Origin of the sequence: Sporolactobacillus terrae DSM 11697 (genome assembly GCF_000648615.1) — a bacterium.
Classification (GTDB): Bacteria; Bacillota; Bacilli; order Bacillales; family Sporolactobacillaceae; genus Sporolactobacillus; species Sporolactobacillus terrae.
This window is the reverse complement of the sequence record NZ_JFZC01000078.1, coordinates 1-52,981: the sequence shown is the minus strand read 5'-3', so window position 1 is coordinate 52,981 and position 52,981 is coordinate 1. Positions and strand designations below refer to the sequence as shown.

Genomic DNA, 52,981 nt, shown 5'->3' with positions numbered 1-52,981 from the left:
TCCCTCGCATGGCACACATGTCCCTCGTTTATGTCCTAAGTGTCCCAAAAACATGGCATAACTGGGCTTTTGCGATGGCAATATACATTCAGGCGTTTCGGTCGATTACAACGAAGTAAAAGGTTGTGCTGGAGATTGGGGAGCAGTGGCCGTCAAGAAGTCAGCCAAGCCACAGCAATTATCAAAAGTAAAAAAGAAAAAACAGTCTGCTCCGGATCTGTATGTTGTGAAATCAGGGGATACATTGTCTGAGATTGGTGCTCATTATGGCATTGATTATCATGACATTAAACGATGGAATGGGCTTAAATCAGATTTGATTTTCCCAGGACAGAAATTGAAAATGAAAAAAGTGCTTGATAAGACATCAGCAAAGAAAGATTCGTATACAGTAAAGCCTGGAGATACTCTAAGCGAGATCGCTGCGCAACATGGTACAACAACAGCATCGCTTGTGAAGAAGAACGGGATCAAGAATCCAAACAAGATTTATCCAGGACAAAAAATTAAGTTTTGACATAATGTAAAAAGCCCGGCAGATGCCGGGGTACATAGAAATTAATGGTATACAACAATATTTAACAAATCAACTTAAAGTTTTTCTATATCAATTTCGGTTGCTTTTATAAACTTGTCTTGTATTTTTCTATTCTTAAAAAATTGTGATGGTGAAGAGTTACTGGGATCCTTAATATACATATTTGAAGAATACATGGCTTTTCCTCTAATGTTTTTTATTAAATAAACAGTTTCTCCCTTTTCATTTTTTTTGAAACCAGAAATATTAATATGATACCAAAACACCACTTTGTTAAGTTTGAACTTTTGCTCTAATATATCTAGCTCGTCGGTTTGATTAAAGCTAATACAGAGATCATCTGCTGATAATAAATCATTCTTAGTTGTTCCTTTTAAGTTGTTGAAATTTATTGAATTCATCTCAGCATTTTCTCTAAAGGGTTTTTTTTCTATGAGAGAACGATAAATGGCTTCAATTAAGTAGGCATCGTTCTGTGATACCATTTTATGTGGGTCGAACTCAAGATTAAGTTCTTTACTAACTAGGTAAGCTTTAGACCAAAATTCCATTAACTTTTCTAGAGAAATATCACCTTCAACTTTTTTATGCTCAGCAGTAATTTTATTCCCTGAAAAAAGAATAGTACCATTTAGAAATGCATGATATAAATTTCGAGTGTTAACAATATCGAGGACACTTTTTGCTTTTTCTAAGTTTATTTTAAATTTAATTGTTGCAGAGTTGTTTCTTTCTGAAATAACCCATATAACTTTAAAAGGATAATCATCAATTGATTCAATCTTGATTTTATTAAGACTATTGAATGGTACTCTTTGGAAAGAAAGTTTTACATTTACATTATTATTTTTATCTGATGAACTGAGCTTAACTTGATGTGGTTCAGGGAAAGGTTCTGGCGCTAAAATTAACGGTGTTTTAAAAGAAGGATCGAAAGGTTGTTTAATGAATGATGACACCTTTAACTTATGTCCATTGACTATTATTGTTTGATCACTATCAATTTCAATAGCTTTTTGGTTTCTATATAAATATTCTGGCACGTTTTCACTGCTTATGTTTTTCATATCATCAGTAATCTGAATTGATACACTAACTTGCATAGGCGATTTCGTATTTTTAGTAACTAAATGAACTATAGGTTTATTTGCGACTTGCTTATACATTAAGTTATCAGGCAATTCATCACTAATTGTTTTAATGATTTCATTTGGTATTTCGATTTCGCTGGTTCTTTGATGCATTTTTTGGAACGCATCATCAAAGTCGGTAAACATATTTACCAATCCTCCATTAATTCTTCGTAAACTAATATTTTTGAAATCAATATCTGATTTTTTATAGATTCATGATTTCTTTGACTAATATGCTTTATAAGCTTATCTCTATCCTCTATATTTTTTACAAAAATGTATTTAATATCGTTATCATGAAATTCCAGCCATAATTTTTTTGATTTGCGGATACCATCTGAATACGCATTAATAGCAGGGACTTTGTTTATCAAGTCTGTTGGTATTAATAGGGGTAAATGTGTTGTAGAATTATCTATTTTTGGAACATATCTCCACTCATTTTCATCATGGAAATTTTTATCTATTGTCTCATTGTCAACAACCATTGTTCCTCTCAAAGGTTTCATAAATAATAAATGATCGAGTAGATAATTCTTATAAACAGGTTCAATTAACTTATCCATATTGTCTTTATCGGTGGAAGATAATGCATAATTCATCGCGATGGAAAAGTCTTTCATTAATTGCGAACATGGATTAATATACTGTATGGGCTGAATGTTGTTAGATAATCCCCATTCTTTTCTTAATGCAATACCATAATTACCATAAAAGTGTACATGAGACTTTAGTTTCGTAAATTTAATATCACAGAAGCAGGTCATAGGGAAGGAAACTTCTTTTAACTCCTCAATGTTTAGATAATCAATAATTTCATTATTATAACGCGGTATAAATGCTTGATGTTTCAATGTGTCGACAAGATATTTCAACTTTTTACTGAAATGACAAAGGACATTTGCAGTTTGATCGGGGCCATTCACCTTTTTTGTTAGTGTTGGTGTCGGAACTTCAATTATTTTAGATGCATCAGAATCAGTCATATTCAATCTCCATTCAATCAAACAGAATTGATATATTATACAAGAACATAATACCAAAAATTAGACGGATATGATGATAATAAATAAAAGTATTTTAGTCATGTTTGATTGAATGAAACTGACTTAGATTAAAAAATAATAAGCAAATGGAGGCTTTCATGTAATAACACTCAAAATTAATGTTCAACGATATGTTACGAAAAACGAATGTAATTTGCGCCGATTTTGCGCGCGTTTTCCAAAATCCTTGATACAGCAGTGTTTTTTGAACGGTTGGCATTCACACCGTCTCCGTCGAACCTTGCCCCCATTTTGCCCCCATCAATTTGAATTTAGGTGAAATGGCATGATGAGTGATTGAGGAAAAACATTGATATCGCAGGCTTTTTAAAGAATATGAATTTGCAAAAAGTCATCATATTTAACGCCCTACGAAATGGAAAAGATGTTTAAACGCGTGCAGTAAAGGGGTTTTCAGCACCCATGTGAACCGTTTGCCCATAATTTGCCCATGTAAATTTTATTTGCCCAGATAAGCGTCCAAGTTAGAGACCATTTCGTTCTCAAGGTTCTGGGTAAAATGAACATAAACATTCGCGGTCATCGTGACATTGGCGTGGCCCAAACGATCACTCACAGACTTGATATCTGCCCCGCTCTCGAGTAACATGATCGCGTGTGTGTGACGCAGTCCGTGAGGTGTGATGTGGTGAAGGCTTGTCTTAGCAAGAATCATATTGATGACCTTGTTCACACCATATTCGCCCATCTCACGACCGTTCGGAATAGTAAGCATATATTCAGAGTCAAAGCATATCTTGTGTTTGAGACGTTCCTTCTTCTGCCAAGTCTGATATTGCTTCAATTGATCGATGAGCGTATCGTCAATGGCAATCGTCCGGATACTGGACGCGGTCTTAGGCGGGTGGCAGCTGCTCTTATCACGTGATTTCGTAATCTTAATTCGCTTATGAACCAGGTCGATGTCATCCCATGTGAGGGCAAGCATTTCACCTTTCCGCATTCCTGTTCGTAAAAGCAGGGGGACCATGATAAAATGGTGAAAAGGAGATGCAGCTGCCGCATCCATAAAGATGCTGACTTCATCTTTCGTCAGATAATTGGTTTTCACAACGTCATCTTTCTTTGTGATTGACACGTTTTGAAACTTATTGAACGGCAGCATTTCCAATTCAACCGCTTTATTCATGGCCGTGCAGAAGATCGAGTGGGTCGACTGCACGGTTCTTTTTTTGTGCTTTTTGGTAAGCCCGTTGGTGAACCGCTGATACTGGGTCTTCGTGATCATTTTCAATTCGTCCAGTTTTTGGTTCGCTTTTACCTGATGGTCAATAACTTGACTCAAGAGGTCATCCATAAGCGATCCATGATCCGTTTTAGCGCTCTATCTTCCGTTGGTTTCACCCCTTTGGTTGATGTGTCCTAGTTCTGTATTTTAGATTTTGGATGTAACAATGGAAAAACGGTGGACATGGCTTTTATCAAGGATGTGGGAAGTTTGTGAATCTCGACCAGAAGCGCGCGGCAGTTTTAAGGTATGAGTAAAAAATATCAGGAGCTTAAACATATCAATGGACAAGCAAAGTGCTTGTTGGATCGCATTGAGAACAGGATAAACGAGCTGAATGGAATAATTGCTCAAAGAAAGGGACAAGCGGTGTCGGAAGGTGAAATGAAATAATTAAAGGACCGTGCTTAACGGTATTATCAATCTGTAACAATATCTAATAGTGCAAGCAGCATTGATACAATCACTTGAGTGATGAAATTTATTAAAATCGACTGCATGCAATAATCAAGCACGTTAATGACAGCTAAATTAATTGCACTATAAGAAAAGAACAAAATGATATATTTTAGAATCTGTTTTTGTCCAAACAATGGATTTTTTAAAATGATACGAACAACCTTTTCAAAAATGTCTGCAAATAATGAGAAAAAAATAAAAAGTAGCGTGAAAATAAACAGAGCAAATAGATTGTCATAGTGAATACCTAACAAATTAAATAGCCCTATAAAGCCAAAAAAGAAAATACCAAACAAGAGTGTTATGACAATTAAAATGATTATGCTTAGCGAGATAATAATAAATATTTTTCCTGATAAAGATTCATTCTTGAATAGATGTTTGGGGGACATTTATGTTCTCCTTACTTTTTTAAACTACCTTATTTTACCATATCGGAGGGGTTATCGTGAGATCAAGAGAGTTAAAAATAGATATGCAAGACTTGAGCGTGACAAAGAAGATGGAACAAGGAAAAGAAGGAGTTTTGGGCCGGAACGGTCTTCCAGATGGAATAGTACTAATTAAATTTGTTAGAAAAGAATATTTGGGTGATGTATTTTCGGGAGTTTTATATGTTTTATATATGGTATTAAATGAGCACTTTATCGAATTAGAGAAGAAACAACTTGAAAAAGGGGGAGGTGATAAGTACGAAGGAAGTTGTATTGCTTCAATAAATCCTAAGCGGCAAATGTTGGCGATTGAAATGGATGGTAAATTTATAAGATTACCATTTACAAAAGCCTTTCATCCCAAAGATAAGCCAAATGTCGAAGGAACCGTAAAAATCATATCAACTTGGATTATTGCCGCACTAAGAAATGGTCAGTACTTTTCCATTCAACTCAATGAAGCCATTAAAGAAAAATTAGTTGAATACAATCAAAAACCATTTCAAAAGAAAAATGGGAGCACACAATCCGCTTTTGCGGAGGAAGTGAACTTTGCGCTGCTTCCCCATACGAGTTAGCCACTTGGAGAACAGCTACCGTACCCTATGATTATCACATATCTGTAGAAAAAATGTAATACTCCGTTCCCTACGAATACTTAAAACATCAAGTAGATATTCGCATGACTCAGCATATTATCGAAGTCTTCTATCACGGCATTATGCGCATTGTGTGGTTGCGGATGCTAAAGCTAAAGGAGCTTTCACGGCGGAAATCGCTGCCAGTGGTAAAAGGGACGCGGTTAAAGCTTTGATCGCACAGGCACCGGAGCTGATTACATTCGGCAAGTCTGCGATTGGCGACATGGAAGCACTGATCCGCAGCTTCCTGTCACGCGAAATGGGAACACATGTTCCTTTTCGCAAAAAAATAAAAGCCCGGAAAGGGCCAAAGCAACCATTTATTTGATCTACGCTTTCTCTTCTCTTGAATCGACAGTCTCTATTTAGGGCGCAAATTCATACTAAAAAGTCTTCAAAGTCATACATGAGTTTATCAAGTCAATTTGAAACTTTCTCAATAAGTTTTAATCGCGTTTCCATGGAGATACAAATAAAATCTAAAATGGGATCAGTAATTTTAAAGACATCCCACCGCTGGCCAGAGATCAAAGTAAAGCCAACTAGACGCTTGGAATCGCTAATCATGGATGAAAGACCTTCGGAAAAATGTTGAGCTTCCCATTGTGTTAATAGACCTACATCCAGTACTTGTTCGATCGAGTAAATTTTCATTTTTATCGCCTCCTGATATGTATGTAGGAAGCAGTGACGTGAGATGGTTAAAGCAATTGAAAAAAATAATAAATTTTATGCGAGTTCTGTGCATGGGGTGTTGAGAAAGCTGAAAAGCCTTGATGCTTTCGCATTTTTTCCATAACTGAATTGTTGAACCAATAAGTAAAGTTCCTTGATGCAGTCCAGGCTAATGAATGGTTCTTTCATTAAAAACAAAAACAGCTATTGAGTTAGCCAACAGCTGTTTTTGTTTAATGAAGTTTCAGTTAAGCCTTATTGGACTGAAAATGATAGATAACCAGTCCGATCAAGCTGCCGATTGTGGCTGGTACGAGCCAGCCTAATCCCAAACTATAGAGGGGCAGTACATGCGCATAAAATGTGGCAACACTATCTAGGAACATGTTTTGTGTCGATGGGACCATTGTGATCAGCGTATTGTACCCGTCAATCAAACTAATGATTAATGTTAAAATAACGGCTGAAAAATAAACGGTTGAGCTGCTATGGAACCCATTTGCAAAAAGGGTTAGCAAAATGAGTACAATGGCAACTGGATAAACAACCATTAAAACGGGAACAGCCAGCTTCACAATGTTGGTCAAGCCAACATTTGAAACAATATACGAAATGCAGCTAATGGCGACAACAAATTTTTTGTAGCTGATTTGCGGCATCAGTTCATGAAAAAATGTACTGGATGAAGTTACGAGTCCGATGCTCGTCTTCATACAAGCCAAAATGATGATCGCAGCAAGCAGTAAGCCGCCAAATGTGCCGAAGTAATGATGCGATACAGCGCCGAGAACAAGACCGCCGTTTTCGAGCAAGCCGACCTGAGCAACACTTGTCCCGCCAATGAACGTAATGCAGCCATAAATCACCATCATCAGAATCATGGCAACGAGACCGGATTTCAAGGTGACTTTGGCAATCTGTTTTGTACCCGTGATGCCACGAAGCTTAATTGCATTGATGACAACAATGCCGAATGCAAGTGAGGCCAGCGCGTCCATCGTGTTGTAGCCTTCTTTAAATCCAGTGGTAAAGGGTTGCGAAGCATAGATTCCTTGCGCGTTTCCAAGACCGCCCATGGGATGAATCAAGGCGACAAGAATTACAAGAAACAAAACAAGCAAGAAAATCGGTGTTAAATATTTACCAATATAGTCCATAGCCTTTGCAGGGTTTAGTGAAAAATAGCACACGCAAGCGAAAAATAGGAAACTGAACAGTCCCAACGGTAAAATTAATGATGAGGAACCGATATAGGGTTGAATGCCAACCGCGAAAGGTACGGTAGCCGTTCGGGGAAGCGCAAAGAGTGGCCCAATGATTAAATAAAGGCAGATCGAAAAAATGATTCCAAAAAGCGGATGCACACGGCTGGCGATATCTTTTACACCATCGGTACCGGATAAGCCAACGGCAAGAATACCGATAAAAGGCAATCCGATTGCTGTAGCAAGGAATCCAGCTAAAGCGAGCCAGTAATGTTCACCGGCAAGCTGGCCGAGTTGGATCGGAAAGATTAAATTGCTTGCACCAAAAAACATGCCGAACAGCATGGTGCCGACCATTAAATAGGTTTTGGTCACTTTTGAAATAGACACAATAAAACTCCTTTTTATTTACTTTGCGGGTTGGGAATCGTTCAATTTATTGAGTGAACCGTTAACAGTATAACCTTGTGAATTATAGCACGTACTTTAATGTGCTAAAACAAATTGCCGATATGTTTATCTAATTGAATGATTAAAAAAATACAGAAACTTGATATTCAATTGAGAATAGCTATGCATCTGTTTTTGCTGTTGATTATCAATAACGAATGATAATTATCATTAATTTCTTGGCGTATTTAGTGGAAATGGGATAAAAAACAAGTTCATGCATGAGCAGATTAGTTTGATTATAAATAAATATTTGTTACTATCTAAGCGAAGCAAAATAAAAAACGTAAGTCAATCAAATCTTAGTTTGCTTCGCCATATAAATCTCATACCATTTACAGGAGGATGAATCATTTGAATATTGTTGTTGTCGGAACATCGCATGGTGGGTATGAAGCGGTAAAAACAGTCTTGGAAAATTATCCAGATGCTAAGGTTAAATTGTTCGAGCAGTCGGATAAAGTATCCTTTTTGTCTTGCGGCATCCAGTTGTACTTGGAGGGAGCCGTTCAGGATATCAATTATATTCACTACGCAACAAAGGAAGGCTACAGCGACCAGGGTGTTGATGTCTATACCCGCCATCAAGTGACGGGATTAGATCCTGATCAGAAGACGATCCATGTGAAAAATCTTGATACAAATGAGACCTATGATGAATCTTATGATAAATTAATTTTGGCGCCGGGTGCGACACCGCGTAAACTCCCATTTAAAGGAAATGATCTTGATAATGTTTATTTCTTACGGGGGAGAGAATGGGCACTCAAAAGCAAAGCGAAGATTGAGGATCCAAGCGTTACCGATGTCGTAGTTATTGGCAGTGGCTATATTGGCATTGAAGTCGTTGAGGCCTATGCAAAAGCAGGAAAGAAAGTCACCGTTATTGATGTGACGGATCGAATTTTGCCGACTTATTTGGATCATGAATTCACGGACATTCTCACAGCGGATCTCCAAAAGCATGGCATTAATGTACGCACGGGCGAATTTGTTCAGGAAATTCAAGGCCGAGATGGAAAAGCATCTGCAGTTATTACTGATAAAGGCACTTACCCTGCCGATCTTGTTGTTGAAGCAGCAGGCGTTGTACCGAATACAGATTGGCTGAAAGGAACGTTGGAGCTCAACAGTAACGGCACAATCGCTGTTGATGCTTATCAAAAAACAAGTGCACCGGATGTGTTTGCTGCTGGTGATGCATGCATGATTCGCTATAATCCAACGGGTAAAGAAATGAATATTGCCTTGGCAACCAATGCGCGTCGCCAAGGGGTTGCAGCCGCATTAAATCTTGAAAAGCCTACGTTTAAAATCGAAGGCGTTTCCGGGACTTCAGCACTCTCGTTGTTTGATTATAAATTCGCGACGACTGGGATTAAAGATGCGACAGCAGCAAAGAGCGGTTTGGAAACCAGCTCGGTATTCGTTACCGATTACTATCGTCCGGCATTTGTTCCCGGAACGGAAAAAATCTATATGAAATTGACTTATGAGGTAGGCAGCAATCGTATTGTTGGTGCACAGCTGCTGTCCAAACATGATATTACGGCGGCAATCAATACACTTTCTCTAGCGATTGCAACGAAACAAACCACGCAGCAATTAGCTTTTGCCGATTTCTTTTTCCAACCTGAGTTTGATCAGCAATGGAACTACCTTTGCGCGCTTGCTCATGCTGCCTATAAGCAGGCAAAAGAAATTCAACCGGTGGCCCTGTAAACAAACGCTTTGATCACGCACTCAATCAGAACGATTGTTCCCCCCCTAAAAGAATGAAGCGAAAGGGGGCTTCTGCTGAGGGCAGAAGGACTTAACGAGGTATCGCTATAAAATAGAGTGAAGCGACAGGATTAGAGGTCACTGCAACAATAGGGGTGCTTAGACCTCCTACACCAATGCGCGTCATTCATAAATCTTTAACCAATGAACAAGAGGGTGTCTCAATCGTCTATGACGATAAGACACCCTCTTCCGTTCTTTTATTGAAAGGGTACGTCAAGATGGCAGTCGGACAAGTCGATGGAATAGCGCACCGCTTGATTGCCGCGAACTGTCATGGCAAAATCGGTGGCATAGATGATCAATCCTAACTGGTGACCGGCAGCCAACTTGTGAAAGGTTGGTTGCAGTGTGATCTCAAATGTGTAGAACTGGTTGGGCATCAGTTCATTAACCTTCCATGGATTCTCCCGGTTCTGCAGATTAAGATGCCCCTTTGTAATCATCTTGAACGGCGTTGGAAATTTAGCCAACGTGAATTCACGGAGTGTATCTTCACGCCAGTTGCAGCCTAATTCCATTCGTTGAATCGGAGTGGGCGATGGGTTGAGCCGTTTCTCTTCTCCGAAGTCGATCAGTTGAAAGCTGAGCATGCCGAAGGGTTGACTCGACGCTGTTTTGACATGGATGGCAACTTTTCCGTTTACAATTTGAGCCTTTTCAAAAGGTGCGGACTTAAAAATTAAACGGTTCGCATGTAACGCTTGTTTTTGATTCGAAATCAGCTCATTTTCCCATTGATCGATATGTTCCGTGTACCGTTTAAAGTCGTCTATCGGTAAATCATCTTTAAAGGATTGAATGGAGTTGCTGCCGCATCCCTCCGTCAATGTTCCAGGCGAGAGGTGGAATACCGTTTTGTCCGAATGAGGATTAGACCAGTCCGAGTATGCGGTCCATGTTTCAGGTATTAGATTGTCTTGTACAATCACATCCGGCAAGACCTCTTTTGCACCATTTTGCACGCCATACAATTCATGGCTAATCCAAAGATTGATCATATCCGTATAGTCGATCGAACGAAACGCATTGATATAGATGTGCTGACCTTGGTGTAAGATGATCTTTTTACTTACCGGGACACTTCTTAAGCCCTGCCATAGCGCCTCAACTTGCCCGGGTTTCACGTTCCAGTCATTTAGCCCGTGAATCATTAATACGTCACATTTAATCTTATTGATGCTTTTGCGGTAATTGCGTGCATCCCAGAAAGGCGTGTAGTTTCCTGATTCCCGATCCATGCCGCGTGCCATCTGATCCATTTGTTTCGTAAAAAAGTCTTTGACGCGGAGTATGTAATCTGCCGGCGCTTTCATACGACTTTGGGTTTCAATTGCCAAAACATCAGCATCTTCTCCTGGAAAACCACCCGGTGCAATAACGAGCCCGCCTTCACGATAGTAATCATACCATGAGGAAATCGCTGCTTCTGAAATTATTGTTTTTAAGCCTTCAACACCGGTGGTCGCGGCCGCAGTTGCAAGCGTTCCTAAGTAAGAGCGGCCGGTCATTGCTACCCATCCATTGCACCACCATGCCGAGATGGCAATGTTGTCAGTACGATTGGTAAACGCGCGTCGTTTTCCATTTAACCATTCGATGACATTCTTAGTCGCTTCCGTTTGCTGCGGATCACCGCATGTTTGAACGCCGTCTGAATCCAATGTACCGATCCCGGCAGCGTAAACGGCGGCAAATCCGCGTACAAGAAAATAATCATTTAACGTATAAGAACGTTCTCGACTAAACGTCTCGGCGGCATGTCTGGTCTCGCCGGCTACAGGGCGAGGGGCAGGCAAACTGTGCTTTTCTTTGCGATAAGCGATGTCCTGATAGGTAAGGCGGTTTGCTTTCTTCGCTTGCAATGGAACATTGACGTCATGCATCGCTCTGCTACCTGCTTCATGGTTTATTCCTTGATTATAAGGACTTGCTGTAAAAAGAGCCGGTACGCTTAACCCATGTTCCGTATCTGAAGGGCGCAGGATTTCGACCTTGAGTAAGTCAAGCTGACCATCACAATCGGAATCCACAGAGGACTCCACATAAACGACTTCTCGAACCAGTTTTGCAGGATCAAATACTGCTTGTGCTTTTCCATTAAAAAACAAAGGCTTTTCACGCGCCGGCAAATCATAAAACGGGATAAAGTAACCTTGGTTTGTTAAACGATCAAGGAAGGTTTGGCCGTTTTTTGTATGTGTTGTTAAGAGAAGATACCAGGCATCAAGCAGCTGATCTTTATGCCAATTGCCCTTTGTTTCAACGGTCGGAAGCTGCATTTGGTGCATTGCCTCTACTGGGTGATCGATCGCAAAATCCTCTGTAACGAGAAACTCAAGCAGCTGGAGCGCAACCAAATAGAAGATTTCCGTGGTTACTGGTTTCTTCGAAGCGAAATAGTCTTTAAGGTCTAAGCTCGGAGTTGCTAAATAGTTTTTCAGTTTGCTTGTAAATGAACCCTCTTCTTTCGTTGTTAAAAACGCTTTGCGTAGCAAAAGCTGGTAGACTTCTGTAGGAGAGGTCACACCTATCATTTGGTCATCATAGAAATGAATGGCTTTCAACTCATTAACAACCGTCTTATGATCGACGGTGAGCCTGGCAAATTGATTGTTCTTCATAAAGATTCTCCTTGTTACATTATTGAAGCCATTATACCATTGTCTGCCTGTTCCTTAGAGACGTATTCATTTGTTAACGGAATCCTATTATAGTTTTTATAATGACCTTGCTGTTTTTTTGCCATTAATTTCTGTCTGGAGTCTGATGACAAAACGCGTTCATGCATTTAAGGTTAAAATAGGCTTATAGTTTTGTCTGTAGAATGGGAGAGAAATGCATTGTTAAGAAAACGAAAAATGGTATTCCTATGTTTGTTATCCGTCTTGAGCTTGGCGATGCTTGCCGGATGCCAGGTGTTTGACTTTTTCACAACACAAGTCGAAGGCAATTTAAAAGGCTTAAATGTGACGATGCAGACGTATGATGCCGACGGCCAGCCGATTGATACGATTAAAGGTGTTTCAGGAGCGATTAAACGGGACAGTACCTTCGATCGAACCAACGAGAAAGGGGAAAAGACAAAAGAATCTTCGGTATTAAATATAACAATTGGAGGAAAACAAGTGCTTCATGTCGGCAGTACCTTAATCATGTATGAGAAGGGACTTCAAGACGTGATGAACAAACTGCCGCAAAAAGTACTTGTCACGAACCAAGACCGCAGCTTGCCTTTTGTAAATCGGATGGTGAATCAATTTCATAATTATTTTGATGGACGCTCAAAAATAGTCTTAATTCGTTCACAGCTCGGGAAACCGATTGCCACTTTTGCAGGAAATCGTGTTTCATATTTTGCTACCGACGTTCCCAATTCCACCGGACTTATTATAGATGGAAAATATTTGTTTATCTATCGATGCGATTTTACAATGTACGATACTTCACTCATTAAGCGCTAATCTTTTTCATGTTAAGCGTGAGGTGCAGTACGGGTGGAGAATGTGCTATACTGAGTCCACTAATTATCCGGGAGTAATTCAATGAATACAGCAACAATTGTGATTGTGGGTCCAACCGCAGTGGGCAAAACAAAATTAAGTATTGACCTGGCAAAACGATTAAACAGCGAGATCATTAATGGAGACGCATTTCAAGTCTATCGAGGGATGGATATTGGTACAGCGAAAGTATCAAAAGAAGAGGCTGAGGGAGTGACGCATCATCTGATTGATATTTGCAAGCCAGAGCAACCGTATACAGCTGCAGAATACCAACAGGATGCACGACGGATCATTGAAAACATACGATTGAAAGGGAAACCACCAATTCTTGTCGGCGGAACCGGTTTCTACATAAAAGCAGCACTGTTTGACTATCAGTTTTCTTCAACCGGCGCAAATCCGGCATATCGTCGGCAGCTGGAGCAGATTGCAGCTTGTGAAGGCAAGGGTGTACTTTTTGAACGATTAAAAAAAGTTGATCCGATCGCTGCAAAACGGATTCATCCGAACAATCTCATTCGAGTGATTCGCGCTTTGGAAGTTTATCATGAAACCGGAAAGCCCTTCAGCTTACACAAATCTGATGAAACGGTTCGCCCTCTCTACCCGTATCTCTGTATAGGCTTATCGATGAATCGCCAATTGCTCTATCGCCGAATCAACGAAAGGGTGGATCAAATGATTCACGAGGGCCTTGTTGATGAAGCGCATGATCTGTATACTCGAGGACTAAAAGATGCGCAGGCAATGCAAGCAATTGGCTACAAAGAGTTTATTCCTTATTTCGAAGGAGGGACATCTTGTGAAGCATCCGTGGAACAATTAAAAAAGAATTCACGCCATTATGCAAAAAGGCAATTAACCTGGTTTAGGCGTCAGATGTCTGTGGATTGGTTCGACATGTCGGATGCTTTAGTCAATTTTGATGCCAAGTCGGAAGAAATTTACCGATTTGTTCTGAGAAAATTGGACGGGCACTCAGATTCGTGAATTTTTCTAACACTTTTGGTTAGATTTCTTATATCATCTTTGCAAATGCTGGGAATATAAAATATAATCTTAATTGTAGATCTTTCTGACTAGACTCGTGAATTCCTTCTCAGAAAAAAGATCAAGCAAGTCGAGCAGCATGTGCAGGATATTCTATAAATTAAATCGAAGTAGTTTTATTTAGAGAGAAAAGAGGAGGAATAAAATGAAACAGTCAATTAACATCCAGGATACATTTTTGAACCAGTTACGTAAAGAAGGAACATTTGTGACGGTTTTTCTAGTCAGCGGCTTTCAATTGAAAGGAAAAGTGAAAGGATTTGATAATTTCACGGTACTGCTGGACAGCGAAGGAAAGCAGCAATTGATTTTTAAACATGCGATTTCAACATTTACTCCTTCGAAGCCAGTAAATTGGACCAGTCAAGACGAGGAGTCATGATAAATTCTGCGAAGACAGCGGCCCCGCTGTCTTTCTTTTGTTTCCTGAAAATTCCGCTCCCATAAAAATGATGATGCGCTCTGTTGCATAGGGTGAAGCACTTCTGAATCTGTCCGCTGTTTCATAAACTAGAGCAGTCCAATTTATTTCGTTCTATTGCCGAAATTAGGCAACTGTCACGAGACACCCTGCTGATGTGTATACCTATAAAAGCAGGCAGAAGAATGTGCCCTGAGTTCATCAACAGAGAGGTGATCGGATCATGCGAGAAGCCTATACATTTACCAAAAAGAGTCAGATCAATGTGGTCTTTAACCAAAAACCGCAGAAGACTCCGCCCGTCCATTTCCCAATCGAAGAACGAGTAGCTCATGAACCACTAGAAAAATTGGAACATCAACTTGATCGTTTAGTCGGAATGGATCAGGTGAAACTCATGGTGCGTGAACTCTATGCATGGCTGTATGTTTATCGCAAAAGACAGGAAGTGCAGTTAAAGGTCAAAAAACAATCTTTTCACATGCTTTTCAAAGGAAATCCGGGGACTGGAAAAACAACCGTAGCGCGATTACTAAGCCACCTGTTTCATGAGATGGAAATATTGCCAAAAGGTCAATTAATTGAGGCTGAGCGAGCCGATCTGGTAGGAGAATACATCGGACAAACCGCACAGAAAACAAGAGAACTGGTTAAACGAGCGCTTGGCGGTGTATTGTTCATTGATGAGGCCTATTCGCTCTCGCGTGGCGGAGAAAAAGATTTTGGCAAGGAAGCAATTGATACGTTAGTCAAACAAATGGAAGATCACAAAGATGAGTTTGTATTGATCCTTGCTGGCTATTCTGATGAAATGGATGAGTTTCTTAGAATGAACCCAGGTCTGCCTTCGCGTTTCCCGATCATTATGTCCTTTCCCGACTACTCCGGCGTCGAACTGCTTGATATCGCAAAACAAATGCTTGATGATCGCGAATACACAATGACGGTTGAAGCACAGAAAAAGTTTCTTCGCCTTCTGCAACGGAAGGTACAGGCGCAAGAGCCGCATTTTAGTAATGGACGTTTTGTTCGCAATGCAGTTGAAAAAATGATTCGCCAGCAAGCGGTTCGCCTAGTGAAAGAGAACAGCTTTGATCGTGATGCGCTCATGACGATAAGAGCTTGTGACCTTATGGCAGACGATTCTGATCATCCGATCATTAGTCAAATGGGTGAAGGCGAGTAAAAAGAGAGGTAAAATATGGAATATGTCATTCTTGCAGCATGCCAGCTTCCTCATCAATCGGATGAGCATTTCCAATCATCCCTTGATGAACTGGAAGCATTGGCGAAAACTGCCGGCGGTGAAGTGGTTGCCGTCGTCACACAGAAAAGAGCAAAAATTGATGCTGCAACCTATATTGGCAGTGGTAAAGTTCAGGAAATTGCTGCGCTAGAAAAACAACTTGAGGCCAATGCTGTTATCTTTAACAGCGAACTGTCTCCCGCGCAGCAAGGCAGACTTGGTGCTTTGCTTTCTGCAAAAGTGTTGGACAGGACTCAGCTCATTTTAGATATTTTCGCCGTTCGCGCGCGTTCTCGTGAAGGGAAACTTCAGGTTGAGCTTGCTCAGCTTAAGTATCTGCTGCCGCGGCTAAGCGGTATCGGGCAATCTCTCTCTCGGCTCGGGGGCGGCATCGGCACACGCGGACCCGGTGAAACAAAGCTGGAAAGCGATCGACGTTACATACGCAGCCGAATGAAGGACATCAGCCATCAATTAAATGCGGTGGTCAGCCATCGGCAGCGCTACAGGGAACGAAGGCTGTTAAATAATCAGTGCCAAATTGTTCTTGTCGGGTATACGAATGCCGGAAAATCAACACTGTTTAATCAATTGACTGAAATGCAGACCTATGCAGAAAATAAACTGTTTGCAACACTGGATCCCTTAACCCGGAAAATGAATTTACCAAATGGATTCACTTGTCTGCTGTCAGATACCGTTGGGTTTATTCAACAGCTTCCCACTCAATTAATTGCAGCCTTCCGTTCGACTTTGGAAGAAGTCACCGGGGCGCAGCTGATCGTACATGTACTTGATGCGTCCAATCCGGATGTGATCGAACATGAGAAAACGGTGTGCAAATTGCTTCAGGAACTGGAAGTGGATGACTTGCCGATGCTGACGATCTATAATAAAAAGGATTTATTGCAAACCCCATTTATCGTTCCCAAAGGTGCTTTGCTTGTTTCAGCGCACGATATTAATGATCGAAAACGGATTCTTGAAGCGATCGAATCACAGATTATGCAGCAGATGGTTCCATTTCATACTAAACTACTTGCTTCGGAAGGAAAACTGTTAAGCAGTATAAAGCGCAATGCTATTTTACAAAACCAGACTTTCGATCAAAAGACACAGATGTATGAAGTAGAAGGTTTCGTGTATCCGGAAACGTCGATCGCATCAAAACTGATCCAGCATCAAGGCTCAGCAGATAAGGAGTAGACAGCATGTTTGAAACACTCGCCTATGGCGGAGAATTGACTAAACTTGCCGCCGCTATAGATGAACAAGTTGCAGAGCAATTAAAGGCGGCGGACGCAACTGCACTAGAGAATCAATATCGCGTTTTATCGAGTTTTAAGAAAAATAAAATAAGTGATGCCCATTTCAGCGGAACGACAGGCTATGGATATGATGATTTTGGGCGAGACGGTATTGAATCGGTTTATGCCGACTGTTTCGGCGCTGAGTCTGCACTCGTCCGTTCACAAATGATCTCCGGAACCCATGCGATTACGACCGCTTTATTCGGTATCCTCAGACCCCGTGACGAGTTAATGTACATAACCGGCAAGCCTTATGATACTTTGGAAGGCGTGATCGGCCTTACAGAAGAAAGTCATGGTTCTCTAAAAGACTTTGGCATCGGCTTTCGGCATGTTCCCTTAAAAAATGGATGTATTGATACGGAAACGGTAAACCGCATGATTGCACCCAATACAAAAATGATTGGCATTCAACGTTCTTGTGGCTATGACCAGCGCCCGTCTCTTCATGTCGCACAAATTGGAGAAGCGATCGCTGCAATTAAAAAGCTCCACCCATCTATTGTTGTCTTTGTCGATAATTGCTATGGCGAATTTACCGAAACGAAAGAACCCTGTCATGTAGGTGCTGACTTAATGGCAGGGTCGCTGATTAAAAATCCCGGTGGAGGATTAGCGGAAGCAGGCGGCTATATTGTAGGGAAGAGCGAGCTGGTTTCACTTTGTGCGGAACGACTGACCGCACCCGGACTAGGCAAAGAAGTGGGGCCTTCGCTACAACATCTGAAAGATCAGTATCAAGGCTATTTCTTATCGCCGCATATGGTTGCTCAAGCGGTTAAAGGTGCTATTTTTACATCTGCAATGATGGAACGATTGGGTATGGAGACCGCTCCATCTTGGGAACAAAGACGTACGGATTTGATTCAAAGTGTAACTTTTCACGATCCGGATCAGATGATCGCGTTTTGTCAGGCGATACAAATGGCATCACCGATTAATGCCCATGTTATGCCTTATCCAAGTCCAATGCCGGGCTATACGAGTGAGGTCATCATGGCTGCGGGAACCTTTATTCAAGGGGCCAGCTTGGAATTGACCGCTGACGGGCCGATTCGGCCCCCTTACACGCTTTATGTGCAAGGCGGACTGACGTTTGAACATGTGAAAACCGCTTTAATTGTTGCCGTAAATCATTTGCTTGAAAGAAAATTGCTTGATCCAATGAGAATAAAGTTGTGACAATATTATGAAACGCATCCCATTTGCTGTAAGATAACCTAACACCAATTGACAACTAATAGGCGGATGGATATAATGTAACTAAGAAAGGGGCGAGGCGAAATGGCTGAAAATGTACGCCGCTCTATGCCTTTGTTCTCAATGGGTATCGTGCAAAAATTGACAGGGCTGACTGCTAGGCAGATCCGCTACTATGAGGAAAACGATCTCATTCATCCCGAACGTAGCGATGGAAATCGCCGCGTCTTTTCTTTCAATGATGTTGATCGACTTCTTGATATAAAGTCGCTGCTTGACGAAGGGGTTAATTTGGCCGGAATCAAACGTGTTCTCAGTGAAAAGCCAGTGGAGGCGAATACTCCGGCTCAAGGAAAGAAGTCAATGTCCGAGGCTGAGTTGATGAACTTTTTGAAATCTGAACTTGTTCAATCCGGCAAGTTCGGCAAAACTTCGTTAATACAAGGAGAGTTGTCCCGATTTTTTCGGTGATTGCTGCCTGTGTATATAATTTTTGAAAGAAAATAGACATTTATATTGGGGAGGATCAAGAGAATGGCAAAGTTTACAAAGGAAGACATTATTTCTAAAGTGAATGAAGCAAATGTAAAATTTATTCGTTTGCAATTCACCGACCTGCTTGGAATTATCAAGAACGTAGAAATTCCGGTAAGTCAACTTGAAAAAGCGTTGGATAACGAAATTATGTTTGACGGTTCTTCTATCGAAGGATTTGTTCGGATCGAAGAATCGGACATGCTTCTGTATCCGGATTATGACAGCTTCGTCGTATTCCCTTGGACTGCAGAAAAAGGGAAAGTTGCGCGTCTGATCTGCGATATTTATAAACCAGACCGCACGCCATTCCCAGGAGATCCTCGTTCGGTGCTGAAAGCTCAACTTGCCGAAATGGAAAAAATTGGTTTCACATCCTTCAACATCGGGCCTGAACCTGAATTCTTCTTATTCAAAATGAATGATGCAGGCGAACCAACTCTCGAATTAAACGATAAAGGCGGTTATTTCGACCTTGCTCCTACTGATCTTGGTGAAAACTGTCGCCGTGATATCGTCCTCGAACTCGAAGATATGGGCTTTGAGATTGAAGCCTCTCACCACGAAGTGGCTCCTGGACAGCACGAAATCGACTTTAAATATGCTGATGCAGTAAAAACTTGCGACAACATCCAAACGTTCAAATTGGTTGTTAAGACGATCGCCCGCAAACACGGATTGCATGCGACCTTTATGCCGAAACCTTTGTTCGGTGTAAACGGTTCGGGAATGCATTCGAACATGTCGCTCTTCAAAGGCAAAGAAAATGCATTTTATGACGCCAACTCTGAAGATGGTTTGAGTGATACAGCAAAAGCATTCATTGCAGGTATTCTGGAACATGCTCCGGCATTTACTGCAATCGCTAACCCAACGGTTAACTCGTATAAACGTTTGGTTCCCGGTTATGAAGCACCAAGCTACATCGCTTGGTCCTTGAGCAACCGCAGTGCCTTGGTTCGTATTCCTGCTTCACGCGGTCTTGGTACACGTATCGAAGTGCGCAGCGTCGACCCAACGACCAACCCTTACCTTGGTATGACTGTATTGCTTGCAGCCGGACTTGATGGCATCAAGAAAAAATTGGCACCTGCTGCTTCTGTTGACCGCAGCATTTATGTTATGAATGATCAAGAACGTGAAGAACTTGGTATTCAAGAATTGCCGGCTTCTCTGAAAGATGCAGTAACCGCATTGAATAAGGATGAAGTAATTACAAGTGCATTAGGAGAACATACCATCTCACACTTCAATGACGCAAAAGAAATTGAGTGGGATATGTTTAGAACGCAAGTACACCCATGGGAACGCGAACAATACATGGAACAATATTGATCAATCAAGAACTCTGAAACCCCTTGGCGCTCTAAGCGCCAGGGGGTTTTTGTCTGTTTAGGGAGAGGAGGGGCATTTCTTGAAAAATCAAAAAAATATTTTCAAACGCACCCAAAAATTTCTTGTTTTGTAAATAGTATTATTATGATCCTTTTCGTTTGGCTTGTACCATGCTATGTATTTGGAAATAATAAATCAAGTTATATTTTGGGGATCATCTCGGCTTTGCTCATTGTGAATATTCTCGGAGCATTTTGGTACCCCTGGTTTACAATTAAAGGAAAAACAAAAAGGCCAGAAGACAATGATTGAGTATTTGCGTCCTTGATTCGTGCTCTTTCTTGCAGTTATAATTACAGTTATGTTACATAGAGAAAACAACAGAAGGATGAGTTAAAAAATGAAATTAAAAAGAGGCTTGAGTGCACGCCATATTCAAATGATTGCGTTAGGCGGCACAATTGGTGTTGGTCTTTTTATGGGATCCGCCAGTACGATTAAATGGACAGGGCCATCTGTATTGCTTGCTTATGCAATAAGCGGACTGTTTATTTTCTTTATCATGCGTGCGATGGGCGAGATGCTGTATGATGAACCGAGTACAGGTTCATTTGCGAAGTTTGGCTATACGTATATTCATCCGCTGGCAGGTTATTTGACCGCCTGGAGCAACTGGTTTCAATGGATCATTGTGGGGATGTCGGAAGTGATTGCTGTAGGTAGCTATATGAAGTTTTGGTTTCCGGAGCTTCCTGCATGGATTCCCAGCGTCATTGCAGTACTTATACTTGGAACGGCAAATCTGGTTTCCGTTCGATCATTTGGTGAATTCGAGTTTTGGTTTGCCATGATCAAAGTAGTGACGATCGTATTAATGATTATTGCCGGTCTCGGTTTAATTTTCTTTGGGCTAGGTAATGGTGGCAAAGCGATCGGTTTAGCGAATTTATGGGCACATGGCGGATTTTTTACCGGTGGATGGAAGGGGTTCTTCTTTTCCTTATCGCTCGTTATTGCCGCCTTTCAAGGGGTTGAGCTTATTGGAATTACAGCGGGCGAAGCAAAAAATCCACAAAAAACGCTTACTCATGCAATTCAGAATATAATTTGGCGGATTTTAATTTTTTATTTAGGCGCTATTTTTATCATTGTAACGGTTTATCCGTGGAATGAGCTTCAATCACTCGGCAGTCCTTTTGTTACTACGTTTTCAAAAATCGGCATTACAACCGCAGCTGGAATCATCAACTTTGTTGTCATTACTGCAGCGTTATCGGGTTGCAACAGCGGGATTTTTAGTGCCGGTCGCATGCTTTACACACTAAGTGCACTGGGGCTAGCGCCTAACTATTTTATGAAAACCTCACGTTCTGGTGTGCCGTTATACGGAACCATTGCGGTACTGATCGGATTGGCAATCGGCGTTGCGTTAAACTATCTTGCACCGGATCGAATTTTTGTTTATGTATACAGCGCTAGCGTCTTACCGGGAATGGTTCCATGGTTTGTCATTTTAATAAGTCAAATTCGCTTTAGAAAGCTCAGAACAAAGGCAGACAATGCTAATCATCCATTTAAGTTACCGCTTGTGCCTTTCTCAAACTACGCGACCATCGTGTTTTTAATGGTCATCTTAATAGGGATGGCATTTAATCCAGAAACACGTTTATCACTTGTTGTGGGAATTGTTTTCCTGACACTTATTGTGATCAGTTATTATGCGTTCGGGCAAAATAAGAAACAACCTACGGCAAAGTAAGATCCGTTAACCTGCATTTCACTCATCTGTTCTTAGGTTGTATGGAGTAACCCTTTTTCCTGTTTAGGAATATCAAATAATGACCATGCTGTTTCCTAAAAGGGTTGCTCGGAACATTGCTGGAAGGGATGGATGAATGAGAATGAAACAACCTGTTCTTTCACGTCCAGAACGACTGACTTGGAGGCAGAAAGTTAAAGCAGCTAAACTCTTTGTTAATATATACCGAAATAATCGCCAAGATTTATCGGTCTTAAGTTCTATTGTTGTTGCCCTGCGTCATTGTTCGATAATTTGTAACGACGCGTCTTATCGCTCAAAATAATAGAATATTTGCTTTATCAAAACAGTATTGCCTGTTGGCAGTACTGTTTTTGGTATTTTCGTTTAAAAAGTTGAAAAACAGGAAAAAAGTACAGGGTCAGATGCGGGATGATGCGTACCCCCGCACAAAATATGCGGGGGTACGCATCATAAATTCGTTGTTGGTGCGTGGGAAAATAAGCTATGATATTAATGGTTAATCGATAGGATCGATTGCTGGTAATTTTAAGGTGAATCAATGGCGAAACTTCTGTAAATCCGACCCCAAATACTTAATGATTCAAACGTACGACGAGCCCAAGTGCGTTTGATGTTTCATTTTTCCTCTCTAACTGTAATTCCCATCCGAAGTAAATTGGATTTGCATGACAGACCGCAGGATTCACCTTAATTTATTATTAAAAGATTTTTGATTCTCATGATCGATAACGTTAAACCTCATGTTATTGTTGTCATTTGAACTAAAGAAGTGAATGTTAAACCTTTAGCAATAACTCCCAAAACACTATTTTATGGATCCCAATTGCGGGATCTTTTTTTACATGAAAAGAAAGTTTATGATTTTGCTTTGGTGTAGAACGATAAGCGGCAATTTCATCAATAAGAGTTAGCTCGAGACACGAAAGCGCGAGACGCCTGCGGGAACAGCGTGCCAGCGAGACCCCGCAGATACCTACCTGTCTGAGGAGGCTCGCGGTGCGCCCGCGGCAAGCGAGTAACCGAAGCGGCGATTCAGCACCGAAAAGACACTAGTCCATCACACATGGTTGGAGATTAAGGACCGGGCGTATTTTGCCCGGTTTTTCTTACTTTCTGCAGCTTAAAAGCAGTATAAAATAATTATTAAGAATAAAAAGAATATTGAATAAACATAAGTTTTTCTTTGTTTTCGATAAACCAAGCCTTATAATTCAATTAAAACACTTTTTGTTAGAAAAACAAATGAAGGAGATTATCATGAGAAACGAGAGCAAGAATGCCACTTATCGCTTAGTTTTACTAAGCATATTTACCGCTATTATCCTCCTGCAAAATTTTGTTCCATTTCTGGGCTATATACCCATGGTTGCCTTAAGCCTCACGATTATCCATATTACGGTGATTATCGCAGCGATTGTGCTCGGGCCAACTGGCGGTGCTATTATCGGTGGCGTATGGGGAATGACTACATTTATTCGCGCATTTACTTTTCCAACCAGTCCTGTTGCGCCCATTGTTTTTACGAATCCGCTTATTTCTGTTTTTCCTCGTATCATGATCGGGATTATTTCTGGGAATGTGTACCTAAAATTAAAAAAAATGGGATGCCCACAATTTGTCAGCATGTCGATTGCAGCACTGCTTGGCGCTTTGACGAACACGGTTCTCGTGCTGGGATTGATTTATTTATTCTATCGACAACCCTATGCAAATGCCTTGCATATGGACGTCACCCAGTTGCTGCCGGCGCTATTGGCCATTGTGTTTACAAATGGTATTGCCGAAGCGGTAGCGGCATGTATTGTCGCACCAACCGTTGCAACCGCAATCCTTAAAGCAAGAAACAAGACCGCTTCATAACCAATGGATCTGGCAAAACTCCATTCAGGTGTTGTGTGCATATGATGGAGTAATGCCATTGGGAGAGGAGGTGGGATCTCTGTGAACAGAAAAGAATTATCAGAGGGTTTCGCACTCTTATCCATTACGATTGGAAAAGTGATGGCTGCTATTGGGCAGACGCCGATTAAAACATTGGATCGCGAAACTCAGGATCAGTTAATTCTTTTAGGTAGCATCATCCAGGTTGGGGCAGGTGCGTCACTTATTGATCTCACCTCCAATAACTCGTCTGAACAATTAGGACTGGCGCTCACCGTTATTGGTTATGGTTCTTTTGTTCTTCAGTTTATTAGAGACGAAGATGATGATCGTATCTTACTGAAACGCGCAATTTCCTCAAATCTTAAAGAAGTATTGGCATCCTTTGTGATAGCTACCGATCCGATTTTTTGGAGAAAAATGTATCAGATTATCGGCACCATGTTGGTATGTATCGGGAACTATATTCAAGTCATGGGGAGAAATCGTTTACTTGCGGAAGGCGAAGATTATACATTGTTTGATCCCTTGGTTACCTTTGGAACTTGGATGGAAGCAGGAGGATCAGCTATACTGACACTCGGGACTATTGAAGAAACAATTTAATAGAAATGAAGTTAAAAATAAGGAGGGCATCGCAACGTCTGTTTGACGCTTTGATGCCTTCCTTGTGATTTAAGTGAACGTACAGCAAATCGGGTGGGATGGTCAAGTGTTGTATTTGCCACGATATCATTTCATCCCTAATGATTGTCTTCATGGGGCAAGAACCCTTAATAAAAAAATGGAAAAGGATAAAGAAATGGGGTCGCAAATAGGAAGAATGGGAATAGAAAACGATTAAACCTGCGATACCTTGGACGCGGTCCAGGACCATAGAAATAACGCGTGTCGGATTCAGGTTCAGCATTCTCAGGTACCAGCATGATTACCCCTTGATCAGTAACATCTTCGACTATTCCTTCCATTTGTGTACCATCAGCCATCTGTGCAATGACATAGTAATTCATGTATTTTCGGCATAGGTTATTTATTGCTTGCGTGTTGTCAGTAGGCTGATTTACATTTCGATCATTCATTTCATGGGGAACAAAAAATGACGGATTGTTTTCTTCGTACGTATAACTCATCATCATCTCTCCTTTATGCCTTAGTGTATTCACCCATTTTTCGAACCGTGACAAAAACACTTTTTTCGATAAACTACGGAAGTATTCATTTATAAGCAGCGTACAGAGGTTAATTATTTTTTGACGTCAAGAGAAAAACAAGCGGTACATGCTGTGCTATAATGTGTCAATGAGTTAATCTACCAATAAATCAATGGTAATAAGTAGACAAGGTTGTGTGATGAATGAATAATAAGATGCGCTGCGCCGAACAAATGCAGCAGGAGTTGCAACACTTTCGTTGTCCGCTTTGCGGAGAAGCGTTTACGCTTGTTAATGAACAAAGAAGCCTAAGGTGTCCAAATACACACACCTTTGATATTGCCAAACAAGGGTATGTCAATCTGTTAACAAAAGCCGTGCATACTCATTATGACAAGCAGCTGTTTGAAGCGCGCCAAAGAATTATTGTTGGGCATAAGTTTTTTAATCCGCTCGTGAAAAGTATCGTGAACGCTATAGATGAGCAGATGGGCAGTGATAAGGTTCAACAATCGACGATCCTCGATTTAGGTTGCGGTGAAGGATCACATCTGGCAGCTATTTGTGACGCGCTTTCACAACAGACGTCGAAACAAATTACGGGCTGTGGTATTGACCTTGCGAAACCGGGTATTCAATTAGCTGCAAAACATTATCCGAATCAAATCTGGTTTGTCGGAGATCTTGCGCGGCCACCTTATCAAAAACACAGCTTTCAATTTTTGCTTAATATTCTGTCGCCATCGAACTATGATGCATTTGATTCATTACTTGAATACGGCGGTTCTGTCATTAAAGTCATACCGGGAGAACACTATCTTCAAGAGTTGCGTCATGCATTTTACAGCACGAGCAGAGCAACCTACTCGAATGTCGAAACACTTCGTCTGTTTAAAGAGCATTATCCTGAATCCGAAATGCATCATCTTCACTATATAGTAGAGCTTGATAAAGCAGGATTGAGTGATTTGCTCTACATGACGCCGCTTACTTGGAACATACCTGAATCAACGCGCCAAACGTTTTTAAATCAAGAAACCGCCATCATTACATGTGATCTTCTATTGCTGATCGGACGGAGATCGAACAAAAACTAACTCAAAACCAGTCATATTCATTCAATAAGTGCTGTATCTAAAGAATTATTTTGAAATCCTTTGATTGATTTTGAAAGAAAAAGTGGTACAATAGGTGATGTGGAGGAATGAATATGTTGGCTGAAGAAAGACAGCTGATGATCTTGAAGACTTTAGCGGTTGACCATGTGGTTAAGTTGAAAGCACTCGTTTCTATGCTCAATGCTTCTGAATCGACTGTTCGACGGGATTTGCAAGAACTAGAGGGTCGTCATCTTCTCCGCCGTGTGCATGGTGGTGCATCACTTCTGCGTAAGTTAAATGATGAACTGGATATGGAGACAAAAACATTCAAAAATGTGCAGAAAAAGAAAGCGGTTGCGAGACTAGCTGCAACGAAGATCAAAGATAATGATTGTGTATTCCTTGATGCTGGGACAACGACATTAGAAATGATTCCTTTTATTACAGCAAAAAATGTAACCGTTGTCACTAATGGCCCTGCACACGGTGACCTGCTCGTTCGAAAGAAGATCATTTGCTATTTGTTGGGTGGACAAATGAAATCAACGACAAAAGCCGTTATTGGAAGTTTGGCGCTGCAATCGATTAATTTGTTTCGATTTGATACTGCATTCATTGGCGTAAATGGGATTGATCCTTCAATGGGCTATACAACGCCGGATCCGGAAGAAGCAGCGCTGAAGCGGCGCGCACATGATCTTGCACAACGCACTTACATTGTGTCGGACAGCAGCAAGTTCTCTGAGATCTCTTTTTGCAAGATTTTTGATCTCGGCGAAGCGATCATCATAACGGACCATCTGCCTGACTTAGATGGCTTCAAAGTCACCGACAAAACGGAGATCTATGTTGCTGATCAAGAAACCGTTGATCGGTAACCGCTGAGATTGATCAGCCAATGCGTTCAGATGTTGCTGGAAAAAACGAAGTTTTGTTTTTGATAAAAGATGAAATCGTTTACCTAAAACCAGTATCTGGAACGATGATGCTCTACAGACTTAGATTAGCAAAAAGGAGTGGAACTTCTATGAAAATTACAGATTTAATGATTGAAAGCGCTATGCTTTTGGACATGAAAGCGACAACTAAAGAAGGCGCTATCGATGAACTGATTACCAGTCTTGAAAAAAATAATCGAATTAATGATCCGCAACTTTTTAAAGAAATGATTTTGAAGCGTGAAGCACAATCAAGCACAGGCATTGGCGACGGAATCGCAATGCCTCATGCGAAAACAAAAGCGGTGAATGAAGCGACCGTTGTTTTTGGTCATAGCAAAAAAGGGATTGATTACAAGGCTCTTGATGGACAACCTTCATACCTATTCTTTATGATTGCGGCCCCCGAAGGAGCGGCTGATGTACATTTGCAGACGCTGGCAGCATTGTCCCGACTGCTGATTGACCACGATTTTGTTGAACAAATAAAACAAGCCGGTACTGCACATGAGGTTGCCCAGCTTTTTAATGAAAAGCAAGCAGAGCATGATGCAGAAGAAAAGAAAGAGGCAGAAGCAAAAAATGCACATGCTCTGAAAGCATCATCTGAAGAGCAATTCGTCGTTGCCGTTACCGCATGCCCAACGGGAATTGCACACACCTACATGGCCGAAGATGCTTTGAAGAAAAAGGCAAAAGAAATGGGCGTAGCCATTCGTGTTGAAACAAATGGTTCAGAAGGGGCAAAGCATGTGCTTACTAAAGATGAGATTGCACGTGCTGCTGGAGTCATTGTTGCTGCAGACAAGAAAGTTGAAATGGCTCGCTTTGACGGTAAAAAGGTACTGCAAACCCCTGTAAGCGACGGGATTCGCAAACCGGAAGAATTAATCAATAAAGCACTGCATGGCCAAGCACCTGTATACCATGCGGAAGGCGGAGGAGCTGAAGAGAGCGAGCAAGTCGGTAAGGAATCAGTCTGGAGCAAGGTTTATAAAGATCTGATGAACGGTATTTCCCATATGCTGCCGTTTGTCGTCGGTGGTGGTATTTTACTTGCCATATCGTTCCTTTTTGAACATCTGGGCAAAGATAATACAATCTTTCAGATGCTTAGCGCTATCGCCGGGGGAGACACAGGGGCCTTCCACTTCTTAATCCCAATTCTCGCCGGATTTATCGCAATGAGTATCGGTGATCGACCAGCATTGATGCCAGGTATGGTTGGCGGTTTTCTAGCAGCAAGTGCGAATGCTGGTTTCCTTGGCGGCCTTGCCGCTGGTTTTCTTGCTGGATGGGTGATTATCTTGCTGAAAAAAGTATTTAGCGGTCTTCCGCGTACTTTGGACGGTATAAAACCGATTCTGCTTTATCCTGTTTTGGGCCTGTTGGTTACGGGAGGATTAATGTATTACATCCTTAACCCAATTTTTAAATGGATTAACACAGGATTGATTGGCGGCTTGAACCATCTAGGAACCGGAAATGCAGTTTTGCTTGGTGTTGTTCTTGGCGGTATGATGGCCGTTGATATGGGTGGTCCGGTAAATAAGGCTGCTTATACCTTTGCGATTGGTGTCTTTACAAGCAGCGGCAACGAAAATGGTTTAATGATGGCTGCCGTCATGGCGGGTGGCATGGTACCGCCGATTGCGATCGCTTTAGCTTCATCGCTCTTCAAACACAAATTCACTGAAGAAGAACGCAAAGCAGGTATTACAAACTATGTGCTCGGTTTATCGTTTATTACAGAAGGTGCAATTCCATTTGCGGCTGCCGACCCGCTTCATATCATTGGTTCAAGTGTGATTGGTGCAGCAATTGCTGGGGGATTAACTCAGCTTTGGAACATTAATATTCCGGCACCTCATGGCGGCATCTTCGTTGTACTCCTTGGTAATCATCCGATTCTGTTCTTGGTTTCGATTATCATCGGATCAATCGTTTCCGGGTTAATTCTTGGACTTTGGAAAAAGCCCGTAAAGCAGTAAATGAGCATGAGCAAAAGCATTATTCCAATGCGTTAAAAGCGGCTGAAACTTCGACCGCTTTTTTTTATGTCTGAAAAGTGATAATAGCAGGGGTTTTGACAAATACTAGTCCAGTAATGACTGAAAATCAGATCTTCTGGGTGTGAGCATTTTTGGATGGTAAACGTCGATTAATACAATTATTTTCAGGGGCGTTTTTTCTGTTTGGCGGGGTTTTTTTGCTTATGAGCATGATAGGTCCACTTTTTCTTGGGAACTATTTAAAATATGGAAATCTTGCCTATTCATCATTGGACTTGACCTGGATCCTGTTACTATTAACGGTTGTTTTTATACTTTTCTTACTGTCGATGCATCGACTGTTGTGTGCGTGTCACGGGAAAACGGTGTATCGCTTGCGCTTTTTGCTGGTTGCTGTGATTGGTGGCTATGAACTTTTCCTCCTTATCGTATTTTCAGGGATCCAGCCTCCTGAAATTGATGGCGGACATGTGTTTATGAAAGCCTATCATTTATTGGAAGCAAACAGAAATAATGCAGACACGATTTATTTTCAAATCTATCCGAATAACATCCCCTTGCTGCTGATCCGCTATGGACTTTACCGTATCTTTCCATTGCAGTCGGTCGATGCATTTTTGTTTCTTGATCATTTGCTATGTATGGCTGTTTTAAATTGCGCTATTCTTTTCTCTACAAAAATAGTTAAGATAATTTTCGGAATGAGAATGAGTGTGTTCTTTTTAGTGCTGATCGCTACTTGTTTCCCATTGTTTTTCTATTCGCTTTACTTTTACTCGGATACTTTGATGATTATGATGCCTCCGCTTTTGATCTATTTATGGATGCGCTATGAGCAGGGCAACAAGCCTTACGGTCTTTTATTTTGTCTTCTGCTTGCTGCCGGTTGCGTTATTCGCCAGAATCTGATTCTCTTTTTGCCCGCACTCATCATCTATCTGCTGTTACAGAAGCGTATCAAGCATGTTTTGATGTTTACTGTTGTGACACTTGGCGCATTGCTTATCATGCAAAACTCAGCGATTCAGCTGGCTGAAGGAATCCATCTTAAGTCAAACGATCATGCAAAGATGCCGACGACACACTGGATAATGCTTGGCCTATCCGAACAGGGGCGGTATAATTACAATGATTTTCAACGAACATTCACCAAACAGACCCAGGAGGAGAAAAGAAAAGCAACAACGGATGAAATCAAGAAAAGGCTGCATGAGAAATCAATCGGAACACTGATATCTTTGTGGTTTGTTAAAGCGTTCCGCGTCTATGCGGATGGCTCGATGGGCTACTATTGGTATCTGGGAAATACATCCACACACTCCTTGATGTACGATTATTTAATTGGGGGACAACGCGCGTTATTCCTTCTAATTATTCAAGCTTTCCACTGTGCCAATTTGTTTTTTCTTCTTTGTTCTGCACTTCGCGCGTATCGTAAAAAGCACATCGATACGGGTCTGCTTTTGCAAATGATGCTCTTTGGGAATTTCGTATTTTATATTTTTGTTTGGGAAGCAGAGCCTCGCTATGCGCTACTGTTCCTCTTTCCATTTCTAATCATGAATTGTTACGGTGTTTCCAAGGTGCAGCTGTGGCTCGGCGAAAAGAGGCAGATGAATCGTTCGCTGTGGTCAATAACGGGTCAGCATACTGCACATCTGCTTGTGATCCTGCTTTTAGCTGTGACGGTCTTCCATTTCCGTGTGATTACACAAGAGAGTGATGTACAATACCGCTATGCGGTGAATCAAAATCAGCGCAAAGGCTCGCTTCAAGCTCGAGTTTCGCTTGATCACTATGTTTCACAAACCTTTTATGCGGATCGGTCATTTGATCATATTTCTTTAGGCATGTCTCGTTCAAAAGGGGATGGCATTTATCAAGTAACACTTCGTTCTCGATCCGGGGATGAAGAACAAACGAAGCAATTTACAAAACATGGCTTGAAGAAAGGCACACTTTCTAATTTTAATTTTGTTCGTCCTTTTCGTGGCAAGAAGAAGTATGTCTTAACGGTTTCGATGATTGGAAATCAGCAGCATAGTTATCTGGATTTAGCGATTCATGGAAAAGGATTATTCGAACAGAGAGATTTGTATCGAGGCGGCTCTTTAATGTTCAACGGACGAATATTAGAGGGAAGAGACTTACAATTCCGTGCTTATATGCGTGATACACGTCCCTATTTATCAACAACGAGTTATTTCGTGTTTGTGAGTGTTCTGCTGCTGATGATCATTCTATTTACCGATGTATATCGAGACCCAGTTGGAGTGCATTCCCGCATACCTCCTGATCCTGCTTAATTGGCTTATGAAAAATGCCTCCGTCTTTACTGTGCTTGAATGGATTGTGGTTGTCAAAAAACAACATTTGATTTGGATAACCCGGCGGAATAGGTTAAACTAAAAAAAGAGAAAACATAAATTTTGATAAAATAGGTGATTGAAATGAAGATCGGACTCATTGGATTGGGAAAGATGGGGTACAACCTTGCACTTAATATGTCTGAACATGGTTTTGCGGTTAATGCCTTCGACCTGTCCGAAGCAGCTGTAAAAAAAGCACAAGAAACTGAAGGGATTGAAGGGTTTACTTCAGTAGAAAAGTTGGTAAACAGCCTAGAAACGCCGCGGGTATTCTGGCTGATGGTTCCAGCAGGGGATCCGACAGAGCAAACGCTCAACACGCTTCTTCCTCTGCTTGACGAAGGGGATATTGTGCTTGATGGAGGCAACTCACGCTACACCGATACACTTCGCCGTTACGCGCGATGTAAAAAACAAGGAATCTCATTTATGGATGTCGGTACATCCGGCGGGATGAGCGGTGCGCGCCATGGTGCTTGTATCATGGTTGGCGGAGAAGAACGATCCTTCAGCTATCTCGAACCGCTCTTTAAAGCAATATCGGTTGAGGATGGTTATCTCTATACGGGAAAAGCAGGGAGTGGCCATTTCTTAAAAATGGTTCATAATGGTGTCGAATACGGCATGATGCAGTCGCTGGCTGAAGGTTTTGAAGTTTTGCAGAAAAGTGAATTTGATTACGATAATCAGGCTGTCGCAAAGGTGTGGAACCATGGTTCAGTGATCCGCAGCTGGCTCGTGGAACTTCTTGAAGATGCTTTTTCAAAGGATGGTAATCTAGAGAAGTTGAGTGGGGTTATGTCCTCATCCGGTGAAGGAAAATGGACACTAGAGACCGCTCTTGATATGCAAGTGCCGACTCCGGTCATTGCTCTATCACTTTTGATGCGTTATCGTTCTCTGGAAAGCGATACGTTCTCTGGCAAAGTGGTTGCTGCATTGCGTAATGAATTTGGCGGACATGCTGTCGTTAAAAAATAAAACCTTGGGAACCAAAAAAGGATCTGCCCTCAGAGGGGCAGATCCTTTTTTCACTTTATGATCAAATCGATTACAGGAACCGACGCATAACCGTCTTCATTGGCGGCATTTTTTCCATTTTGTGATTTTCAGCAATTGATTTCGCCGTGAATCGTGCATAACCCTTTGCTTCATCCATCACAATTTTTCCTGGAAGCGGCGCAGCATTTACATCTACGGCAACGTCAAGAATTACCGGCACATCTGATGCTTTGGCTTGCTCTAGAGCAGGCTGGAGTTCTTCATATTTTTGAATCCGGAATCCTTTTCCGCCGCATGCTTCGGCAAACTTGGCATAATCAATGTCACCAAAGTCAACAGCATATTTTAATTGACCGGCGGACTGTTGTTCATATTTAATGAACGCCAATTGTTTGTTGTTTAAAACGACAACGATAATCGGCATTTTGTAATGAACGGCAGTAGCAAAGTCTTGCATCACCATTGCAAATGCACCATCCCCCGTGATGGCGATGGCTTGACGATCTGGGAATGTCTGTTTGGCTGCGATGGCACCGGGAAGACCGCATCCCATCGTACCTAGCCATGCAGAAACAATAAAGTCTTGATTATCTCTAAGTCTGAGATAACGTGTTGACCAAACCGTTGACGTACCGACATCCACAGAATAAATCGTGTCATCCTCAGAAATGGATTCAATGCCTGCCATCAATGCTTCAGGAGCAATCGGCGATTTCTTTTGATCCTGGTCCTCATTCATCCAGTTCCACCAAGTCTTCATGTTGTCTTGGCATGTTTTCAGGAATGGACGGTCAGAAACAGGTGTTACATGTTCTGTTAAGTAGGCGAGCGCTTCAGCAGCATCACCGACAATTCCGTTAGTTACCGCATAACGCTTGCCGATTTTTTCAGGATCAATGTCGATCTGAACACATTTTGCACCTTCCGGAAGATATGCTGCATAGGGATAATCGGTACCGATCATGATCAGCAAATCAGAACTTTTCATTGCTCGATAGGCAGGCTTTGTACCGATTTTGCCAATATTGCCGATAAAGTTCGGGTGCAAATCTGAAATTGCTCCTTTGCCGGGCAATGTGATCGCAACGGGTGCGTCGATACGTTCTGCAAAGGCTTTGAGTTCATTCTTTGCATTTTTCGCGCCAACACCTGCTAAAATGACCGGACGCGTTGCATTGTTAATTAAGGCTACCGCATCATTCAAATCATCTTGAACAAGACCAGGCGTTTTCTTCTCAAAAATCGTTGAAAGTTGAGGCGCGCTGTCGGAAATCTCACCTAGCGGAATATCATCCGGAATGGAGAGAACCGCAACGCCGCGTTTTGTATAAGCCGTGCGGATTGCTTGGTTGACAACAGCCGGGAAGCTTTCGGCGCTTGTGATTTTTTTGTTGTATACAGCAACATCTTTAAACAGTTCCACTGTGTCGACTTCTTGAAAATAATCGGTTCCGGTCAAACGTGATGGAATATGTCCGACAAGTACAAGCATCGGTACATGATCCATCTTAGCATCATACATGCCATTGAGTAGGTGAATCGCACCAGGACCGCCAATTGCAAGGCATACACCGATTTTTCCGGTTAGTTTTGAATAAGCTGCAGCTGCGAGTGAAGCGACTTCTTCATGACGAACCGTGTAAAATTTTATTTTGCTTTCTTCTTTGCGTAATGCTTCAACCATCGTGTCAATGGAGTCGCCGGGGATACCATAGATATGATCAATGCCCCAGTTTTCCAGCAACTTGACGACTGCATCACTTGCTTTTACTTTTCCCATATTGGGTTCCTCCTCCAGAGTTGAATACATTCTTGAAACAGATTTTTGTTTACGTTTCAAGATCTTTCTCTATATAAAATGTGACAATAAATTGAACCTTATGGGTTCATTTTATGACAAATAGAAAAAAATGCAAACCGATATGCTCATAAATCATCGACGGACAGGTTGATCGATACTTCTTTTTCGAATGGATTGTTTCTATAATAGAGAAGAAGCCTTGAAGGAGGGGTTATATTTGAGTTTTGTTTCGATTATTGCATCGAACCAATGGATATCTGTGGTGAGTGACGGAAACCAAGTTGAAGCGAACGATGAGGGAGAAATTCAGATCAGTCTGTCGAAGAAACCAAATTTTGTACGTATTTCAGACTATCAATTCATCGCATGTACGGGAAGTGAGAAACGATTGAAAAGGATAAAACGCATGTTTACGTTTCAAGATCATCCTTATGCGATCGATTCTGCAATGCTTGCACAGCTGAAGGAAGAGGTAACAGCCGTATCTAGTGACCGGCAAGATGTTTTGCTCGCGATAGCCGATGCTGCTGAAGGCTGTGTCTGCCGTATGATCTCAAATAAACCCGGAGCGCGTTGGATCACGATACGTCCGGAGCATGGTAGAGCAGCTACACTTTTTTTAGCGGGGAAAGGAATTGATGAGCAGAAAATCCGCTTTCTGTCTGATGAGTGCAATCGGCTTTTGCGCCATAAAGAGGAGAAATTAGACAATGCGATTATCGTGCAGGTGCAGCTTAATCGCATTGCAGCAACACTTGATTCGACGATTGGTTCCCGAGTTTTTCGTTTGACGATTAAGGCACCTTGACGATAAGAAAGTCATCCTGAGTTTGGCGGCAAACCGTGCAAGCGGATGTCATTGCCTGTTCACCAAAGAATCCAACGTTTAATTCTGATCAAAAGTAAGGAAGGCTCCGATTTTAAAAGCGGCCGGAGCGGAAAATTGAAAGAAGGACGATCATAAACATGAAAAGAACGATGGTGACCGCTATGCCAATAATTGGCACGTTACTGATAAGCGATCGAGCACCAAATGCCTCACCGAGAATAATGCATGCCAAAATGATGCTGAATGAAAGCAGCATAATACTGAATGAAATACGGTTCGCAGCGCGATCAACTTTTGCAAGTAGAAATTCTAATTGGGGAAGTTTCATTTCTACACGAGTTTTCCCTTTATTTAAATGCGTGAGTGTTTTCCGCAATAAAGAAGGCAGTTGTATACTGTTGTCAACAACATCATAACTGTTCATGAATAGTTTCTTTGTAAGATCAGTCAGGTTCAACCGGTGTATGAGTAATTTATGACCATAGGGTTCTGCAAGTTCAAGAATACTTATTTCACAATCGAGCTGGGTAATGATTCCTTCGAGCGTGATGAGTGATTTCCCGAGCAGTGTATAGTTCTTTGGAATGCCAATACGATGTTTTTTGGTCACTTCAAAGATATCATGAACGACTTTGCCGATGTGTACTTCTTTAAAAGGGAGCATGTAATATTTTTCACGCAGTGCATCCAGATCCGTTTTGAACTGACGTTCATTCAAATCGTCCGGAATGTCAGTCATTACAGACAACGTACGAACCAACATGTCCGTGTTGCCTTTCATTAATCCAATAATTAAATCGCCGAAATCTCGTTTCATCGTTTCATTTAAATAACCGACTTGACCAAAATCAATGTAGCCGATTTTGTTGCCGGAGAAGAAGAATAAATTTCCGGGATGAGGATCTCCGTGAAAAATGCCGAAGACGAGTGCTTGATCCAGAAAGGAACGAACAAGCCATTCACAGAGCGTTTTTTTATCAATATCGGCCGGGGTACGCTCAAGTAAATCTTGCACCTTATAACCGTTAATATAGTCTAAGGTTAAGACGCGAGCTGAGGAGTAATCATCGTAAACCTTAGGAATGACGACTTGATCGTTATCCCTAAAAAAGGAATAAAGCTTTTTGGTGTTTCGCGCTTCTAGTGTATAGTCTAATTCTTTATGAACGGCTGTAGAAAATTCTTCCACGAGATCCAACACTTGATAAGTGCGTGCCCATTCGTACCGTTTATCGACAAGGGAGGCTAAGTCCCATAGAATTTCAATGTCATTGGCAACAACCGATTCAATGTCCGGACGTCTGATTTTAACTGCAACTTTCTCGCCGCTTTTCAATTGAGCATAGTGCGCCTGACCCATTGAAGCCGCAGCGATACACGAATCGTCAAAACGAGCAAAGACGTCTTCAACGGGTGCTCCGAATTCTTCAGCAATAATCTGCTTGATGGATTCTACGTTTACGGGTGTAACCTGATCCTGAAGATTGCGCAATTCGTCAGCAATTTGTTCCGGCAATATATCGGTTCTCAAGCTAAGCAGTTGGCCAAGTTTAATAAAAGTAGGTCCGAGTTCTTCTAACATAAGCCGTATACGTTGCCCTAATGACCTTTGCTCTTGTCCGTTTCCGGATAAATCAGCCGCAATCTGTTTGGGTAATGAGAGCAAATGAAACAAGCCGACATCTTTTACAAGATAGCCGAATCCGTATTTAACCAGAACTGAAACAATTTCTCGATATCTTTTAAGATGACGAATGTGTTTTCCAATCATTGTCGCTTCACCTGAAAAAAGGTTATTTTTCTTCGTTTTCGTTCTGGCTGACAACCGCCTTTAACTGCTTAATTTCAGTTTCCAAAAAGGCTATTTGTTGCTGAAGCTGTGCCAGTTCTTCATGTGTTACAAATCCAAGTTCGTGAAGTGAATCGCTGATGCCTTGATGCAGCTGTTGGTTCAAATTCTCTGTACTTTTCTTACCTTTATCACCTAATGTTTTCAGCAATACCTTCGTTTCATCAGCTGCCGCGCTGCCGTTATTGGAAAGATCACTAAGTATCTTTTCGACTTTCTCCTTGCCGGCAGAGGCTGCCCCGATCCCAATAAGGAAACCTGTTTTCAACCATTCGTTCATCATTCATTCCTCCTTTTCTTTTCTCTATTTTAACCGACTGAACGGTACCTGTATACGGAACCAACCTATTGTCACTTGAAATGCTGTTCTGGAGCACTCGATGGATGAGTTCTAAATCATTCGCTATCCTTTTTATTCCATAAAACAAAACCTCCTGAAGAACGAGACCCTTCAGGAGGTGGTAACAAGCAATGAACGACTGAGAGAAGTTATTTGATAGTGCGAAATACGCCGATTACTTTTCCGAGGATCGCACAGTTATCGAGTAAAATCGGATTCATTGACGGATTCTCCGGTTGTAGACGAATATGGTCCTCCTCTTTGAAGAATCGTTTGACGGTTGCTTCATCCTCATCGGTCATTGCGACAACGATTTCTCCATTTTCTGCAGTGCGCTGCTGACGGACAATCACTTTGTCGCCATCGAGAATTCCGGCGTTGATCATACTTTCACCAGTTACATTAAGAATAAATGCGTCATCGTCTTCAACGATTGAGAGCGGAACAGGGAAATATTCTTCAATATTTTCAACTGCGCTAATCGGAAGCCCTGCAGTTACTTTACCAATAACCGGAATATTGACGGTTTTCTCGGTGAAAATGTCTCCATCATGATCGAGAACCTCAATCGCCCTTGGCTTTGTGGGATCACGTCTGATTAAGCCTTTTTTTTCAAGTCGCGCTAAATGACCATGTACCGTTGAACTCGATGCGAGCCCAACAGCATCACAAATTTCACGTACAGAAGGGGGATAACCTTTACTGGCAACTTCATGTTTTATGTAATCAAGGATTGCTTGCTGCCGATTTGAGAGTTTCATGATACTTCTCCTTTTCCTTATCTTGACAATAGTATAGCATTTGAAAAAAACAGATGCAAACATTTGTTCTAAATGCATTGACACAAATACATGTTCGCATTAAAATAGAGAAAACGAACAAATGTTCTTGAGAACAAGCATTCCTAATGAGGGGGAACTTAAATGAATATGCAGGCAAATCACAAGACCAGAGGACTATCATTTATTATCATATTCTGCATTTTATCTGTTGTCTTATTTTTTACATTAACGAATACAGTTGCTGCGGATCAAACAATATATAAGGAAGTAACGGTCAAGCACGGAGACTCATTGTGGTCAATTGCGACCGATTACAAAGATGAAACGCCGAGACTTACCAAGCAGGCATTCATTGATTGGGTGAAAAATGAAAATGGTTTGGTGCGCGATCAAATTGTTCCCAACCAAAAGCTGATTATTCCAGTGAAAAAAAATAAATAATGAAATCCCAAGCCTTTAAAAGGAGCAAAAAAGACGATTGTGTGCTATACTGTTATATAACAAAAGGATTGATGAAATGATGTATTAGTACAATTGTTTCTTTTCCTTTTTGTTTTTGAAGCTTATGAATCCATTAATGGCATTTTTCCATTAATGGCCATTTTTCATCCTCCTTCAGATGGAAAGCGGACTGATATTCAGTCTATGCTTTCTTTTTTTTTACCGATAAAGACAGTAAATCTTGACTTGTGATTTTCCAGTACGGAATCAGCGTCATCTCTTTATTAACTGGGCGCTAAATGCAACCACAAGACACCTGTGGTAGACGAACAGCTGAAATGTTTAAGAAGCGCAAGATTGATGAATAAAAACCGCATGCAGCGTAACCGTACGGAACAGATGCCGCCCGTTCTTTCTGTAACAGAGTTGACCATGATTCGCGAGATAGTGTAAACTGAACTATGGAAATTTGATACAAGGAGGACGCACACTATGCTCTGGTTATACATATTAATAGGCGTGATCTGTCTCGCGGTCGGATTGATTCTCGGTTTCTTGATCGCCCGTAAATATATGATGAGTTATTTGAAGAAGAACCCGCCGATTAACGAAAACATGTTACGCGTGATGATGACACAAATGGGTCAGCACCCATCGCAGAAAAAGATTAATCAGATGATGAAAGCAATCAACAATCAAGTGAAATAAGGACGATTAATCACGATTGTAAAATAGGTTAATCTTTCACAAAACACCATCGACAGAGGATGGTGTTTTTTATTGTTTTGAAAACTGGCAGCCAACCGATGATGTGCAATCGTACTTGCATCAAGTACGATTCAACAAGAGTTTCGTATCTTTGCGTATCAATGAGATCATGGTAACAAGAAAAGCCATGGGATGTATTGTGAGTTTATAATGCAGACAAAGTATAGATGTCTAGACAGGATGAGCTGCAAAATGCTACAATAAAAGAAAAAAGGAAGCGATTTTATGGCGACTAAAATTGATGGTTGTTCCATTTATAGTCAGAATGAATGGATTGAAAACGGGAGCCTGATTATTGATGGAGAAACAATCGAAAGCATTAACGCTCATTCGTCTCAATCAACAGATCAGACCCTGCATTTTCCTTCGACCTACAAGTGTTTGCCGGGAATGATCGACATGCATATCCATGGTGCCGATGGCGCAGACACAATGGATGCAACACCAGAGGCATTGAGCAAAATTGCTTCGGCGTTGGCGAAAGAAGGGACAACCTCATTTCTAGCAACGACAATTACCCAATCGGTTCCTGCAATTGAAAAGGCGGTTGAAAATGCAGGAGCGGTTATCGGTCATCAGAAATCCGGTGAAGCAGAGATCATTGGGATTCATCTTGAAGGGCCATTCATTAACAAAGAAAAAGCAGGCGCTCAGCCTGAACGCTTCATCATTGATCCGGATGTTTCCTTATTTGATCATTGGCAGAGCATTTCAGGAAACCATATCAAGGAAGTGACCATGGCACCAGAATTAAATGGTGGTCTTGACTTCATTCGTCATTTGAAGCAGCAACATGTTGTTGCTTCAATCGGTCATACGAATGGAATTGATGAAGATGTCATTCGCGCTATTGATGCCGGAGCAACACAAGTCACGCATCTTTATAATGGGATGAGAGGGATGCATCATCGTGAACCTGGCATTCTCGGTGGTGCGCTGCTACATCATGACCTTTATACTGAACTGATTTGTGACGGCCATCACGTATGTCAAGGTATGGTAAATCTTGCTTATAAATTAAAAGGCAGTGATCGGATGATTTTAATTACCGATTCGATGCGCGCCAAATGCCTGAAAAATGGTGTTTATGATCTCGGCGGCCAGGATGTTTTTGTAGATAAAGGGATGGCCGTATTAAAGGATGGAACGATTGCCGGCAGTGTACTTAAAATGAAAGATTCATTGCGAAATATGCTTGCGTTTACTGACGCGACACCGGCAGATGTTGTACAAATGGGTGCAATCAATCCAGCATTGCAGTGTGGGGTATTTGATCACAAAGGATCACTAGAAGCAGGAAAAGATGCCGATCTAATTGTTTTAAATGAGAAGAATGAACTTGTACTGACCATTTGTCGCGGCACCATTGCCTATCAAAAAGAAGAGGTGGATTGACATGAAAATTATTTCTGTTAAAGATAATCAAGAAATGAGTACGAAAGCTGCTGAAATCATTCGGAAACTTGTCGTGAGCAAACCCGATGCTGTTCTTGGTCTTGCTACTGGAGGAACCCCTGAGGGCACGTATCAAGAACTGGTCAATGATCATCAAGCAAACGGAACCAGTTATCAATCGATCCATACGGTAAATCTCGATGAGTACGCTGGGATTGACCCACAAGATCCAAACAGCTATAACTCATACATGAAGCAGCACTTTTTTGATCATGTTGATATACCTGATGGACGGTATTTTTTACCGAACGGCTTGGATACTTCAGATGAGGCTTGTGCACGTTATGACGCTTTAATTGAAAGCCTCGGAGGGGTAGACCTCCAATTGCTCGGAATCGGACGCAATGGACACATTGGTTTTAATGAGCCGGGGTCTTCTCTGACACTTGGCACACATGTGGTGAAGTTAACAGAATCGACACGCCACGCGAATGCTCGCTATTTTGGAAGCATAAAGGATGTACCAACTGAGGCCGTTACCATGGGCATCGGTACGATCTTAAAGAGCAGGCAAATTCTTTTAATCGCTTCAGGTGAAGAGAAAGCAGATGCAGTAGGCAAGCTGGTGCTTGCAAGTCGGGCAGACAGCAGTTTTCCAGCATCAGCGCTCACGCAGCATAAGAACGTCATCATTATTGCTGATGAAGCGGCACTTTCTCAAACAAAAGTCAGCAAGGATTGATGAAATGATTGACCACAAATCTCCGATGCCTATGTATTACCAGATTGAAAGGTATATCGAAGACCTAATTAACCAGAAGCAGTTGACGACTGGGGACCAGATTCCTTCTGAACGCGAATTTACAGATCAGTTTCATGTATCGCGTATGACTGTACGCCAAGCCATTATGAATTTGGTTCATGCGGGTATCTTAATTCGAATCAAGGGAAAAGGGACATTTGTTGCTGCTCAAGAAAAGATTGAGAAGAAATTGCTTGGCTTTAATGGCTTCTCCGAAGACATGATCAGCCGCGGTTTGAAGCCGGGGAGCAGGATGCTGCACTTTTCCATCGTGCACCCCCCAGACAAAATTGCGATGCAGCTTAAATTGCAAGAGGGAGAAAACGTCTACGAGATAAAACGTGTGCGCCTGGCTGATGATGAGCCTATGGCAATCGAGACTTCCTATATTCCGGTACGCGTTCTGCCGCATTTGACTGATCAGCAAGTTAGTCCTTCTCTGTACCATTACATTGAACGAGAAACCGGTATGACGATTAACCATGCGGAGCAGTCCATTGAAGCATCAATTGTGACCTCTGAAGAAGCAAAAATTTTAGATGTTGCCAAAGGTTCACCGATTCTGCTCATCAATCGTTGTGCCTATCTAAGCAACGGTCAGCCGATTGAACAGACAAAATCATTATTTCGTGCGGATCGATATAAATTTAAAATTGATTTACCGAGAAGATAAACAACTTGGTTGCTTATCTTTTTTGCATGTAAAGAAAGGATATGATTTGCCCTTACTGGTACGACGATTAGCGTTATTAAAAAAGGAACTTCTGCTAATTGTAAAGGAACTTTCGCTAAGTGCGCATACGTCCTGTATGCAACGCGAAAGTCATCACATCCTGTGAAAGTACGTCCGGTGCCAACGCAGAAGTCACTGCATCCTGCGGAAGTCATGTAAACGCTCAGCGCCGGAGGAGTAGCCATTCTAATGCCCCAAGACTGCCGCAGCGTTTTATTCGAATTCCCCCTTAAATAAGTAAAACTTATATAAACTAATTAAATAAATAAAATTTACTTAATGGTTAAGTTCGATTATGATAAAAATATATAGAGTTATTAAGATCGGACAGGAGGGAAAACATGTCTGGAGCAGTTGGAACAAAAGGTACGAAAGCTACAGATGTATTTCATGCGATCAAAACGTTTATCAGTCTTGGTCAGCCTATTCACTATTATCAATTAAGCGCTTTAGCGGATTACGGGAATATTGATCGTCTTCCATATTCGATCAAAGTATTGCTTGAGGCCGTCCTTCGTCAATGTGATGGGGGAGCGATTAAAAAGGAGCACGTGATTAATTTAGCCAAGTGGGGAACGGATCAATTAGATAAAGCGATTGACGTCCCGTTTAATCCATCGCGAATTATTCTTCAGGATTTCACCGGTGTTCCAGCTGTCGTTGATTTGGCATCGATGCGCAAAGCGATGGCAGATATGGGGGGTGATCCTGAGAAGATCAATCCTGAGAAACCTGTCGATCTCGTTGTCGATCACTCCGTCCAAGTCGATCGATTCGGTACGAATCAGGCACTGCGATTTAATATGGAACGTGAGTTTGAACGGAACAAAGAACGGTATACGTTTTTAAAGTGGGCACAATCATCGTTTGAGAATTTTCGTGCGGTTCCTCCTGCCACAGGAATTGTTCATCAAGTCAATTTGGAATATTTGGCATCGGTTGTCCACAAGGTTGAGCGTGACGGCACATTGTTTGCTTTCCCAGATACTTTGGTCGGAACAGATTCGCATACGACAATGATTAACGGTTTAGGCGTACTCGGATGGGGCGTAGGCGGTATAGAAGCTGAAGCAGGTATGCTAGGGCAGCCCTCCTATTTTCCGGTTCCGGACGTCGTTGGTGTACGGATCGTTGGAAGTTTGTCAGAAGGAGCGACGGCTACCGATTTGGCCTTAAGCGTCACGCAGCTTCTTAGAGCGGAAGGTGTGGTCGGAAAATTTGTTGAATTTTTCGGACCTAGTCTGTCTCATATGGCGCTTGCGGATCGTGCAACCATTGCAAACATGTCTCCGGAAAACGGTGCAACAGCGACTTATTTTCCAGTAGATCAAGTGACTTTGGACTATCTTCGTTTAAGTGGACGTGCGGAGGAACAGGTGCAGCTGGTTGAAGATTATTGCAAGGCAAATGGTTTATTCTATACAGCCGGTGCGAAAGACCCACATTTTACAAAAGTTTTGGAACTGAATTTAAACAATGTAACACCGTCACTGGCTGGTCCGAAGAGACCTCAAGATCGCATCTCGCTTCGGGATATGAAGCGTGAATTTGAAGCATCACTCACTCGGCCATCCGGAAATCAGGGATTTGGTTTGGGAAAAGATGAACTGAAAAAGTCGACACTTGTCAGTGGGAATAACGGCAATCAAGAGCATCTTGGTACTGGAGCTGTGGTCATTGCAGCAATCACAAGCTGCACGAATACAAGTAATCCAAGTGTCATGATTGGTGCCGGGCTTGTCGCTAAAAAAGCCGTGGAAAAGGGATTGACTGTTCCTGATTATGTAAAGACCAGTCTTGCTCCCGGATCAAAGGTTGTTACAGATTACCTTGAAAAGGCCGGCTTATTACCTGATCTGGAAACATTAGGTTTTAATGTTGTTGGCTATGGATGCACCACTTGTATCGGCAACTCCGGGCCATTGCCGGAAGCTGTTGAGCAAGCGATCGTTGATCAAGATTTGACTGTGGCGGCCGTACTTTCAGGGAATCGTAATTTTGAGGGGCGCATTCATCCGCTCATTCGCGCCAACTATTTAGCATCGCCGCCTCTGGTTGTTGCGTATGCACTGGCCGGATCCGTTAATTTTGACCTGCTCCATGATTCGTTTGGGAAAGATCGAGACGGAAATGAGGTTTATTTTAAGGATCTCTGGCCGTCTCGTTCTGAGATTGAAGCGGTCATGCATCGTGCAGTTGGACCTGAAAGCTTTAAAAAAGAATATGCGCGTGTCTTTACGGAAAACAAGCGATGGAATGCCATTGAGACGAGTGCGGGCGAATTGTATGATTGGGATAAAGCGTCAACCTATATCCAGAATCCGCCATTTTTCGAAAATCTTTCGGCAGAATTAAAAACGATTGAGCCGTTACAGGCAATGCGTGTTATCGGAAAATTTGCCGACTCGGTCACCACCGACCATATTTCGCCAGCAGGATCAATTGCGGGTGACAGCCCGGCGGGACGCTATTTAATGGATAAAGGAGTCGATCGGATTGACTTCAACTCGTACGGATCAAGACGAGGGAACCATGAGGTCATGATGCGCGGTACGTTCGCAAATGTCCGCATTCGAAATCAAATTGCCCCAGGCACAGAAGGCGGATATACGACGTATTGGCCGACTCGAGAAGTGATGCCGATTTATGATGCTGCGATGAAGTACAAACAAGATGGCACCGACTTAATCGTTCTTGCAGGTAAGGATTACGGCATGGGCAGTTCACGCGATTGGGCCGCAAAAGGGACGAGGCTGCTTGGAATTAAAGCAGTCATCGCCGAGAGTTATGAACGCATTCATCGAAGCAACTTGGTCATGATGGGGGTTCTCCCGCTTCAATTCGAGAGCGGGCAGAGTGCCGAAACACTTGGACTAACAGGAGAAGAGGCAATTTCCGTATCGGTTGACGAGACGATTGTGCCAGGTGCACGTGTTCAGGCGGAAGCGGTCGCCTTAAACGGAAAATCGGTTAAGTTTCCCGTCATTGTCCGCTTTGACAGCGAAGTTGAAATGGACTATTACCGTAATGGAGGAATCCTGCAAACGGTTTTACGTAAAAAACTTTTGAAAAAATAAACCGCTACGTATAATTCTCTCACAAATAGCCATGATAATGAACGAAGGAGATTATGAAAGTTCCTTCAGACATACGGATGATTTTCGAGGGAGTGAGTTCCGTTGGGATGGTTAACGTTTGATCCTAGGGTTATCACTGAATTCTTTTTTTAAAGAAACTCAAGAAAAGATTCGCTATGCATGAACAAACTTCATAGAACTTCTTCAATGAAAAAGAGGCTGCCGATAATGGCAGCCTCTTTTCTTATACGCAAGGTCTTTATCAATGAGTAATTAGTTCATTTGTTTGGAAAGCTCGAATAAAAACTCAGTTAAAGCGCGCAATCCGCGATCAAAATTCTTAAGATGAAAATGTTCGTTGGGCGCATGGAAATTCTCACTGTCCAATCCGAACCCCATGAGTATCGGGGCAAGTCCTAGTTTGTCATGGAATGTATTGACAATAGGTACTGATCCGCCTTGGCGTGACAGAATAGCCTTTGTATGGAATGCTTTTTCAAGGGCATTGTGGGCAGCTTGTAAAGCAGGATGGTCAACAGGCATAATGAATGGATCGGCATGGTCCATTAATTCTACTTCCAATTTAACACCGGCAGGCAGATGGTCTTTAAGATGTTTTCTCAAAAGAGCTCCGATGAGTGCCGGATCCTGATCAGGAACAAGCCGGCATGTTATTTTGGCGGTAGCTGTAGACGGAATAACGGTTTTTAAACCTTCGCCTTGAAAGCCGCCGTAAACACCATTCAATTCCAATGTCGGGCGTGACCAGATGCGTGCAACCGTTGGGTAACCTTCTTCACCATATAACGCATCAACATCAAGCTCTTTTTTCAGCACGTCATCATCAGAAAGCGTTTCACAAACCTTTCGTTCCTCTTTTGTCAAAGGCTTTACTTGGTCGTAGAAGCCGTCAACCGTTACACGGCCATGATGATCATGCAGGCTGGCCAACAATTCAACCATTGCATGCAGTGTGTTTTGTACAGCGCCGCCGTAGACACCGGAGTGAAGGTCTCCTTTGGGGCCGCGCAAACGTACTTCTAGGCCGCAAATACCGCGGAGACCGTAGCTGACAGCCGGCTGATCCATGCCAAGCATGGTCGTATCGGAAACAAGCAGAACATCCGCTTTCAGTAGATCAAGATGCGCATCAACAAAATCATCGAGATGAGCACTACCAATTTCTTCTTCACCTTCAAAACAGAATTTAAGGTTGACCGGAAGTGTTCCGGTTGCGTCAAGAATCGTTTCAGCCATCTTAGCCAGCATGAAGACTTGGCCTTTGTCATCGCTTGTCCCGCGTCCGTAAATGATGTTGTCTCTGATCTCTGGTTTAAAAGGATCCGTTTGCCATTGATCGACTGGATCAACCGGTTGCACGTCATAGTGTCCGTAACAGAGAACGGTGGGTTTGTTCTCATCAGTTAAATAATCGGCATAAACAACCGGGTGACCGGCTGTTTCAAGAATCTGCACATGACTCAGACCACCGTGTTTTAAATCGTTCGCCAACCATTCAGCAGCGCGGCGTACATCTGCTTTGTGCGTTGAATCAGAGCTGATACTGGGAATAGACAGAAATTCAATCATTTGTTTTAAGTAGCGGTCTCTATTTTTTTCTAAAGTCGTCACGATAGGTTCTTCCATGGAAAACCCTCCCATTTTGATTGATCCTATTTATTGTAGCAGACTGCTGAAATAAAAGAAAAATACGCGAGTCGTGATAAACGGTGCCGTAAGACGTGATTGCGTACAACAGACAAATATAAAGAAAAGCGCGGTGTTTCACGAAAAATCTTATCGAGGGATGATCCAGTTTTGAAATTTGAGTTTTTTAGCACTTTTCTCTGACGTGAACAATCGCCTATGTTAGAATGATCACGAGTCTTTGCTATGAGAGGTGATTTGAATGGCTCAGAATAAGCTTCACGTTGTTCCTTATGATCCCAAATGGGAGGTCAACTATAAGCGTGAAGCCGCACATGTTGCACATATCCTTGAACCGCTGCTGACTGCTATTCACCATATTGGAAGTACGTCCATTGAAGGCATGGCAGCTAAGCCTACCATCGATATTCTTGCCGAGGTGCATGATTTGTCCGGTGTTGATGCGTATACTGGCAAATTGTCTCAAGCCGGTTATGAAGCACTAGGGGAATATGGGATTCGAAGGCGCCGTTATTTTGAAAAGAAAGATGCTTCGGGCGATCACCTGGTACATTTGCATGTCTTTGAAGCTGAATCAGAAGATGTTGTTCGTCATCTTGCCTTTCGCGACTATTTAAGAACGCATGATGACGATGCTGCAAGCTACAGTCAGATCAAGATTAAGCTTGCCGAACAGTTTTCAGATGATCGCGAGAGTTACTGGTTGGGAAAGAAGGAAATGTGTAGGTACATTGAGCAGCGTGCCTTGCAGTGGTGGTACGACGCATAAAGAAAAAGTAAGAGGGGTCGAAGGAAATTAAAAAGAAAGCAATCATTTATCTTTTAATTGTATTAATGGCTGCAGCAGTGATTTTTGGCTATATCGCGCTGCGGCCAAGTGCTGCTCCCAAAAAGCCGAAACCCATCCATTACAAAATAACGGCTTTAGGCGATTCGCTGACTGAAGGTGTCGGGGATCTTGAGAATCAGGGCTATGTTGGAGCAGCCGCTGAAATGCTCAAGAAAGAAAAAAATGTAAAAAGTGTTTCAGTAAGCGATCTTGGTCATCGTGGAGATACCTCCGCTGATTTGTTAAAGAAGCTCAAGCAGCCAAAATATCGCAAGGCGATCAAAGCTTCCAATACCATTTTTCTTACCATAGGCGGCAATGATATTGTTCATGTTTTCAGACAGAATTTTCTTGATCTGCACGCCGGTGATTTTAATAAAGAACAAACAATCTTTTCGACTAAATTGAAGCAAGTATTGAAGGAAATCCGTCAATTAAACCCCGATGCCTCTGTCTATTATTTTGGACTTTATAATCCTTTTGAAGACTATCTCGGTGAAGCCAATGAAGATTTTGTACCAATTTTGGCTAAGTGGAACGCCAACAGCAAGCAGATTAGTGAAAATTATCAGCCCATTTCATTCATCCCGACGAGCGACTTGTTTCGAAACAAGTCGAAACAGCTGCTCTCTAAAGATCACTTTCACCCAAATCGTGAAGGCTATAACAAAATGGCTAAGCGACTGATTGAAGACATTGTAAAAAAGCAAACAAAAAAATAATAGATCACTTAGGATTAGTAAATCTGAATAGTACGGGATTGTCGTGCCGACAAAAGGAGCATATAATCAGATTATCGATTGTAAGAGGGGGTTGCGGCGTTGGCAACGATATTGTATCAGGATCAATTTATCGATCGCGCGCAAGCAAAGGTGGATATTGAAGACCGAGGCTATCAATTTGGAGATGGCATTTATGAAGCAATGATGGTCTACAGCGGAAAAATTTTCTTACTTGAGCCGCATCTGAAACGCTTGGAACGCAGTGCACGCGAGCTTAGTTTGACATTGCCTTACAGCATTGAGCATCTCGCAGATAACATTAAAAAGCTGATCGAACTGAACCAATTAGAGGACGGCGTTGTCTATTTCCAAATTACAAGGGGAGCAGCTCCGCGACAGCACTTTTTTCCGGAACACACGCCGCCTGTAATCACCGGCTCCGTATCGTCCAAGGTTCGCGATCTGTCAAAACGACCGAAAGGAATTAAAGCGGTGCTTGCAGAGGATATTCGCTGGCTGCGGTGCGACATTAAAACGCTGAATCTGCTGGGAAATGTCCTTGCGAAACAAAAAGCGCACAGTGTGAGCGCTGGAGAGGCGATTTTGCATCGCGGGGAAACCGTTACAGAAGGATCATCAAGCAATGTATTCATTGCCAAAGCTGGGGAACTCGTGACGCATCCGGCTGATCATCTGATTCTTAATGGGATCACACGCTTGTTTGTTCTCGATCTGGCAAAACAACTTGATATTCCGGTTTCTGAGCGTGAATTCACGCTGGAAGAACTGTTGCATGCAGATGAAGTATTCATTACGAGTACAAGCAATGAAGTAAAACCAGTACTGCAAATTGACGATCAACTGATCAACGCTGGAGAACCTGGTGCACTCTCGAAAAAGCTGATTGCCGCATTTGATGCTGAAGTAGAACGGATTCGAACTCAAACGGTTTCATAAATCATTTTCCTACAGAATAAAGCGCCTCGCTTAATGCGAGACGCCTTATTTTTTGTAGGATTATTATTTATTCCATATGCATGATTGGCCACCAATGATGACCGTGTTTTTCCAGTAATTCGTCTGCTGTAGATGGCCCCATTGAGCCGGCCTCATAGTAGTCAATCGGTACATGCCGCTTTTTGCAGGAATCAACAATTGAGTCAATGATTCCCCATGAATACAAGACCTCATCCCAACGTGTAAAATTCGTTGAATCACCTTTAATACAATCGGCGATCAGCCGCTCATAGGCATCTTGCATATTTTCCATCGCCAATTCATTATTGCGGAACTTTAGAGATATAGGAACGGTATTGCTGCCTGCCTCACCATTTGCTTTTACATTTAATTTCAACGAAAGTCCCTCGTCAGGTGATATATAGATGACGAGCAAGTTCGGACCGACATGGTTGACGTTATGGAAATAGGGATTTTTGGGCAGCTTTCTAAATTGAATCACAATCTGTGTTGCCTTTTCAGCCATTCGTTTTCCTGTACGTACGTAAAATGGAACGCCTTGCCAGCGGTAATTATCAATTTGAAATCGTGAAGCTACAAAGGTTTCAGTATCTGAATCACTCCGAACATTGTCCTCATTAAGATACGCACGCATTTTTTCACGTTTCGGTGAAATACCGCGCGTATACTGACCGCGAACAATTTCTTCAGCGATATTATGAATGTTCATTGGTCGGATTGCTTTCAACACTTTGACCTTTTCGTAACGCAAATCATCGGTCTCAAGTTGTGTCGGCGGCTCCATCGCAATCAAGGTCAGTAGCTGCATAATGTGATTCTGTACCATGTCCAAAAGCGCACCGGTTTGATCATAATAGTTTGCTCGGTCACCGACGCCGAGAGTTTCACTGAGCGTGATTTGCACATTTGAAATGTAACGGCGGTTCCAAATTGCTTCGAAAATCGGATTTGCAAAGCGCAGAACCTCTATGTTTTGTACCATTTCTTTGCCTAGATAATGGTCGATTCGAAAAATTTCCTCTTCAGAGAAAGCATGGAGCAAACTTTCGTTTAAGTCTTTCGAGGATTTCAGATCGTGCCCAAAAGGCTTTTCGATAACTAACCGTTTCCAACCTGAAGTGGTTGATAGTCCGGATTTTTTTAAATTTTTCGCAGCTTCAGCAAAATATGCTGGAGCCAAGGAAAGATAAAAAATTCGATTACCTTTTAACTGATAACGTTCATTAAGTTCGTCACTGAAACTTTTTAGGGTAGCAAAATTTTCAGGACGCGTAATGTCTAAGCGGCGATAATAAAAGCGTTCCAAAAAGTGCTGACGCTGACCAACCTCGGAAGGTAGCGAGTCATTAATTAAATCGCGATAGGTTTCATCCGTGTGCGCGCGACGTGCAAGACCAATTACAGCAAATTCTTGATCCCGTTTATACAGTCGATAAAGAGCGGAATATAACTTCCTACGAGCGAGATCTCCTGTTGCCCCGAAAAGAAAGATTAATACCGGCTCTTTTGACGTTTCGATCATCTGTTCATTCCCTCGTTCCTCGTTCATTATACTTGAATGTTATCACACTTTTTATTGAATGTGTTACACTTTATTCGCTTTTCGTTTGAAATGAATGTGAACATTGACCATTATTATTGACGAAAACGGTTGGATTCAACCCATGCGTTCATTCGCCTTCGTTGCAATTCATCGCTGTACATGGTAAGGTGAATCTATGTGCTTAGGTAATCATAGGGATGGAAGAGGTTTACTTTTGAAAACAACGATGAGATCTCGTTCAATGTTTAGTAGGCATTTTCCGTCCGGCGCGGGGAATGCCTAATCATTTAATTGATCGTACTAAACATGAAAAAGGAGATAGTATAACTTAATGAAATTTTCAGAACTCGAAATCAGTCAAGAAGTAAAGAAAGCAACCGAGCGAATGGGGTTTACCGATATGACTCCAATTCAGGAACAAGCGATTCCGGTTGCGGAAACAGGTGTTGACCTGATCGGTCAAGCACAAACGGGTACAGGAAAAACAACTGCATTTGGTATCCCGATGATCGAAGCAGCCGATCCCCACAACTCGGATATTCAAGGAGTTGTCATTACACCGACGCGTGAACTTGCGATTCAGAATGCTCAAGAACTTAACGCGCTCGGCTTTTATAAAAAGGTCAGAACGGTTGCGATTTATGGCGGTCAAGATATCCAGCGGCAAATCCGTGATTTGAAAAGGCGTCCAAGTATTATTTCGGCAACTCCTGGACGATTGCTCGACCACATCAAAAGAAGAACAATTCGCTTGGATCAGATCAAGGTAGTTGTGCTTGATGAAGCAGATGAAATGTTGAACATGGGCTTTATCGAAGATATTCATGCGATTTTGGAAGCTACACCGGAGAATCGTCAAACCTTGCTGTTCTCAGCAACGATGCCGAGACCGATTCAAGTGCTGGCTGAGAAATTCATGCATGAACCTAAAAAAATTCAGATCAAAGCAAAGACCCTAACGACGTCATTAATTGATCAAAGCTATGTTAAGGTTCGTGAGCTTGAAAAATTTGATGCTCTGACACGTTTTCTTGATATTCAATCGCCTGAACGGGCAATTGTCTTTGGTCGGACAAAACGACGCGTCGACGAACTGATGCGTGCGTTGCAAAAAAGAGGCTATGAGGCAGAAGGAATTCACGGCGATCTGACTCAGTCAAAACGTGATCTTGTTCTGCGACGTTTTAAACAGAATGAAGTGAAACTGCTGGTTGCTACGGATGTGGCGGCACGCGGACTTGATATTAGCAACGTGACGCATGTCTACAACTTTGATCTTCCGCAAGACCCGGAAAGCTATGTACACCGGATCGGCCGTACAGGACGTGCTGGGAAAACCGGAATGGCACTCACTTTTATTACGCCGAGTGAATTCCCGCATCTGAGATCGATTGAACGTTTGACGAAACAGCCAATGAAACAACTCAATGCACCAAGCTATGAAGAAGCATTAGCTGGACAGCAGAAAATTGCTATTGACAATTTAAAAGAAATGATTGAATCCGGAAAATACCGCAGCTATGCAGCAAAGGCTCAAGATCTGCTTGATGAATTTGATGCAACGGATGTGCTCGCTGCAGCCCTTAAGCTGATTACTAAAGAGCCGGATACAACTCCGGTACGTTTAACCCGTGAACAACCGCTCATGGTTAAACGATCAAATCGGCAGCAACGAGGCGGCGGAAGAGGTCGCAACAATTACCGTTCACATGATCGTGATCGTCGAAACAACAATTATCGCGGAAGAAGCAAACAAAAATCACAGCATTATTGATGCAACAAGTTTTCCAAGAAAAGCAGCCTTCGGGTTGTTTTTTTTTTACAGGCTTGAATTGTCAAACTAAGTGCAACGCCTGATTATAAAAGACCTCAAAAGGAGTCTTCCTGCCCAAACATTTGCGAGGTCGGTGATTTAATTCGTTCACAGCATGTGCGATGGACGCATCGCTGTCCTGGCGAAAGTCATGTCCTTTA

At 42.1% G+C, this 52,981-nt stretch carries 45 protein-coding genes and 1 pseudogene; 31 read left to right on the top strand and 15 right to left on the bottom strand.

The annotated features are described in order from the left end of the window. The first annotated feature begins 145 nt into the window (after positions 1–145). The gene (locus AA84_RS18010; RefSeq protein WP_051578055.1) at positions 146–517 is read left to right on the top strand and encodes a LysM peptidoglycan-binding domain-containing protein; all 372 of its coding nucleotides are present in this window, start codon (positions 146–148) and stop codon (positions 515–517) included. Positions 518–591: 74 nt separating this feature from the next. Here AA84_RS18010 and AA84_RS0113990 read toward each other — a convergent pair whose 3' ends face one another. From AA84_RS0113990 to AA84_RS0113965, 4 genes are all read right to left on the bottom strand, one after another. Beyond that, positions 592–1,815 (bottom strand): abortive infection system toxin AbiGii family protein, encoded by a 1,224-nt coding sequence (locus AA84_RS0113990; RefSeq protein WP_028977719.1) that lies wholly within the window; start codon positions 1,813–1,815, stop codon positions 592–594. Between the two features lie 2 nt (positions 1,816–1,817). Then, positions 1,818–2,657: an abortive infection system antitoxin AbiGi family protein gene (locus tag AA84_RS0113985; protein WP_028977718.1), complete on the bottom strand. Its 840-nt coding sequence runs from the start codon at positions 2,655–2,657 to the stop codon at positions 1,818–1,820. 520 nt (positions 2,658–3,177) lie between these two features. Next, the gene (locus AA84_RS18005; RefSeq protein ID WP_236628095.1) at positions 3,178–4,023 is read right to left on the bottom strand and encodes a tyrosine-type recombinase/integrase; all 846 of its coding nucleotides are present in this window, start codon (positions 4,021–4,023) and stop codon (positions 3,178–3,180) included. A gap of 362 nt (positions 4,024–4,385) precedes the next feature. Continuing rightward, positions 4,386–4,817, bottom strand: coding sequence for a YrvL family regulatory protein (locus AA84_RS0113965; protein ID WP_028977716.1), 432 nt, complete (start codon positions 4,815–4,817; stop codon positions 4,386–4,388). Positions 4,818–4,873: 56 nt separating this feature from the next. Here AA84_RS0113965 and AA84_RS19250 point away from each other — a divergent pair, with 56 nt between their 5' ends. Then, complete coding sequence (locus tag AA84_RS19250; RefSeq protein WP_028977715.1) at positions 4,874–5,437, top strand: hypothetical protein; 564 nt, start codon at positions 4,874–4,876, stop codon at positions 5,435–5,437. A gap of 154 nt (positions 5,438–5,591) precedes the next feature. Continuing rightward, positions 5,592–5,828 (top strand): hypothetical protein, encoded by a 237-nt coding sequence (locus AA84_RS19095; protein ID WP_028977714.1) that lies wholly within the window; start codon positions 5,592–5,594, stop codon positions 5,826–5,828. A gap of 92 nt (positions 5,829–5,920) precedes the next feature. On the opposite strand, the gene AA84_RS0113950 is transcribed toward AA84_RS19095, so the two are convergent. Further along, complete coding sequence (locus AA84_RS0113950) at positions 5,921–6,154, bottom strand: hypothetical protein (protein ID WP_028977713.1); 234 nt, start codon at positions 6,152–6,154, stop codon at positions 5,921–5,923. A gap of 269 nt (positions 6,155–6,423) precedes the next feature. Continuing rightward, entirely contained in the window at positions 6,424–7,770 is a 1,347-nt protein-coding gene (brnQ, locus tag AA84_RS0113940) for a branched-chain amino acid transport system II carrier protein (protein ID WP_028977712.1), read from the bottom strand. Between the two features lie 414 nt (positions 7,771–8,184). Here brnQ and AA84_RS0113935 point away from each other — a divergent pair, with 414 nt between their 5' ends. Then, positions 8,185–9,552 (top strand): FAD-dependent oxidoreductase, encoded by a 1,368-nt coding sequence (locus AA84_RS0113935; RefSeq protein WP_028977711.1) that lies wholly within the window; start codon positions 8,185–8,187, stop codon positions 9,550–9,552. A gap of 260 nt (positions 9,553–9,812) precedes the next feature. On the opposite strand, the gene AA84_RS0113930 is transcribed toward AA84_RS0113935, so the two are convergent. Then, entirely contained in the window at positions 9,813–12,236 is a 2,424-nt protein-coding gene (locus tag AA84_RS0113930) for a Xaa-Pro dipeptidyl-peptidase (RefSeq protein WP_028977710.1), read from the bottom strand. Positions 12,237–12,455: 219 nt separating this feature from the next. On the opposite strand from AA84_RS0113930, the gene AA84_RS0113925 reads away from it, so the two are divergent. The 11 genes from AA84_RS0113925 (at position 12,456) to AA84_RS0113875 (ending at position 24,484) form a co-directional block, all read left to right on the top strand. Further along, positions 12,456–13,076, top strand: a complete 621-nt coding sequence (locus tag AA84_RS0113925; protein WP_028977709.1) for a DUF5052 family protein — start codon at positions 12,456–12,458, stop codon at positions 13,074–13,076. Between the two features lie 81 nt (positions 13,077–13,157). Further along, on the top strand, positions 13,158–14,108 hold the full coding sequence (gene miaA, locus AA84_RS0113920) for a tRNA (adenosine(37)-N6)-dimethylallyltransferase MiaA (protein ID WP_028977708.1): 951 nt from the start codon (positions 13,158–13,160) through the stop codon (positions 14,106–14,108). Between the two features lie 205 nt (positions 14,109–14,313). Continuing rightward, a complete protein-coding gene (gene hfq / locus AA84_RS0113915) occupies positions 14,314–14,550 on the top strand; it encodes an RNA chaperone Hfq (protein WP_010023814.1) in 237 nt (78 codons plus the stop codon). Positions 14,551–14,812: 262 nt separating this feature from the next. Then, the gene (locus AA84_RS0113910; protein ID WP_028977707.1) at positions 14,813–15,775 is read left to right on the top strand and encodes an AAA family ATPase; all 963 of its coding nucleotides are present in this window, start codon (positions 14,813–14,815) and stop codon (positions 15,773–15,775) included. Positions 15,776–15,790: 15 nt separating this feature from the next. Beyond that, positions 15,791–17,041 (top strand): GTPase HflX, encoded by a 1,251-nt coding sequence (gene hflX / locus AA84_RS0113905; RefSeq protein ID WP_028977706.1) that lies wholly within the window; start codon positions 15,791–15,793, stop codon positions 17,039–17,041. A gap of 5 nt (positions 17,042–17,046) precedes the next feature. Next, positions 17,047–18,327: a methionine gamma-lyase family protein gene (locus tag AA84_RS0113900; protein WP_028977705.1), complete on the top strand. Its 1,281-nt coding sequence runs from the start codon at positions 17,047–17,049 to the stop codon at positions 18,325–18,327. Positions 18,328–18,429: 102 nt separating this feature from the next. Next, complete coding sequence (locus AA84_RS0113895; protein WP_028977704.1) at positions 18,430–18,816, top strand: MerR family transcriptional regulator; 387 nt, start codon at positions 18,430–18,432, stop codon at positions 18,814–18,816. 63 nt (positions 18,817–18,879) lie between these two features. Next, positions 18,880–20,214: a type I glutamate--ammonia ligase gene (glnA, locus tag AA84_RS0113890; protein WP_028977703.1), complete on the top strand. Its 1,335-nt coding sequence runs from the start codon at positions 18,880–18,882 to the stop codon at positions 20,212–20,214. Positions 20,215–20,614: 400 nt separating this feature from the next. Further along, positions 20,615–21,973 carry an amino acid permease gene (locus AA84_RS0113885; RefSeq protein WP_037563801.1) on the top strand — a complete coding sequence of 453 codons (1,359 nt, stop codon included), beginning with the start codon at positions 20,615–20,617 and terminating at the stop codon, positions 21,971–21,973. A gap of 1,281 nt (positions 21,974–23,254) precedes the next feature. After that, a complete protein-coding gene (locus tag AA84_RS0113880) occupies positions 23,255–23,857 on the top strand; it encodes an ECF transporter S component (protein ID WP_028977701.1) in 603 nt (200 codons plus the stop codon). Positions 23,858–23,938: 81 nt separating this feature from the next. Continuing rightward, positions 23,939–24,484: a DUF6944 family repetitive protein gene (locus AA84_RS0113875; RefSeq protein ID WP_028977700.1), complete on the top strand. Its 546-nt coding sequence runs from the start codon at positions 23,939–23,941 to the stop codon at positions 24,482–24,484. 167 nt (positions 24,485–24,651) lie between these two features. Here the strand turns inward: AA84_RS0113875 and AA84_RS0113870 are convergent, their stop codons facing one another. Next, complete coding sequence (locus AA84_RS0113870; protein ID WP_051578054.1) at positions 24,652–25,008, bottom strand: hypothetical protein; 357 nt, start codon at positions 25,006–25,008, stop codon at positions 24,652–24,654. A gap of 224 nt (positions 25,009–25,232) precedes the next feature. Between AA84_RS0113870 and AA84_RS0113865 the strand changes: the two genes are divergently transcribed. The 5 genes from AA84_RS0113865 (at position 25,233) to gnd (ending at position 32,429) form a co-directional block, all read left to right on the top strand. Continuing rightward, a complete protein-coding gene (locus AA84_RS0113865) occupies positions 25,233–26,126 on the top strand; it encodes a putative RNA methyltransferase (protein ID WP_028977698.1) in 894 nt (297 codons plus the stop codon). A 113-nt stretch (positions 26,127–26,239) separates the two neighbouring features. Next, a complete protein-coding gene (locus AA84_RS0113860; RefSeq protein WP_028977697.1) occupies positions 26,240–27,007 on the top strand; it encodes a DeoR/GlpR family DNA-binding transcription regulator in 768 nt (255 codons plus the stop codon). Between the two features lie 149 nt (positions 27,008–27,156). Then, positions 27,157–29,058, top strand: a complete 1,902-nt coding sequence (locus AA84_RS0113855) for a PTS fructose transporter subunit IIABC (protein WP_028977696.1) — start codon at positions 27,157–27,159, stop codon at positions 29,056–29,058. A gap of 224 nt (positions 29,059–29,282) precedes the next feature. Next, positions 29,283–31,385, top strand: coding sequence for a glycosyltransferase family 39 protein (locus AA84_RS0113850; RefSeq protein WP_152540382.1), 2,103 nt, complete (start codon positions 29,283–29,285; stop codon positions 31,383–31,385). 144 nt (positions 31,386–31,529) lie between these two features. Beyond that, positions 31,530–32,429 (top strand): phosphogluconate dehydrogenase (NAD(+)-dependent, decarboxylating), encoded by a 900-nt coding sequence (gene gnd / locus AA84_RS0113845; RefSeq protein WP_028977694.1) that lies wholly within the window; start codon positions 31,530–31,532, stop codon positions 32,427–32,429. A gap of 70 nt (positions 32,430–32,499) precedes the next feature. Here the strand turns inward: gnd and AA84_RS0113840 are convergent, their stop codons facing one another. After that, on the bottom strand, positions 32,500–34,230 hold the full coding sequence (locus AA84_RS0113840) for a pyruvate oxidase (protein ID WP_028977693.1): 1,731 nt from the start codon (positions 34,228–34,230) through the stop codon (positions 32,500–32,502). Positions 34,231–34,468: 238 nt separating this feature from the next. Between AA84_RS0113840 and AA84_RS0113835 the strand changes: the two genes are divergently transcribed. After that, positions 34,469–35,059, top strand: a complete 591-nt coding sequence (locus AA84_RS0113835) for a hypothetical protein (protein WP_028977692.1) — start codon at positions 34,469–34,471, stop codon at positions 35,057–35,059. A gap of 112 nt (positions 35,060–35,171) precedes the next feature. Here the strand turns inward: AA84_RS0113835 and AA84_RS0113830 are convergent, their stop codons facing one another. From AA84_RS0113830 to lexA, 3 genes are all read right to left on the bottom strand, one after another. Next, complete coding sequence (locus AA84_RS0113830; RefSeq protein WP_028977691.1) at positions 35,172–36,851, bottom strand: ABC1 kinase family protein; 1,680 nt, start codon at positions 36,849–36,851, stop codon at positions 35,172–35,174. 22 nt (positions 36,852–36,873) lie between these two features. Beyond that, a complete protein-coding gene (locus AA84_RS18000; RefSeq protein WP_051575141.1) occupies positions 36,874–37,209 on the bottom strand; it encodes a phasin family protein in 336 nt (111 codons plus the stop codon). 209 nt (positions 37,210–37,418) lie between these two features. Continuing rightward, the gene (gene lexA / locus AA84_RS0113820; RefSeq protein ID WP_028977690.1) at positions 37,419–38,033 is read right to left on the bottom strand and encodes a transcriptional repressor LexA; all 615 of its coding nucleotides are present in this window, start codon (positions 38,031–38,033) and stop codon (positions 37,419–37,421) included. Between the two features lie 159 nt (positions 38,034–38,192). Between lexA and yneA the strand changes: the two genes are divergently transcribed. The 6 genes from yneA to acnA all read left to right on the top strand — a co-directional run bounded on the left by yneA (position 38,193) and on the right by acnA (position 45,267). Beyond that, positions 38,193–38,492 carry a cell division suppressor protein YneA gene (yneA, locus tag AA84_RS0113815; RefSeq protein ID WP_028977689.1) on the top strand — a complete coding sequence of 100 codons (300 nt, stop codon included), beginning with the start codon at positions 38,193–38,195 and terminating at the stop codon, positions 38,490–38,492. A 492-nt stretch (positions 38,493–38,984) separates the two neighbouring features. Continuing rightward, a complete protein-coding gene (locus tag AA84_RS0113810; RefSeq protein ID WP_010025811.1) occupies positions 38,985–39,200 on the top strand; it encodes a YneF family protein in 216 nt (71 codons plus the stop codon). A 285-nt stretch (positions 39,201–39,485) separates the two neighbouring features. Then, complete coding sequence (gene nagA, locus AA84_RS0113805; RefSeq protein ID WP_028977688.1) at positions 39,486–40,655, top strand: N-acetylglucosamine-6-phosphate deacetylase; 1,170 nt, start codon at positions 39,486–39,488, stop codon at positions 40,653–40,655. Between the two features lies 1 nt (position 40,656). Continuing rightward, positions 40,657–41,397, top strand: a complete 741-nt coding sequence (gene nagB / locus AA84_RS0113800; RefSeq protein WP_028977687.1) for a glucosamine-6-phosphate deaminase — start codon at positions 40,657–40,659, stop codon at positions 41,395–41,397. 4 nt (positions 41,398–41,401) lie between these two features. Continuing rightward, complete coding sequence (locus AA84_RS0113795) at positions 41,402–42,130, top strand: GntR family transcriptional regulator (RefSeq protein WP_028977686.1); 729 nt, start codon at positions 41,402–41,404, stop codon at positions 42,128–42,130. 401 nt (positions 42,131–42,531) lie between these two features. After that, on the top strand, positions 42,532–45,267 hold the full coding sequence (acnA, locus tag AA84_RS0113790) for an aconitate hydratase AcnA (RefSeq protein WP_051578052.1): 2,736 nt from the start codon (positions 42,532–42,534) through the stop codon (positions 45,265–45,267). A gap of 273 nt (positions 45,268–45,540) precedes the next feature. Here the strand turns inward: acnA and AA84_RS0113785 are convergent, their stop codons facing one another. Then, positions 45,541–46,914, bottom strand: coding sequence for a dipeptidase (locus AA84_RS0113785; protein ID WP_028977684.1), 1,374 nt, complete (start codon positions 46,912–46,914; stop codon positions 45,541–45,543). Positions 46,915–47,176: 262 nt separating this feature from the next. Between AA84_RS0113785 and AA84_RS0113780 the strand changes: the two genes are divergently transcribed. The 3 genes from AA84_RS0113780 (at position 47,177) to dat (ending at position 49,443) form a co-directional block, all read left to right on the top strand. Continuing rightward, on the top strand, positions 47,177–47,704 hold the full coding sequence (locus AA84_RS0113780) for a GrpB family protein (protein ID WP_028977683.1): 528 nt from the start codon (positions 47,177–47,179) through the stop codon (positions 47,702–47,704). A 65-nt stretch (positions 47,705–47,769) separates the two neighbouring features. Beyond that, positions 47,770–48,486: an SGNH/GDSL hydrolase family protein gene (locus AA84_RS0113775; RefSeq protein ID WP_037563797.1), complete on the top strand. Its 717-nt coding sequence runs from the start codon at positions 47,770–47,772 to the stop codon at positions 48,484–48,486. Between the two features lie 99 nt (positions 48,487–48,585). Further along, complete coding sequence (gene dat / locus AA84_RS0113770; RefSeq protein ID WP_028977681.1) at positions 48,586–49,443, top strand: D-amino-acid transaminase; 858 nt, start codon at positions 48,586–48,588, stop codon at positions 49,441–49,443. A 67-nt stretch (positions 49,444–49,510) separates the two neighbouring features. Here dat and zwf read toward each other — a convergent pair whose 3' ends face one another. Next, on the bottom strand, positions 49,511–50,986 hold the full coding sequence (gene zwf, locus AA84_RS0113765) for a glucose-6-phosphate dehydrogenase (RefSeq protein ID WP_028977680.1): 1,476 nt from the start codon (positions 50,984–50,986) through the stop codon (positions 49,511–49,513). 352 nt (positions 50,987–51,338) lie between these two features. Between zwf and cshA the strand changes: the two genes are divergently transcribed. Next, positions 51,339–52,781 carry a degradosome RNA helicase CshA gene (cshA, locus tag AA84_RS0113760; protein ID WP_028977679.1) on the top strand — a complete coding sequence of 481 codons (1,443 nt, stop codon included), beginning with the start codon at positions 51,339–51,341 and terminating at the stop codon, positions 52,779–52,781. A gap of 61 nt (positions 52,782–52,842) precedes the next feature. Here cshA and AA84_RS19665 read toward each other — a convergent pair. After that, a pseudogene (locus tag AA84_RS19665) lies at positions 52,843–52,981 on the bottom strand (IS30 family transposase); the annotation flags it as partial.

Excerpts from the sequence above, each read along its gene's own strand:
- AA84_RS0113990 (WP_028977719.1), bottom strand. The coding sequence starts at position 1,815 with ATGTTTACCGACTTTGATGATGCGTTCCAAAAAATGCATCAAAGAACC.
- AA84_RS0113985 (WP_028977718.1), bottom strand. The coding sequence starts at position 2,657 with ATGACTGATTCTGATGCATCTAAAATAATTGAAGTTCCGACACCAACA.
- AA84_RS0113965 (WP_028977716.1), bottom strand. The coding sequence starts at position 4,817 with ATGTCCCCCAAACATCTATTCAAGAATGAATCTTTATCAGGAAAAATA.
- AA84_RS0113950 (WP_028977713.1), bottom strand. The coding sequence starts at position 6,154 with ATGAAAATTTACTCGATCGAACAAGTACTGGATGTAGGTCTATTAACA.
- AA84_RS0113930 (WP_028977710.1), bottom strand. The coding sequence starts at position 12,236 with ATGAAGAACAATCAATTTGCCAGGCTCACCGTCGATCATAAGACGGTT.
- miaA (WP_028977708.1), top strand. The coding sequence starts at position 13,158 with ATGAATACAGCAACAATTGTGATTGTGGGTCCAACCGCAGTGGGCAAA.
- hfq (WP_010023814.1), top strand. The coding sequence starts at position 14,314 with ATGAAACAGTCAATTAACATCCAGGATACATTTTTGAACCAGTTACGT.
- AA84_RS0113910 (WP_028977707.1), top strand. The coding sequence starts at position 14,813 with ATGCGAGAAGCCTATACATTTACCAAAAAGAGTCAGATCAATGTGGTC.
- hflX (WP_028977706.1), top strand. The coding sequence starts at position 15,791 with ATGGAATATGTCATTCTTGCAGCATGCCAGCTTCCTCATCAATCGGAT.
- AA84_RS0113900 (WP_028977705.1), top strand. The coding sequence starts at position 17,047 with ATGTTTGAAACACTCGCCTATGGCGGAGAATTGACTAAACTTGCCGCC.
- AA84_RS0113895 (WP_028977704.1), top strand. The coding sequence starts at position 18,430 with ATGGCTGAAAATGTACGCCGCTCTATGCCTTTGTTCTCAATGGGTATC.
- glnA (WP_028977703.1), top strand. The coding sequence starts at position 18,880 with ATGGCAAAGTTTACAAAGGAAGACATTATTTCTAAAGTGAATGAAGCA.
- AA84_RS0113885 (WP_037563801.1), top strand. The coding sequence starts at position 20,615 with ATGAAATTAAAAAGAGGCTTGAGTGCACGCCATATTCAAATGATTGCG.
- AA84_RS0113880 (WP_028977701.1), top strand. The coding sequence starts at position 23,255 with ATGAGAAACGAGAGCAAGAATGCCACTTATCGCTTAGTTTTACTAAGC.
- AA84_RS0113870 (WP_051578054.1), bottom strand. The coding sequence starts at position 25,008 with ATGAGTTATACGTACGAAGAAAACAATCCGTCATTTTTTGTTCCCCAT.
- AA84_RS0113865 (WP_028977698.1), top strand. The coding sequence starts at position 25,233 with ATGAATAATAAGATGCGCTGCGCCGAACAAATGCAGCAGGAGTTGCAA.
- AA84_RS0113860 (WP_028977697.1), top strand. The coding sequence starts at position 26,240 with ATGTTGGCTGAAGAAAGACAGCTGATGATCTTGAAGACTTTAGCGGTT.
- AA84_RS0113855 (WP_028977696.1), top strand. The coding sequence starts at position 27,157 with ATGAAAATTACAGATTTAATGATTGAAAGCGCTATGCTTTTGGACATG.
- AA84_RS0113850 (WP_152540382.1), top strand. The coding sequence starts at position 29,283 with ATGAGCATGATAGGTCCACTTTTTCTTGGGAACTATTTAAAATATGGA.
- gnd (WP_028977694.1), top strand. The coding sequence starts at position 31,530 with ATGAAGATCGGACTCATTGGATTGGGAAAGATGGGGTACAACCTTGCA.
- AA84_RS0113840 (WP_028977693.1), bottom strand. The coding sequence starts at position 34,230 with ATGGGAAAAGTAAAAGCAAGTGATGCAGTCGTCAAGTTGCTGGAAAAC.
- AA84_RS0113830 (WP_028977691.1), bottom strand. The coding sequence starts at position 36,851 with ATGATTGGAAAACACATTCGTCATCTTAAAAGATATCGAGAAATTGTT.
- AA84_RS18000 (WP_051575141.1), bottom strand. The coding sequence starts at position 37,209 with ATGAACGAATGGTTGAAAACAGGTTTCCTTATTGGGATCGGGGCAGCC.
- yneA (WP_028977689.1), top strand. The coding sequence starts at position 38,193 with ATGAATATGCAGGCAAATCACAAGACCAGAGGACTATCATTTATTATC.
- AA84_RS0113810 (WP_010025811.1), top strand. The coding sequence starts at position 38,985 with ATGCTCTGGTTATACATATTAATAGGCGTGATCTGTCTCGCGGTCGGA.
- nagA (WP_028977688.1), top strand. The coding sequence starts at position 39,486 with ATGGCGACTAAAATTGATGGTTGTTCCATTTATAGTCAGAATGAATGG.
- nagB (WP_028977687.1), top strand. The coding sequence starts at position 40,657 with ATGAAAATTATTTCTGTTAAAGATAATCAAGAAATGAGTACGAAAGCT.
- AA84_RS0113795 (WP_028977686.1), top strand. The coding sequence starts at position 41,402 with ATGATTGACCACAAATCTCCGATGCCTATGTATTACCAGATTGAAAGG.
- acnA (WP_051578052.1), top strand. The coding sequence starts at position 42,532 with ATGTCTGGAGCAGTTGGAACAAAAGGTACGAAAGCTACAGATGTATTT.
- AA84_RS0113785 (WP_028977684.1), bottom strand. The coding sequence starts at position 46,914 with ATGGAAGAACCTATCGTGACGACTTTAGAAAAAAATAGAGACCGCTAC.
- AA84_RS0113780 (WP_028977683.1), top strand. The coding sequence starts at position 47,177 with ATGGCTCAGAATAAGCTTCACGTTGTTCCTTATGATCCCAAATGGGAG.
- AA84_RS0113775 (WP_037563797.1), top strand. The coding sequence starts at position 47,770 with ATGGCTGCAGCAGTGATTTTTGGCTATATCGCGCTGCGGCCAAGTGCT.
- zwf (WP_028977680.1), bottom strand. The coding sequence starts at position 50,986 with ATGATCGAAACGTCAAAAGAGCCGGTATTAATCTTTCTTTTCGGGGCA.
- cshA (WP_028977679.1), top strand. The coding sequence starts at position 51,339 with ATGAAATTTTCAGAACTCGAAATCAGTCAAGAAGTAAAGAAAGCAACC.